Annotated in this window: 44 protein-coding genes and 5 pseudogenes; 13 read left to right on the top strand and 36 right to left on the bottom strand. The window is 70.6% G+C overall.

From position 1 onward, the window contains the following. The 3 genes and pseudogenes from ABD324_RS36575 to ABD324_RS36565 all read right to left on the bottom strand — a co-directional run. Positions 1-212, bottom strand: a pseudogene (locus ABD324_RS36575) (AI-2E family transporter); the annotation flags it as partial. Positions 213-585: 373 nt separating this feature from the next. Continuing rightward, positions 586-1,542, bottom strand: coding sequence for a manganese catalase family protein (locus ABD324_RS36570; protein WP_344428300.1), 957 nt, complete (start codon positions 1,540-1,542; stop codon positions 586-588). A 122-nt stretch (positions 1,543-1,664) separates the two neighbouring features. Beyond that, positions 1,665-2,234: a hypothetical protein gene (locus ABD324_RS36565; protein WP_344428297.1), complete on the bottom strand. Its 570-nt coding sequence runs from the start codon at positions 2,232-2,234 to the stop codon at positions 1,665-1,667. Between the two features lie 183 nt (positions 2,235-2,417). Here ABD324_RS36565 and ABD324_RS36560 point away from each other — a divergent pair, with 183 nt between their 5' ends. Continuing rightward, the gene (locus ABD324_RS36560) at positions 2,418-2,825 is read left to right on the top strand and encodes a nuclear transport factor 2 family protein (RefSeq protein ID WP_344428294.1); all 408 of its coding nucleotides are present in this window, start codon (positions 2,418-2,420) and stop codon (positions 2,823-2,825) included. 16 nt (positions 2,826-2,841) lie between these two features. Here ABD324_RS36560 and ABD324_RS36555 read toward each other — a convergent pair whose 3' ends face one another. The 3 genes and pseudogenes from ABD324_RS36555 to ABD324_RS37460 form a co-directional block, all read right to left on the bottom strand. Then, complete coding sequence (locus tag ABD324_RS36555) at positions 2,842-3,033, bottom strand: hypothetical protein (RefSeq protein WP_344428291.1); 192 nt, start codon at positions 3,031-3,033, stop codon at positions 2,842-2,844. Next, positions 3,030-4,166 (bottom strand): transaldolase, encoded by a 1,137-nt coding sequence (gene tal, locus ABD324_RS36550; RefSeq protein WP_344428289.1) that lies wholly within the window; start codon positions 4,164-4,166, stop codon positions 3,030-3,032. Before tal ends, ABD324_RS36555 begins: the two co-directional genes overlap by 4 nt. A 348-nt stretch (positions 4,167-4,514) precedes the next feature. After that, a pseudogene (locus tag ABD324_RS37460) lies at positions 4,515-5,358 on the bottom strand (alpha/beta fold hydrolase); the annotation flags it as partial. A 384-nt stretch (positions 5,359-5,742) separates the two neighbouring features. On the opposite strand from ABD324_RS37460, the gene ABD324_RS36535 reads away from it, so the two are divergent. The 3 genes from ABD324_RS36535 to ABD324_RS36525 all read left to right on the top strand — a co-directional run bounded on the left by ABD324_RS36535 (position 5,743) and on the right by ABD324_RS36525 (position 8,156). Further along, the gene (locus tag ABD324_RS36535) at positions 5,743-6,069 is read left to right on the top strand and encodes a WhiB family transcriptional regulator (RefSeq protein WP_344428283.1); all 327 of its coding nucleotides are present in this window, start codon (positions 5,743-5,745) and stop codon (positions 6,067-6,069) included. Continuing rightward, entirely contained in the window at positions 6,063-6,476 is a 414-nt protein-coding gene (locus tag ABD324_RS36530; protein WP_344428280.1) for a sigma-70 family RNA polymerase sigma factor, read from the top strand. The genes ABD324_RS36535 and ABD324_RS36530 overlap by 7 nt, the downstream gene beginning before the upstream one ends. A gap of 99 nt (positions 6,477-6,575) precedes the next feature. Then, positions 6,576-8,156 carry a Na+/H+ antiporter gene (locus ABD324_RS36525; RefSeq protein ID WP_344428278.1) on the top strand — a complete coding sequence of 527 codons (1,581 nt, stop codon included), beginning with the start codon at positions 6,576-6,578 and terminating at the stop codon, positions 8,154-8,156. A gap of 22 nt (positions 8,157-8,178) precedes the next feature. On the opposite strand, the pseudogene glgX reads toward ABD324_RS36525, so the two are convergent. The 12 genes and pseudogenes from glgX to ABD324_RS36465 all read right to left on the bottom strand — a co-directional run bounded on the left by glgX (position 8,179) and on the right by ABD324_RS36465 (position 19,057). Beyond that, positions 8,179-10,294, bottom strand: a pseudogene (gene glgX, locus ABD324_RS36520) (glycogen debranching protein GlgX). Between the two features lie 42 nt (positions 10,295-10,336). Next, positions 10,337-11,446 (bottom strand): NAD(P)/FAD-dependent oxidoreductase, encoded by a 1,110-nt coding sequence (locus tag ABD324_RS36515; protein ID WP_344428275.1) that lies wholly within the window; start codon positions 11,444-11,446, stop codon positions 10,337-10,339. After that, positions 11,443-11,970 (bottom strand): isoprenylcysteine carboxyl methyltransferase family protein, encoded by a 528-nt coding sequence (locus ABD324_RS36510; RefSeq protein WP_344428272.1) that lies wholly within the window; start codon positions 11,968-11,970, stop codon positions 11,443-11,445. Before ABD324_RS36510 ends, ABD324_RS36515 begins: the two co-directional genes overlap by 4 nt. Further along, positions 11,967-13,040, bottom strand: a complete 1,074-nt coding sequence (locus tag ABD324_RS36505; protein ID WP_344428269.1) for a type III polyketide synthase — start codon at positions 13,038-13,040, stop codon at positions 11,967-11,969. Before ABD324_RS36505 ends, ABD324_RS36510 begins: the two co-directional genes overlap by 4 nt. A gap of 67 nt (positions 13,041-13,107) precedes the next feature. Further along, positions 13,108-13,902: a UbiA family prenyltransferase gene (locus tag ABD324_RS36500; RefSeq protein ID WP_344428266.1), complete on the bottom strand. Its 795-nt coding sequence runs from the start codon at positions 13,900-13,902 to the stop codon at positions 13,108-13,110. Between the two features lie 62 nt (positions 13,903-13,964). Beyond that, complete coding sequence (gene idi / locus ABD324_RS36495; RefSeq protein ID WP_344428264.1) at positions 13,965-14,576, bottom strand: isopentenyl-diphosphate Delta-isomerase; 612 nt, start codon at positions 14,574-14,576, stop codon at positions 13,965-13,967. Between the two features lie 132 nt (positions 14,577-14,708). After that, positions 14,709-15,491 (bottom strand): GAF and ANTAR domain-containing protein, encoded by a 783-nt coding sequence (locus ABD324_RS36490; RefSeq protein ID WP_344428262.1) that lies wholly within the window; start codon positions 15,489-15,491, stop codon positions 14,709-14,711. 5 nt (positions 15,492-15,496) lie between these two features. Continuing rightward, positions 15,497-16,234, bottom strand: coding sequence for a GAF and ANTAR domain-containing protein (locus ABD324_RS36485; RefSeq protein ID WP_344428259.1), 738 nt, complete (start codon positions 16,232-16,234; stop codon positions 15,497-15,499). Between the two features lie 256 nt (positions 16,235-16,490). Continuing rightward, positions 16,491-16,706, bottom strand: a complete 216-nt coding sequence (locus ABD324_RS36480; RefSeq protein WP_344428256.1) for a hypothetical protein — start codon at positions 16,704-16,706, stop codon at positions 16,491-16,493. Positions 16,707-16,770: 64 nt separating this feature from the next. Then, complete coding sequence (locus ABD324_RS36475; RefSeq protein WP_344428253.1) at positions 16,771-17,313, bottom strand: STAS domain-containing protein; 543 nt, start codon at positions 17,311-17,313, stop codon at positions 16,771-16,773. 233 nt (positions 17,314-17,546) lie between these two features. Then, positions 17,547-18,224: a GAF and ANTAR domain-containing protein gene (locus ABD324_RS36470; RefSeq protein WP_344428250.1), complete on the bottom strand. Its 678-nt coding sequence runs from the start codon at positions 18,222-18,224 to the stop codon at positions 17,547-17,549. Positions 18,225-18,271: 47 nt separating this feature from the next. Further along, positions 18,272-19,057 carry an IS110 family transposase gene (locus tag ABD324_RS36465; RefSeq protein ID WP_344428247.1) on the bottom strand — a complete coding sequence of 262 codons (786 nt, stop codon included), beginning with the start codon at positions 19,055-19,057 and terminating at the stop codon, positions 18,272-18,274. A 913-nt stretch (positions 19,058-19,970) separates the two neighbouring features. On the opposite strand from ABD324_RS36465, the pseudogene ABD324_RS36460 reads away from it, so the two are divergent. From ABD324_RS36460 to ABD324_RS36440, 5 genes and pseudogenes are all read left to right on the top strand, one after another. Beyond that, a pseudogene (locus ABD324_RS36460) lies at positions 19,971-21,137 on the top strand (IS701 family transposase); the annotation flags it as partial. A 555-nt stretch (positions 21,138-21,692) separates the two neighbouring features. Continuing rightward, positions 21,693-22,202 carry an STAS domain-containing protein gene (locus tag ABD324_RS36455; RefSeq protein WP_344428244.1) on the top strand — a complete coding sequence of 170 codons (510 nt, stop codon included), beginning with the start codon at positions 21,693-21,695 and terminating at the stop codon, positions 22,200-22,202. Between the two features lie 1,057 nt (positions 22,203-23,259). Beyond that, complete coding sequence (locus tag ABD324_RS36450) at positions 23,260-23,697, top strand: Lsr2 dimerization domain-containing protein (protein ID WP_344428303.1); 438 nt, start codon at positions 23,260-23,262, stop codon at positions 23,695-23,697. Positions 23,698-24,015: 318 nt separating this feature from the next. Continuing rightward, positions 24,016-25,461, top strand: a complete 1,446-nt coding sequence (locus tag ABD324_RS36445) for a cupin domain-containing protein (RefSeq protein ID WP_344428241.1) — start codon at positions 24,016-24,018, stop codon at positions 25,459-25,461. Then, a complete protein-coding gene (locus ABD324_RS36440) occupies positions 25,458-26,384 on the top strand; it encodes a sucrase ferredoxin (protein WP_344428238.1) in 927 nt (308 codons plus the stop codon). Before ABD324_RS36445 ends, ABD324_RS36440 begins: the two co-directional genes overlap by 4 nt. 160 nt (positions 26,385-26,544) lie before the next feature. Here ABD324_RS36440 and ABD324_RS36435 read toward each other — a convergent pair whose 3' ends face one another. Next, a complete protein-coding gene (locus ABD324_RS36435) occupies positions 26,545-26,958 on the bottom strand; it encodes a hypothetical protein (protein ID WP_344428236.1) in 414 nt (137 codons plus the stop codon). Positions 26,959-27,609: 651 nt separating this feature from the next. On the opposite strand from ABD324_RS36435, the gene ABD324_RS36430 reads away from it, so the two are divergent. Together ABD324_RS36430 and ABD324_RS36425 are read left to right on the top strand one after the other, a co-directional pair. After that, positions 27,610-28,035 (top strand): ArsR/SmtB family transcription factor, encoded by a 426-nt coding sequence (locus ABD324_RS36430; RefSeq protein WP_344428233.1) that lies wholly within the window; start codon positions 27,610-27,612, stop codon positions 28,033-28,035. A gap of 53 nt (positions 28,036-28,088) precedes the next feature. Then, positions 28,089-29,705, top strand: a complete 1,617-nt coding sequence (locus tag ABD324_RS36425) for a SulP family inorganic anion transporter (protein ID WP_344428230.1) — start codon at positions 28,089-28,091, stop codon at positions 29,703-29,705. Positions 29,706-30,010: 305 nt separating this feature from the next. Here the strand turns inward: ABD324_RS36425 and ABD324_RS36420 are convergent, their stop codons facing one another. From ABD324_RS36420 to ABD324_RS36350, 15 genes are all read right to left on the bottom strand, one after another. Then, complete coding sequence (locus ABD324_RS36420) at positions 30,011-30,859, bottom strand: hypothetical protein (protein ID WP_344428227.1); 849 nt, start codon at positions 30,857-30,859, stop codon at positions 30,011-30,013. Beyond that, complete coding sequence (locus ABD324_RS36415) at positions 30,816-31,181, bottom strand: hypothetical protein (protein ID WP_344428224.1); 366 nt, start codon at positions 31,179-31,181, stop codon at positions 30,816-30,818. The genes ABD324_RS36420 and ABD324_RS36415 overlap by 44 nt, the downstream gene beginning before the upstream one ends. 42 nt (positions 31,182-31,223) lie before the next feature. Continuing rightward, positions 31,224-31,808 (bottom strand): HdeD family acid-resistance protein, encoded by a 585-nt coding sequence (locus tag ABD324_RS36410; RefSeq protein ID WP_344428221.1) that lies wholly within the window; start codon positions 31,806-31,808, stop codon positions 31,224-31,226. A 32-nt stretch (positions 31,809-31,840) separates the two neighbouring features. Beyond that, on the bottom strand, positions 31,841-32,326 hold the full coding sequence (locus ABD324_RS36405; RefSeq protein WP_344428218.1) for a DUF1269 domain-containing protein: 486 nt from the start codon (positions 32,324-32,326) through the stop codon (positions 31,841-31,843). A gap of 108 nt (positions 32,327-32,434) precedes the next feature. Continuing rightward, complete coding sequence (locus tag ABD324_RS36400; RefSeq protein ID WP_344428215.1) at positions 32,435-32,641, bottom strand: hypothetical protein; 207 nt, start codon at positions 32,639-32,641, stop codon at positions 32,435-32,437. Beyond that, entirely contained in the window at positions 32,638-33,780 is a 1,143-nt protein-coding gene (locus ABD324_RS36395; RefSeq protein WP_344428212.1) for an AI-2E family transporter, read from the bottom strand. Before ABD324_RS36395 ends, ABD324_RS36400 begins: the two co-directional genes overlap by 4 nt. Further along, complete coding sequence (locus ABD324_RS36390) at positions 33,777-34,706, bottom strand: YhjD/YihY/BrkB family envelope integrity protein (protein WP_344428210.1); 930 nt, start codon at positions 34,704-34,706, stop codon at positions 33,777-33,779. Before ABD324_RS36390 ends, ABD324_RS36395 begins: the two co-directional genes overlap by 4 nt. A 5-nt stretch (positions 34,707-34,711) precedes the next feature. Further along, a complete protein-coding gene (locus tag ABD324_RS36385) occupies positions 34,712-36,130 on the bottom strand; it encodes a basic amino acid/polyamine antiporter (protein ID WP_344428207.1) in 1,419 nt (472 codons plus the stop codon). After that, positions 36,127-36,657: a copper chaperone PCu(A)C domain-containing protein gene (locus ABD324_RS36380; RefSeq protein WP_344428204.1), complete on the bottom strand. Its 531-nt coding sequence runs from the start codon at positions 36,655-36,657 to the stop codon at positions 36,127-36,129. The genes ABD324_RS36385 and ABD324_RS36380 overlap by 4 nt, the downstream gene beginning before the upstream one ends. A 77-nt stretch (positions 36,658-36,734) precedes the next feature. Next, positions 36,735-37,760, bottom strand: coding sequence for a mechanosensitive ion channel family protein (locus ABD324_RS36375; protein WP_344428201.1), 1,026 nt, complete (start codon positions 37,758-37,760; stop codon positions 36,735-36,737). Next, positions 37,757-38,332 carry a hypothetical protein gene (locus ABD324_RS36370; RefSeq protein WP_344428199.1) on the bottom strand — a complete coding sequence of 192 codons (576 nt, stop codon included), beginning with the start codon at positions 38,330-38,332 and terminating at the stop codon, positions 37,757-37,759. The genes ABD324_RS36375 and ABD324_RS36370 overlap by 4 nt, the downstream gene beginning before the upstream one ends. Before the next feature lie 34 nt (positions 38,333-38,366). After that, a complete protein-coding gene (locus tag ABD324_RS36365) occupies positions 38,367-38,621 on the bottom strand; it encodes an SHOCT domain-containing protein (protein WP_344428197.1) in 255 nt (84 codons plus the stop codon). Between the two features lie 47 nt (positions 38,622-38,668). Then, positions 38,669-39,115 (bottom strand): DUF6325 family protein, encoded by a 447-nt coding sequence (locus ABD324_RS36360; RefSeq protein WP_344428194.1) that lies wholly within the window; start codon positions 39,113-39,115, stop codon positions 38,669-38,671. After that, on the bottom strand, positions 39,112-39,828 hold the full coding sequence (locus tag ABD324_RS36355; protein WP_344428191.1) for a MarC family protein: 717 nt from the start codon (positions 39,826-39,828) through the stop codon (positions 39,112-39,114). Before ABD324_RS36355 ends, ABD324_RS36360 begins: the two co-directional genes overlap by 4 nt. 5 nt (positions 39,829-39,833) lie before the next feature. Continuing rightward, positions 39,834-41,090, bottom strand: a complete 1,257-nt coding sequence (locus ABD324_RS36350; protein ID WP_344428188.1) for an arginine deiminase — start codon at positions 41,088-41,090, stop codon at positions 39,834-39,836. 138 nt (positions 41,091-41,228) lie between these two features. Between ABD324_RS36350 and ABD324_RS36345 the strand changes: the two genes are divergently transcribed. Further along, positions 41,229-41,654, top strand: coding sequence for a hypothetical protein (locus ABD324_RS36345; protein ID WP_344428185.1), 426 nt, complete (start codon positions 41,229-41,231; stop codon positions 41,652-41,654). 141 nt (positions 41,655-41,795) lie between these two features. Further along, the gene (locus ABD324_RS36340) at positions 41,796-44,426 is read left to right on the top strand and encodes a winged helix-turn-helix domain-containing protein (RefSeq protein WP_344428182.1); all 2,631 of its coding nucleotides are present in this window, start codon (positions 41,796-41,798) and stop codon (positions 44,424-44,426) included. Between the two features lie 49 nt (positions 44,427-44,475). Here ABD324_RS36340 and ABD324_RS36335 read toward each other — a convergent pair whose 3' ends face one another. Continuing rightward, a complete protein-coding gene (locus ABD324_RS36335) occupies positions 44,476-44,706 on the bottom strand; it encodes an integrase core domain-containing protein (protein WP_344428179.1) in 231 nt (76 codons plus the stop codon). A 64-nt stretch (positions 44,707-44,770) separates the two neighbouring features. Beyond that, positions 44,771-45,016 (bottom strand): annotated as a pseudogene (locus tag ABD324_RS36330) (transposase); the annotation flags it as partial.

Here is a 45,016-nt window from a genome sequence, read left to right as displayed (position 1 = left end):
GCCGCCTGGTTCGCGTTGAGGGTGTCGAGGATCTGCTGCTGGATCCCGGCGAGCTGGGCCTGGCTGATCTTCAGGGGCCCGGTGGCCAGCCAACCGACGACCGAGTCGACGGTGGTGCTGAGCTGGGCGGCGAGGGCGGGGACGCCGCGGACGAAGGTGATGACGACGAAGGTCAGGATCGCGCCGAGTGCCGCGAGCCCGGCGACCACCACCAGCGCGGTCGCGACGCCGCGCGGCGAGGAGCAGCGCGATGGCCACCGGCACGACGATGGCCGCGAGGTTCGCCACGACCTGCCCCAGGACGTAGAGCGCACCGGCGACCGCGAGGACCCGCCAGGCGATCGCACCGCTGACCCGCAGGATCCGGGGCACGGCCGGCCCGACGCCGTCCGCTGCCCGTTCTCCAGTGGAACGCAACCGTCCAGGGTGGGTTCTCGCTCCGGCACTGCCAGGGACGGGTGGCGACTGGTCGTGGGTGCGGGCGGGCGTGGCCACGGCATCTGACCTTTCTCGATGGATCACGGCAACGGCGGGGCCCGGAGGACACCAGTGATCCCCGCAGACCCCGCCGGTGTTCTCCGGCGCCTACTTCGTCGTGACCTTGTCGGCGGCGTGGTCGGCGTCGTCGAGCTCCAGTTCCGCAGTCCGCTGGACGAGCTCGAGCAGGTCCGCGTCCAGTCCGGGCGCGAACTCCTCGGGGCGCTCGACGGCGATATCCATCGGGAAGCCGTCGGGCATCTGCTCGGTCTGGAGGTTGCCGTCCGCCACGGAGGCCGGCGCGGAGCCCCGGAAGATCTTGCCGGCCTCGGACAGGTTGTCGAGGCTGAAGGTGTACTGCTTGAGGTGCAGCCCCTGGTCCAGGAGCGTCTTGACCTCGGGGAAGCGCTCGGCATCGGTCTTCGGGATCGGCAACGTCCGGCCCCAGTCGATCCCCAAGCTCTCCAGGGCCTTGGCGTAGGCGTTCTCGTGGGCCTGGTCGCGGACGATCAGGTACGCCAGGGTGGAGCGCGCGGTCTTGTTGTCCGTCATCTCGTAGATCCGGCACTTCTGGAGCCGGCCGGTGGACTCGAGCATGAGGTTGTAGAGGAGATCGAGCACGAGGTTGCCGCTGTTGTACACATAGGATCCGGACCACGGGTTCCCGGCGGCGTCGACGGGTAGCGCGCCCTGGGCGCCGACGAGGTAGTGATGGATGTTCCCGACGCTCAGTGCGCTGGCGAGAGGCGTCTTGCCGCCCTTGCCGGGCTCGTCGACCGGCTTGGTAGCTGCTCCGGTGTAGGCCGGGGAGCCGTCGGTGAGCCGGGCGATCGTCGTCGCGATCAGCTCGACGTGGCTGATCTCCTCGGTGCCGATCCCGTGGAGCAGGTCGCGGTAGGGCTTGGCGGTCGCACCGCGGAAGTTGAAGCTCTGGAAGAGATATTGCATCATCGTGCGCATCTCGCCGAACTGTCCGCCGAGTCCTTCCTGAAGCGCGTTGGCGGCGGCCGGATCCGGCTCGTCGGGGACGATCTCGTTGATCAGACGTTGGACGTGCAAGAACATCGGAGCCTCACAGAGGGGTTGATCGGTAGTGGACGAGGGGCTGCGGTCCGAACCCGATCGTGGTGGGGGCTACCCCCGGGTGGGCAGCCCACACTCGCGGGCCCGGCCCGGCCCCCGGGCGGTCAAGCTGCGGCGCGCAGCCATCGGCCGGGACGGGCGAGGATGCCCTGCAGCTGCTGTGCGGGCCGCTGCTGCTCGCCGTGGATCGCGGTGAGCACCACCACGGCGCCGGTGAGGGCCGGGATGAGCCACTGGCAGACGCGCAGCTGCTGCTGCGCCGATGCGACGTCGGGCGGCGTGACGGGGGCGGGCTCGGTGGCCCCTTCGACCGCGATGCCCTCGGCCTTGCGCAGTCGGCCGCCCAGTACTCCGCTGTAGGCGGTGACCCCGAGCGCGGCCGCCGTCGCGACGAGCTTCGCCACTGTGGACGCGCCGACACCGGACTGCGTGGCGACCCGGCCGCGGTTGGCCCGCAGGATCGCGGCCCCGCCGATGAGGTGGGCGCCGATCGCCGCCGCGTTGACGGGGGTCCAGCGCGCCCAGCCGGTGTTCGCGATCTTCAGGCGGAGCGCCGGGTCCGGTACGTCGGCGGCGGCGCCGTTCACGGCGACCGCGCCGGCGAGCGATCCTCCGAACCAGGCCGCCAGGCCGGCGTCGTGGAGGCTGCGTGCGACGGTGTTGCGCTCGGACATGGAGAGAACCCCTTCATCGGACCGGATGTCGTGTGCCACTGCGCCGGGGTCCGGGACGTGGGGGCGTTTCGACGGTAGAACCGCCGGGTGGGGATCGGCAACTCGACCGATCTGCGGGACTCCCGGGTCGGTCCGGGGGTTCTGGTTCCGGGTGGACGGCCGACGAGGGGGTAGCCCTCCGTCATGGACCACACCAGCGAGATCCACCTGCGCAACGACCTGACCCGCGCCTTCGTCGCGGCCCTCCGCAAGTCGGAGCGGGACGACGACGTCTCCGGCCTCGCGAGCCTGTTCGCCGACGATGCGGAGATGTTCCGCCTGGACGGGGAGGGCGTCCGCCACGGGAACGTCCGCGAGTTCTGGGAGACCTACCGCGCCCAGTTTGGCGAGGTTCGTACGCAGTTCACGCGTGCCGTCGAGAACGATCGGGACGCCGCCCTGGAATGGCACAGTGTCGGCACCCGCCCGGACGGCCGGGAGATCCGCTACGACGGATCGACGTTCGTCACCTTCGACGGGGAGCGGATCACCGGCCTGCGGACCTACTACGACTCCGCCGCCTTCCTGGACATGACGGCGGGCACGGGCTGACCGGACGCCGGCCCGGTCAGGTCACCGCGCCGCCATCCTCCCGGCGGCGGCGCGGCGACCTGTGGCCGAGGAGCGGCCGGTAGCGGGGATGGGCGGTGATCGACGGGCGGACGGGCTGCTCGCCGCCGGGCGCCGGATCCGGGCCGCCCGTGACGAGCATGTGGACGAACCCGGGGTGGCCCTCGGTGGTGGCCTCGGCCCGGGTCATCGGGCGAGTTGGTGCTCGACGGTGTCGCGGAGCTCGGCCCAGGATTTCTCGAACGCGGCGACACCCTCGTTCTCGAGGGTGAGGAAGACGTCGGTGAAGTCGATGCCGACGGCCTCGAGCTCGTCGAACACCGCCCGGGCCTCGTCGGCGTACCCGGTGACGCGGTCGCCGGTGGTGTCGCCGTGGTCGGCGAACGCGTCGATCGTCTTCTCGGGCATGGTGTTGACCGTGCCGGCGACGACGAGCTCGGAGACGTAGAGGGTGTCCGGGTAGTCAGGGTTCTTGACCCCCGTCGAGGCCCAGAGCGGGCGTTGCGGGGTGGCTCCCCGGTCTGACAGCTCCGCCCATTCCGTCGACGCGAGAACCTTCTCGTACGCGGCGTAGGCGAGCCGCGAGTTGGCCACGGCGGCCCTGCCGCGCAGGGCGAGGGCGGCGTCGGTGCCGATGGTGTCGAGCCGGCGGTCGATCTCGGCGTCGACGCGGGAGACGAAGAACGACGCCACCGAGGCGATCCGGCCGAGGTCGTGGCCGTTGCGTCGCGCCCCGGCGAGCCCGTCGAGGTAGGCCCGGGCGACCAGTTCGTACCGCTCGACCGAGAAGATCAGCGTGACGTTCACGCTGATTCCGGCGGCGATCGCGTGCACGATCGCCGGGAGTCCCTGCTCGGTCGCCGGGATCTTGACCAGCAGGTTGGGCCGGTCCACGGCCTTCCAGAGGACGGCGGCTTCGGCGACCGTGGCGTCGCTGTCGCGGGCGAGGGTCGGGTCGACCTCGAGGGATACCCGTCCGTCGACACCACCGCTGCTCTCCCAGACGGGTCGGAACAGGTCGCAGGCCTCCTGCACATCGGCGACCGTGATGGCGCGGATGGCCGAAGCCACGTCCGTCCCGGCGGCAGCCAGCTCGGCCGTCTGCCGGTCGTAGGCGTCGCCTTGGGAGAGCGCCTTGGCGAAGATGGTGGGGTTCGTCGTGACCCCGACGACGCTGCGGTCGCGGACGAGCGCGGCAAGTGTCCCCGAGCGGAGGCGTTCGCGCGACAGATCGTCCAGCCAGACCGAGACCCCGGCCGCGGAGAGCTCGGCGAGCCGGTCACGGACCGCCGGGCTGGGGGTGGACGGGGCGGGACGGTTCATCAGGAGCTGCTCCGGTCGGGTCGAGTCGCGGTCATCGATCCGGGGCCGCGGGCAGCGGGTGGGGATCGGTGAGGGCACGAGATGGCGCGTGGGCGGGCGGCGTTCTGCACCCACGGGCGGGGACCGGACCCGTCGTGCCACCGTATCCATGTCGTAGCGGGCCCGCGCGGTGGACGGCGTGGGTCAGACCGGTGACAGAGTGGCGGTCGTCGTGCCGTCCCCCCGGTCGGCCCAGTGCAGCCGGCTGCGCAGACTCGCCAGGTCGCCCCGGGTCGCGGGAGTGGTTCGAAGGAAGTCGAGCAGAACCCGGGCGAAGCGCTGTGGATGCTCGGAGTGGGGGAAGTGCCCCGTACCGTCGAAGATCTCCAGACGGCTCCCCGGCAGCTGCTCGTGGGCGGCGAGGGAGTGGGCGACCGGGATGACGGCGTCGGTCGTGCCGGCGACGAGCAGGACGGGGACGTCGGCGAGCAGGTAGAGCCGACCGGTGCCGTCGAGCCGTTGTCCGGACCAGCTCAAGGTGCTCCGGACGGTCTGGACGAACGCATGTCGAGCGCCCGGCTCGGCGAAGGACTCCACCGCATAGGTCATTCCGTCGACGTCGGCGGTCGGGACGCCGGGCAGCAGGTGGGCGGCCCGGCGGACGAAGGAGGCCAGCGGGCGCGGGGTCAGGGCGGTCGCCACCCTCAGGGCCGTCGCGGTTCCGGGAAGGGTCGCCCGCGCGCAGGGCGAACGTGACATCGGGCCCGAGGCCGCCGCTGGCGTCGAGTACGACACGGTCGGTGCGCTCGGGGAACTGGTAGGCGAACTGCATGGCGACGCCGCCGCCGAAGGAGTGGCCCACGATCGTCGCGCGGTCGATGTCGAGGGCGACCAGGAGGTCGCGCAGGCCGGCGGCGTAGGCGCCGAGAGAGTAGTCGCCGCTGCGGGGCTTGGCGGACGTGCCGTGACCGAGCAGGTCGGGCGCGATCACGTGGGCGAGGCGACCCAGGAGGGGCAGCACGGGCGCCCAGGTGGTGGAGCTGCTGGCCAGGCCGTGCAGGAGGACGACGGTGGGGTCGTCCGTGCGGTCGCCTGTCTCGAGGAAGGTGACCTGCTCGTCGTGCAGGGTGATCAGACGATGGTGCACCGGGGCGCGGTCACAGGCCCGCGTTGTCGCGGTCGGGCGGCTGGGCAGACGAGGGAGAAGAGGCATGTCGTCCTTCGGGTGGGGCACGCCGGGGGTTCGGGTGTGCGGGAGAAATCCCACGCGTCGACCGACGCCGGGGGCGTGCGGTCTCGGACTGCCCCACCCGCTGATCGCAACACCGTCGGCCGCTAGGAGGCCGGTCACAGTCGGGCTGCGGGCCGTCGCCGGTCGCCGTGCCTCCGCACGGGTTCGGATGCCCCAGCCGGATCCCGAGGGTGTCCGTCCCGCGGAGGCGCTCGCCGCTGCAGCCCTGGCAGCCCTCGTCCCGGTACCGCTGCCCCCTGACTTGCGAAACGCTTCACAGCCTCCATCGGGCGGCCGGGCGGGTACGGTGAGGATCGTCGCTCCAGACCCTCGGCGATCGGAGTTCTCCGACGACGAGGGGCCGATATGGCGGATATTCGTAGGCTTCCCATCCCGGTCACCGAGGTCTGGGACTGGCAGGTACAGGGATCGTGCCGCGAGTTGGGTGATGATCTCTTCTTCCACCCGGAGCGGGAGCGTGATCCGGCAAGAACCGATCGCGAGGCCCGGGCGAAGAGCATCTGCCGGATGTGCCCGGTGATCCAGGAGTGCCGAGCACACGCGCTGAGCGTGCGCGAACCGTACGGGGTCTGGGGCGGCCTCACGGAAACCGAGCGGGCGGCGATCGTCCGTGGCCCGGACGAGGACGGACGGCGCCTGCCGCGTCACTCGCTCCACCGAGCGCGGTGCTGAGCGGGGAGGATCCGGACCCCGGTGACCCGCACGGCCGGTCCTCCGGACGGCGGGTGCCGCAGAGCGGCCGTGATCCCGGGGTGGCCCGGGTCCGGCCACGGACCGGCTGCGCCCCCGCGGACGGTGCTCCCCGCCTCTTCCAACCGGGCGAGGCCCACGAGCTCGACAGGCTGCTCCGGGCGGTCGCCGGCGGGGACGTGCAGGCCTTCGGTCTGCTCTACGACCGCACCGTCGCCCTGGTGTACCCCTTGGCCCGGGCGGCGAGCCCCGATGCCGGGGCCGCGGACCTGCTGGTCGAACGGATCTATCAGGACGTCTGGTCGTGCGCGGCGCGGGCCGGCCGGCCTGCGGGGGCGCTCGACCTGCTGCTCGGGGCCGTGCGCCGGGCGACGACACCTCCGCCGTGACCGCACGTCGACGGGTGCGCGGCATCGTGCCCGCCCGACCGACGGCGTCCTCCCGCGGACGGCAGGCGTGGGCCACGGTCCTGACGGGTACCGCCGGGGGTGCCGACACAGGTCTTGCTGGTGGTCGTCGTGCTGGCGGCGGGTGTGGTCGTCGGCCGCGCGCTGAGCCGCCGTACGGGTCTGCCCGAGACCGCGGTGTACGTGGCATTCGGGATCGGTGCGGCCTTCGTGCCGGGGGTCGAGGAGGTGCGGCTCTCGCCCGATCTGGTCCTGCTGCTGTTCCTGCCGCCGCTGATCTACTACGCCGGGTTCTTCAGCGACCTCCGCGAGACCCTCCGCAATCTCGTCCCGGTCGTCGGGCAGTCGGTCGGGCTCGTGATGGCGACCGCGGTGGCCATGGGCGCGGCGCTGCTGTGGCTGTTCCCGGAGGTGGGCTGGGCCGTGGCGCTGGCGTTCGGGGCCGCGGTCGCCCCGCCGGACCCGGTGGCCGCCGGCACGGTCCTGGAGCGCCTCGGCGCACCTCGCCGGCTGGTCACGGTCCTGGAGTCCGAGGGCCTGGTCAACGACGGCGTCGCGCTCACCTTGTTCGCCGTGGCGGTCGGCGCGGTCGGTGCCACGACGTCGGTCGGCACGGTCGGGCTCGCGCTGCTGGTCGAGATCGGCGGCGGGGTCGCGTTCGGGCTGGTCGTCGGGATCGTGGCCAACCTGCTGCGCAAGCGGGTCCGGGACACTGCGAGCCACGTGCTGCTCTCGCTGGTCACGCCGTACCTGGCGTTCGTACCGGCCCAGGAGCTGCACGCGTCCGGGGTGCTGGCCACCGTGACCGCTGCCGTTTGGCTGGGCGTGCGAGGGCGCGGCCTGGTCGAGCCGACGGTCCGTCTGCACGCCGAGACCTTCTGGAGCGTGCTGAACACGTTGCTGGTGGCGGTGTTGTTCGTGCTGCTCGGGGTCCAGATCCCGGCGCTGTTCCGGGCCGTGAGCGACTACCCGGTGCTGGTGCTCCTCGCAGCGTCGGCGGCCGTCGCGCTCACCGCGGTGCTGGTCCGGCTCGCCTGGGTTCTGCTGGTGCCGCTCGCCGCGCGGGGTCTCCCGGTACCGGCCGGCGCCGAGGCGGGGATGCCGTGGCGGGAACGGGTCCTGCTCGGCTGGTGCGGGCCGCGCGGTGCGGTCTCCCTGGCGGTGGTGCTGTCCCTGCCGCTGACGACGGCGACGGGCGCGCCCTTCCCCCACCGCGAGCTGCTGCAGTTCCTCACCGTCGTGGTGGTCCTGGTGACGTTGGTGGGACAGACGGTTCCGCTGCCGTGGCTGATGAGGGTGCTGCGTCTCGGGCAGGGCAGCGCCGAGCGGACCGAGGCGGTCCGGGCCCGTCACGCCGCGGTCGAGGCCGCGCTGCGCGAGCTCGAGGCCATCGCGGAGGGCGACGAGCCGGTCCCGGCCGGGTTCGACGAGCTCCGACAGGTCCTGGAGCTGCGCCGCGATCACCTGCAGGATCGGATCGAGCCCCGCCGGGCGGGCCCGTCGTCCGATGCCGCCGCCCTGCGGTTGCGGCTGCTGGAGGTCGAGCGCGAGACCCTGCGCAGGCTCCACGACGACGGCGAGGTCTCCCGTTCCACGATGGTGGCGCTGAGCCAGGACCTGGACATGGACGAGACGCAGCTGCGGCGCCGTCAGGGGTCCTGAGCGCCGCGCCGGGCCTGCCGGTTCACCTCGGCCCGTCTACGCTCTGCAGGAGCACCAGGCTGCGCGGGACCAGCGTGACGGCGGCGCCGGGCTCCAGCGTCGAGGTGTCGTGGTGCTCGGGCTCCGCGGTGTCCACGACGACGTGCCAGGCGCTGCCGTAGCTCTGATCGGGCAGCGTCAGCCGCTGCTGCTCGTGATGGGAGTTGATCAGCAGCAGGAACGAGTTGTCGGCGACCCGCATGCCGAGGTCGTCGTGGTCGGGGATGGCGCGGCCGTTGAGGTACACGGTCAGGGTTCGGGTGTGCGTGCCGTCCCAGTCCTCATCGCTCATCGGCTGTGCGTCGGGGCCGAGCCAGGCGATGTCGTCGACGCCCTGGCCGCGCACGGGCCGGCCCTCGAAGAAGCGCTGCCGCCGGAAGATCGGGTGCTCGGCGCGCAGCCGCGTGAGCCGGGCGGTGAAGTCGGTGAGGCCCTGGTACTCGCGGGCCCGCTCCCAGTCCACCCAGGACAGTTCGTTGTCCTGGCAGTACACGTTGTTGTTGCCCTGCTGGGTGCGGCCCAGCTCGTCCCCGTGGGCGATCATGGGGACGCCCTGGGACAGCAGCAGGGTGGTGAGGATGTTGCGCTGCTGGCGGGCACGCAGCTCCCGGATGTCCTTGTCGTCCGTGTCGCCTTCCGCGCCGTGGTTCCAGGAGCGGTTGTGGCTCTCCCCGTCGGCGTTGCCCTCGCCGTTAGCGTCGTTGTGCTTCTCGTTGTAGGACACCAGGTCCTCGAGGGTGAAGCCGTCGTGCGCGGTGACGAAGTTGATCGACGCGATGGGACGGCGGTTGTCCGTCTGGTAGAGGTCGGAGGAGCCGGTGAAGCGGGCGGCGAACTCGCCGAGGCTTGCCGGCTCGCCGCGCCAGAAGTCCCGCAGGGTGTCCCGGTAGCGGCCGTTCCACTCCGTCCACAGGGGAGGGAAGCCGCCGACCTGGTAGCCGCCGTCGCCGACGTCCCAGGGCTCGGCGATCAGCTTGACCTGGCTGACGATCGGGTCCTGGTTGACGAGGTCGAAGAACGCGGCGAGCCGGTCGACGGAGTGGAACTCGCGGGCGAGGGAGGAGGCGAGGTCGAAGCGGAAGCCGTCGACGTGCATCTCGGTGACCCAGTAGCGCAACGAGTCCATGAGCAGGCGCAGCGACTCGTGGTGGCGCACGTTGAGGCTGTTGCCGGTGCCGGTGGTGTCGTAGTAGAAGGTCCGGTCGTCGTCGACGAGGCGGTAGTAGGCCTGGTTGTCGATGCCGCGGAAGGAGAGCGTCGGCCCGAGGTGGTTGCCTTCGGCGGTGTGGTTGTAGACGACGTCGAGGATGACCTCGATGCCTGCCTTGTGCAGGGTGCGGACCATGGACTTGAACTCGTAGACCTGTTCCCCGCGGGTGCCGAAGCACGCGTAGCCGTTTGTGCGGGGCGAAGAAGCCGATGGTGTTGTAGCCCCAGTAGTTCGACAGCCCCTTCTCCTCCAGGGTGGAGTCGTCGACGAACTGGTGCACGGGCATGAGTTCCACGGCGGTCACGCCGAGCCGTCGCAGGTGGGCGATCATGGCGGGGTGGGCGAGCCCGGCGTAGGTGCCGCGCACGTCCTCGGGGATGTCGGGGTGCCGCGCGGTCATGCCCTTGACGTGGGCCTCGTAGATCACGGTCTCGTTGTAGGGGACGCGCAGCGGCTGGTCCCCGGCCCAGTCGAAGAACGGGTTGATCACCACGGAGTGCATCGTGTGCGGCCCGGAGTCGTCGTCGTTCCGCGAGTCCGGGTCGTCGAAGCGGTAGGAGAACAGCGACTCGTCCCAGTCGATGCGGCCGTCGACGGCCTTCGCGTACGGGTCGAGCAGGAGCTTGGCGGGGTTGCAGCGCAGGCCGGCGCTCGGGTCGTACGGGCCGTGGACGCGGTACCCGTAGCGCTGCCCGGGCCAGATTCGCGGCAGGTAGCCGTGCCAGACCAGCCCGTTGCGCTCGGGGAGGTCCACGCGGCGCTCGGTGCCGTCGGCGTCGATCAGGCACAGCTCGATCCGGTCCGCCACCTCGGAGAAGATCGCGAAGTTCGTGCCGCCACCGTCGAAGCTCGCGCCGAGCGGGTACGACGAGCCGGGCCAGATCTGCACAGAACCTCCAGAGGTGTCGCCCGCGACCGCGGGCACGTCTTTCTAGCGGCTGTTCGGGTCCGCCGCGATTCGGGCCCGGGTGAGTCCCGACACCACCCGTCGGCGGGGTGTTTCGACGGGCCGCGCGAGGGCGTCGACCGCAGCTCCGAACAGCGGGGACAGCAGGTCGGCCGCGGGGACGAGGGCCCGGCGGGCGAGCCGCGGACGGGTGCCGAGGACCAGCGCGGAGGTGAGCAACCGGTAGCGGCGGGTCAGCGCCACCCAGTGGTGCTCGTACTGCTGCGGGCTTCCCCCGACGATCGCGTGGACCGCGGCCTGCGCCTGGGCGAACGCGAGCGCGAGGCCCTCGCCGGTCACGGCGTCGACGTACCCCGCGGCGTCCCCGACGAGGAGCACCCGGCCGGCCACCCGGCGTCGTGAACCCTGGCGCAGCGGACCGGCGCCCCGGACGTCGCCTGCCGGCTCACCGAGCCGCTCCGCCAGGTCGGGCAGACCGTGCAGCTTCGCGTCGAACGAGCCGGTGGCGCCGCCGAGTACGGCGACCCCGACGAGATCGGGGGCCACCGGCGTGACGTAGGCCTCGACTCCGTCGCGCCCGAGGCTCCAGTGCACCTCGACGAATGGTGACCACGGCGAGGTCCGGAAGTGCCGGCGCAGCCCGAAGCGGGCGTGCCGGGCGGCGGGGAGATCCAGGCCCAGTGCGCGCCGCACGGGGGAGTGGAGGCCGTCCGCGGCGACGAGGTGCGCGGCGCGGGTCCCGGCCACCACCACGGACCCGCCGTCCTGGTGCACATCGGTGACGGCGCGCTGCACGATGCGGGCCCCGGCGTCGAGCGCGGCGTCGCGCAGCGCCCGGTGCAGGGTGGTCCGGCGGATCCCGCGGCCGGGGCCGGCGCGGAACCGGGCGTCCGCGGTGTGCCCGGCGCCGACGTAGCGGATGCCCTCGAAGGGATGTCCTGCCGGGTCGACGCCGAGCCGCTGCAGGGCGGCCAGGGCGCCGGGCATCAACCCCTCGCCGCAGGCCTTGTCGACGTCCCCGGCCCGGGGCTCCCACACCTCGACCTCCAGCCCGGCCCGGGCTGCGTGCAGCGCGGTGACCAGCCCCGCCGGCCCGCCTCCGGCGACCATCAGGTCGAGGACCCGGCTCGTCACGCGGGGACCGCCACGGCCCACCGAAGGGCGCGCCGCTCCGCCCGTAGCCGCACCGTGAGCAGGGCCGCGTTCGCCACGGTGAAGGCGGCCGCGGTGATCCAGGCGCTGTGCACCAACGGGAGTGCGGCGCCCTCGACGACCACGACCAGGTAGTTGGGGTGGCGCAGCGCGCGGTACGGCCCGGAGGTCACGAGCGGGAGTCCCGGCACGACGATCACACGGGTGTTCCACCTCGGCCCGAGCGCGGCGATGCACCACCACCGCACGCCCTGGCAGACCAGGACGAGCGCCAGCATGGTCCAGCCGAGGGCAGGAACGAACGGCCGGTCGCCGAGCCACACCTCGGCGAGGCAACCGACGAGCAGCCAGGTGTGCAGCAGGACCATGAACGGGTAGTGCCCCCGCCCGCTCTCGACGCCGCCGCGGGCGAACGCCCAGCGCGCGTTGCGTGCGGACACGGCGGTCTCCGCCAGCCGCTCGACGCCCACGAGCAGCACGAGGACCGTGTAGACCGGAACGCTCACGACGGGGCCCGCAGCAGGACGAGCTCCGAGCAGAAGCCCGGGCCCATGGCCAGGAGCAGGCCGTACGACCCGGGTCTCGGCGGGCGCAGGGCCAGCGTGTCCGCGAGCACGTGCAGCACCGAGGCGGAGGAGAGGTTGCCGATGCGGCGCAACGAGTCCCAGGTGAGCGCCAGCGCGTCGGGGTCGACGCCGAGTGCGTCCTGCAGCGCCTCGAGCACCTTCGGTCCGCCGGGGTGTGCCACGTACCAGCCGACGTCCGCCTGTCGCAGCCCGTGGTCGGTGAGGAACCGCCGGACGTCGCCGCCGAGGTGGGTGCGCACCACGTCGGGGACGCTGCTGTCGAGCACGATCTTCAGGCCGCCCGCCCCGATGTCCCAGCCCATCGTGCGTTCGGAGTCGGGGTACAGGCGGCTGCGGGAGGCCAGCACCTCGGGCCGAACGGTGTTGCCATCGGGCAGCTGGGCGGCGCGCCGGGAGCCGGCGGCGACGACCGCGGCGGCACCGTCGCCGAACAGCCCGCTGGCCACCAGGTTCGGCACCGACGGGTCGTCGCGCTGCAGGGTCAGCGAACACAGCTCGACGCTCATCAGGACCGCGACGGCGTCCGGGTGGCCGACGAGATGGTCGTGCAGCCGCGCGATGCCGGCCGCTCCGGCGACACACCCCAGCCCGACGATCGGGATGCGCACGACGTCCTCGCGTAGGCCGATCCGACCGGCCACCCGGGCGTCCAGCGACGGCACGGCGAGGCCGGTGACGGTGGTGGACACGAGCAGATCGACGTCGCTCGGCGCCAGGTCGACGGCCTTGAGCGCCTCGACGACGGCGCGGGAGCCGAGGCCGACGGCGGCCTCGATGAAGGCGTCGTTGGACTCGCCGAAGTCTCGTAGCTGCCCATAGCGATCCAGGGGGAGCGCGGTGTGCCGGGTCTCGACACCGGCGTTGCGGTGAAAGCGGTCGACAAGCGCCCGGTTCACCCCAGGTCCCATGGCGTCGGCGAAGACCCTGGTGATCTCCGCCTGGGGGTGGCGGTGGTCGGGCAGCACACCGCGGACGCTCAGCAGACGCATGGATCGGCTCCCAGCACCGCGGCAGCTCCCGCCGGCCCGGCGCCCGCCACGGCGATGTCCCAGCCGGTCATCCGGAGCCGACCAGCAGGACGACGTCGAGCAGCGCGATCCCGAGCGCGGCCCGGAAGGGCAGCCGGCCGCGACCGGTCAGCGCGAGCACGGCCAGCCCCGCGACCGCCGGCAACATGCCCCACACCCAGGGCGGCGGCCGGTGACCGGAGCCCAGCGCCGCGAGGAGGGACGCGGCGACGAGCAGCCCGGTGGCCGCGATCCGCCCGGTGCGAGCGCCGAGGCGGTGGGGGAGTCCGCGGACGCCGGTGCGCAGGTCGGCGGCCAGGTCGGGCAGCGCGTTGAGGATGTGGGCGCCCACCCCGAGCGCGGCGCCGGCGGCCATCGCCCACCACGGTGGCCAGGCCGGGGAGTCCCCGGCGAGCGATGCCACCGCGGGCAGGGTGCCGAACGCGACCGCGTACGGCAGCCAGGACCAGACGGTGGCCTTGAGCCCCAGGTCGTAGGCCAGCCCGGCGCCGACCCCGAGGACGAGGTGCACCAGCCCGCTCGGCCGGCCGGCGGCCAGGGACAGCACCACACAGACCCCGCCCGCGAGCAGCGCCGCGGCCCGAACCGGACCGGCACCGATCCGCCCCGTGGCAAGCGGCTTGTCCGCCCGGGCGGCGGCGCGGTCCCGCGTCCGGTCCACCAGGTCGTTCACCCAGCCGATCACCAGCTGCCCGGCCGCCACACCACCGGCGACGCACACGACGACGGGCAGCGGAAGCCGGGCCGCCGCCGCCAGGAGCGCGGCGATCGTCGTGACCACCAGGGCCGGGCCGGGATGGGCCGAGAGGGCCAGGGCGGCCACCGACCCGGCGACCGGAAACCGGCTCGGCGCCGAACCCGGCCCTAGCGGCGGATCGGTGACCATCAGCGGACCACGGAGCCGGACAGCCGCTCCACCGCTCCCGACGCGGCGAGGAGGGGCACCTGCAGACGTGCCCACGGCGACAGGATCGAGTCGGGCGCGGCGGCCTCGTCCTGCAGCTTCGACCAGGACCACCACTGCCAGCTCTCGACCTCGTCGGGTCGTGCCAGCGGGGCGTCGACGACCTGGCAGATCAGGACCGGGCAGAGCTCGTGTTCCTCGACGCCGGCGTACGAGGCCCGGTAGGCGAAGTCGGGCAGGACCGTCCGCAGGGCGGTGGCGGGCAGGCCCAGCTCGTAGGACATCCGGCGGCGGGCGGCGTCCTCGACCGTCTCACCGGGGGCCGGATGGCCACAGCAGGTGTTCGACCAGAGCAGCGGGAAGGTCCGCTTGAGCCGGGACCGCTGGGTGAGCAGCACCCGGCCGGCGCCGTCGAAGCCGTAGCAGGAGAAGCCCAGGTGGCGACGGGTGACCCGGCCGTGAACCGTGTGTTTGTCCGCGACGCCGGCGGCGCGCCCGTCGACGTCGAGCAGGACGACCTGTTCCGCGGCCTCGGGGCCCGGATCGGCGGGCCCGTGATCGATGAGACGGCGAGCAGGGGCACGGTCCGGCATGAATGGTCCCTTGTTCCGAAGATCGCGCGACGCCAGGGACCGGGGCGTTGCGGCGAGCACTGTTGCTCGGCAGCGGACGTTATGTCGGCCGCGGGTATGCGGCAACTCGGGGCGGGACGCCGTGCCGTCCAGCTACCCGCGGCCGGACGAGCGGTGGCGGCCGGTGACGCTGGTGGGGTCGATGCGGCCGGTGGTGATGTCGCGGGCGACGTCGGCCAGGCGCAGGTTGTTGCTTCGTGAGTAGGCGCGCAGCCGTTCGAAGGCCTGGTCCATGTCGAGTGCGGAGTGCTCGGCGAGGATGCCTTTGGCCTGCTCGACGACGACACGGCTGTTGAGCGCGGTCTGGAGTTGCTCGGCGACGATGCCGGAGTTGCGGATGACGCGCTCGGACAGGATCCCGATGGTCGCGACGTCGGCGAGTGCCTGGGCGAGAGCAAGATCGTCGGGGGGGAGGGAGCCGGGTTGGTGGTGCAGCAGGTTCAGCGCGCCGATCGCCTCGCCACGCAGGCGCAGCGGCAGTGAATGCACCGAGCGGAACACGGTGGCAGTGGTGGCGTCCGCGGCCGCGGTGAACGCGGGCCAGCGGTCGGTGGTGGTGAGGTCGGGGACGCTGATCGGTGCGGCGTCCCGGTAGGCCTGCAGGCAGGGGCCTTCACCGGCGTGGAGCTGGAGCAGGTCCATGAGCTCGGCGTCCTCGCTGGTGGACGCGACGGTCCGGAGTTCTCCGCGGGGGTCGGCGAGCAGGATCGCGGCGGCGTCCGCGGCGAGCAGGCTCACGCAGTGGGTGACGAGGCGGTCGAGCAGGTCGAGGGCGTCGTAGTCGTCGACCAGGGTGTCGGCCAGCTCGACGAAGGCGCGCCCGACCTCACGTTCGCGGCCGGGACGGGGGTCCTGCGAGGGGCTGTCGTGTCGCATCGGAACTACCTCATCTCCTCGGTGAACCGTAGGCGTCGTGCCACCACATCGCGAGCCACGTCGACGAGCAAGCGTCTCTCGGCGAACGCGTGGGCGCGCATCCTCGCCAGTGCTTCCTCGGCACCGGTGCCGAGCTGGGCCAGGACCATCCCGGTGGCTTGGTGGACCTCCGGATGAGCGAACACGCCCTGTCCCCACCCGTCGTCACCGTTTCGGTCGTCGTCGGCGTCCCCGGGCAGGTCCTCGGTCGAGGACCCCGGTCGGGTCCGGCGGTCGAGGAGGAGCAGCGCGGCGGTGTCGGCGGCGGCGAGCGCGTCCCGCCAGCTGGCTGGACTGAGGTGTCCGGGGGTGCGCCGGTAGAGGTCGAGGACGCCGATGGTGACTGAACCCCATTGCAGCGGCAGCGCGAACAACGCGGCCACCGGCGTCTGTTCGGCGACCGCCGCGGCGAACACCGGCCATCGGGTGGTCTCCGCGCTGTGGCTCAGGTCCGCTGCCAGCACCGGAGCCCCGGTGAGTGCGGCCTCGACGCAGGCCCCCTCGTTCAGGGTGAACTGCAGGTCCTCGAGACGGTGGGCGACGGGATCGGTCGCCCACAGCGTCGACCGTGCCGGATGCGCCGTGAGCAGCGACAGCGCGGCACCATCGACGTCCAGGCCCTCGACACACGCCCGGCAGAGCCGTTCCGCGACGAGTTCGTCGGGGACGTTCTCGCCGACGAGCTCCGCCACTGCGGCGGTCACCGCCCCCCGCTCATGCACGGTGGTCGTGACCGTAGGGGGTGTGTGGAGATGTCGGAGGAGAGCTGAGCACGAGCCTCCGTCCGTCGCGGGAGTGACGCAGGGCGCGACGGGGTCAGGGTCGAACTCCACAGTGGCACCGCAGGCGCCGGTACGCACACTAGCCGTCGTCGTGGTCGGCGGCAGCCGGGAGTGATCGATCGTCGCCACGCAGCCCGCGCCATGGGTGTCGTCGGCAACGGGGCCGTCGGATCCAGGGTCAGATCTCCTTGCCGCGTATGTGATATGCCGGGTTGCTCCCGTCGTGCGCGCCGGCGGCGATCCAGCGGGCGAACCCGTCCTTGTCGCGGTGCTCGAGCTCGCCGAGCAGCTCGCCGCGCCGTCTGACCACAGTGGCCCACCGAGGATCGAGCGAGCCCTCCATCAGGTGCAGGGTGGCGTGTCGCCACGCGTGGCACAGGGCCGGTGTGCTCATGGTCTGCACGTGGTGACGCAGGTCGGTGTGTGGGCACATGTCGGCTTCGAACGGCCCCTGATGGTCAGGTCCCGGTGACATGGCCGGTGTCCGTCGCGGTCTGCAGGCAGCTGATGAGCGCGTCGCCGTTGTCGTCGCGTGGGCCGTCCGCAGCGCGCAGGTGGTCGAGGGCGGAGCGATAGGTCTCTCGCCGTCTCCGGGCGGTGTCGCCTCTCGCCGAGGTCACGCACGACGCGACGGGGGCGGAGCTGGACCGGGACGATGGGATTCCCACGGCGCGATCGGTGCTCCGGCCGGCTGTGTGGACGAGGACAGCGGCGGACGCGTCCTCGTAGAGACGAGCGACCCACTCGGACGGCCAGAGCGTCGTCACGAGCTGTACGACCTGCTCCGATGCCCCGCTCAGCACCAGCCGCGTCCCCCCGCGAGCCACCTGCCTGGCCGCGACGGTCAGCATCCTCATGCCGTGAACCGCGCAGAACGTCAGCGTCGAGAGATCGATGATCATTTCAGCCACGGGTCGCTCGAGGACGGCGGACAGCCGTCGTGCCACCCCGGGCACGCTCGTCAGATCGAGCTCGCCGCCGATCCCCACCACCGTGACCACCGCGGGTGGCGACCCGATCTGGGCTTCCCACCACGTAGCCCGGGCCGGCGGCTCCCCGGTAGTGGTCGCGCCGGCGTCTCGTCGACGTGGGGAGACGGCGTCCGGAGCAGGTGGCTCGCACAACCGGAGTCGGTGGATGTCCTCTTCCGCTGTCGGCGACATGGATCCCCCTGGGCTCGGATCAGAGACGAGCCACCGGGGACCTGGGCGACAGCCGGCACCTTACGGCGTTCTCACGGATCGAGCGACCCGGGCGTCGGCAGCTCGCCGGTCCGGATGACCTCCTCGGCGAGATCTCGCACCTTGATGTTGAGACGCTGGGATACGTGCTGCAGCTGTGCGAACGCTTGGTCCTGGGTGAGCTGTCGCGCGTTCATGAGGACGCCGATGGCGACGCCGATCTGTCGGCTGCTGCGGAGTGCGTGGTGCAGGTTCTCGGCTGCCTCCTCCTCGTTGGCGGTGGTCATGGCGATGGACGCGTGTGCGGCAAGAACGGAGCCGATCGCGCTCGAGTGGTCGTCGAACGCGGCCGCCTTGCGGGAGTAGAGGTTGAGGGCGCCCAGGGTGTCGTCCTTCAGGAAGAGCCGCAGGGCCAGCATGCTGCGGATCCGGGTCTCGACGATCGCGCGGCGGCTGAAGTTCGGCCAGCGGGTCTCCCGGGCGAGGTCGTCGACGCGGACGATCTCGTGGGCGCTGATCGCGTTCAGGCAGGGGCCTTCGTGCTCCTCGTACTGGATCACGTCAACGTGTCCGGGTATGTCGTCGGTGGCCGCGACGGTCCTGATCCCGCCGTGACGGAGGATCAGGGAGATGGCCGCGTGATCGCAGCCGTGCACGGTGTCCACGGCGATCCGGGTGACGAGCTCTCGCGTGTCGTGCGGACCGCTCGCCGCCTGTAACCGGCGTGCCACGGCGGCGAATGCCGAGGCAGAGGTCGAGTCGCTGGTGTCAGGTGTCATCAGAGGTCCAAGGTCGCAGGTCGATCAGGTTTCTCTGCGTCGCTTCCGGTATCAGGGCACGGGCCGGTTTTCGGCTCAGTCTCTCCCCGTGACGGGCACCGTAAAAGGGTGCCCACTCCTGTCGGTCGGAAAACGTCGTCGTGGAGCTGGTGGCGTCGGGCCAACTGGCGCAAGGCGGTCTTCGCTGCAGCTGACACGATCGTGGCGGGGTCGAATCTCGTGAGCTCGGCGCCCTGAGCGGCCGGACGGAGTCGAGCGCAGGTCTTCACGAGCGCGCCCGTGGTGAGTCCGCGCAGCTGCTCGCGGAGCTCGGTGGGGGCGGTGACGATCTGCGCGCGGAGCTGGTTGATCGCCTGCGTGCGGGCCTTGACCGCGCCGCGACGTGCGACCCGCAGCGACCGGATGGCCTCGACCAGACCGGCCCTGCTCTTCGGCGTGCCGCTCAGGGCGGCGCTCGCCGCGGCGTAGGCGTCGAGTGGGTCGGACTTTCCGCTCCGGCGCCGAGCACGGCGGTCAGGTCGATCGACCTCGACGACCCGCACGTCCTCCCTAGCCAGGAATCGGGCGAGCCCAGCACCGTAGGAGCCGGTCCCTTCCACTCCGACGCCCGCGACCTCACCGTGAGAGCGCATCCATGCCAGCAGCTGTTCATAACCGCGGGCGGTCGCCGGGAACGGGGCGTCGTCGACTCGACGTCCGACCGCGTCGATCACCGCGGCGTGGTGGGTGTCGCGGTGGGTGTCGACGCCACCGATGACCTCGTCGGCGGAGGGAGTGCTCAGCACGTGCGTCCTTGCTGCTCGTCGGGACTGCGGAGGCACCCGCCGGTCGAGCACGGACAAGACAGCGATGAGCCCCTTCGAGCAAGCTCCTATGAGGTCACACAGCTCGACCCGCCGGTGCCGGGTCGACGCCACCGGCCGGGCCGACGAATCCCCACGAGGACAGCGTCAGCGTCAATCGATACTTGGGTCAGGCCCGGCCGGTGGCGCCGGGACCATCCTCGCTGTCGATACTGCTGTTCCGGGCCACATCGGTGTGAAGGCGGTGTCCAGAACCTGCAGGCGATCAACCCGGTCGTGGTTCTGCGTGGGACCTCGAACGAGCGCCGCGGGAACGCTGATCCGTCGAAGCCGGGCGAGACGGCGGTGGCCTACCGGGCCTCGGAGCCGACGAGGTGCGGCGGGAGGAACCGCATCGTCCTCGCGCGCATGCCGCAGCCCGGGCAAGACGAGGCCGATGGAAAGATCGTCGGCCGTGGGTCTCCTCAGGATCGTGTCTGTGGAGAGGGGGCGACACCGGCGTGTCCACGAAACGGAGCCAGGCGGCCAAGGATCTCGCGCGGGACATGCGCTGGTGACCCGCTTCCACTTCGTCGCAGGACCGCTCCTCGACTACCTCCATCCGTGTTGCCGGACGCCACTCCCGACGCCGTGTGGCATGGCTCGTGGCATGAGGTCCGGGTTCTCCCAGCAACGTCAGCTCCATGAGCGCCGTGAGCCGCTCGATCGGTGCTGGTGGAGCGCTGAGCCACGCACGTCGGTTGCCTCGAAATGCGCAGGTCTGGGTCGACTCCCCAAGGCGGCTCCACCGGGACTGCCAGGGCTCGACGCCGAAAGCGGCTGCTAGCTAGTACTGCAACGGCAGTTGGGCGTGTCGTGAGAGGGTTGAGCCTGGTCGGGCGGTGATGATCACCGTGTGGTTGATCTTGCCGGGTGGGTGGCCTCGTTGGACGCGGTGGTGGAGCTGATCGCTGGCCGGTTCCGCCGTGCCGAGCCCCGGCGACGGGTCGGGACCTACCTGCGGGGGCTGCTCGCCGGGCTCGAGCGCAAGAACGGCTGGACGCTGGCCGAGCATGGGGGGGCGGTGTCTCCGGATGGGATGCAGAGGTTGTTGCGGGCCGCGGACTGGGACGTCGACGGTGTCCGTGACGACCTGCGCGGCTAGGTGATCGAGCACCTCGGCGACCCCGTGTCCGGGGTGTTCATCGTGGACGAGACCGGGTTCATCAAGAGGGGCGTGCGTTCGGCCGGAGTGCAGCGCCAGTACACCGGCACCTCCGGGAAGATCGACAACTGTCAGCTCGGGGTGTTCCTGGTCTACGCCTCGACCAAGGGACGGGCGTTGATCGACCGGGAGCTCTACCTGCCGGTCTCCTGGATCGAGGACCGGGAACGCTGCGCCCGTGCCGATGTCCCCGACGACGTCGAGTTCGCGACGAAGCCGCAGCTGGGGACGGCGATGCTGGCCCGCGCGCACAAGGCCGGGCAGCTGGCGTCGGCGTCGTGGGTGACCGCGGACGAGGCCTACGGACAGAACCCCGGTTTCCGCGACTGGTTGGCCGAGCGGGAGGTCCCGTTCGTGCTGGCCACCCGCAACGACGACATGCTGACCAGCCCGGACGGCAACCGTCGCCCTGCCAAGGTGTTGGCCACGATCGCCGGGGCGCGTGATCCCGACACCGGGCAGACCGGGTGGGAGCGGCGTTCGATCGGCCCCGGCTCGCACGGTGAGCGGGTCTATGACTGGACCGCGGTCGCGCTGGCCACCGACGGCCTCCCCGAGGGCTGGGGGCACTGGCTGCTGGTCCGCCGCCAGACCGAGGCGCCCGAGGGCAAGACGGTCCGTGAGCTGGCGTTCTATCGCTGCGCCGCCCCCGCGGACACCCCGTTGCGGGAGCTGGTCCGGGTGGCCGGGGCTCGGTGGGCGATCGAGGAGTGCTTCCAGACCGCGAAGAACGAGGCCGGGCTCGACCACTACCAAGTCCGCTCCTGGCGGGCCTGGCACGCCCACATCACCCTCGTGATGCTCGCCGCGGCCTACCTCGCCGTCACCCGCGCCCACGAGAACCGAGACGAGGCCGAAAGGGGGATCCAGTACCGGTCGGCGCACGCTGATCCGGTTGTCGATCAACGAGATCCGCCGCCTCCTCGCCGCGCTCGCCTTCACACCGCTCACCTGCCTCGACCACATCATGCACTGGTTGCACTAGCGCCGCGAGCGCCAACAACAGGCCCACGACTGCCACTACCGGTGACGCGGCGAACGACCACCGGACTGATCAAACGCCGTTGCAGTACTAGCCAACCGGTGACAGCGCGACGTACGAAGCCTGGTGCTGAAGGCTCGGGAACGAGCTCGAAGCGTAGACGTTTCGTTAGTGTCGGCGAGTACCCTGCGTGCTCGGTTCTAACTCGTCGTAGTGATGGCTTACGGTTGCCCGGGTAACGATCTGACGTGGCTGCGACTCTTGCTGAACAGCTGAGGAAACATCCGTTTCCCCGCAGGCCGTCGAGTCCAGACCGCGTGCTCGTCTCGGGCCCTTCACCAGGCAGCCGCGTGGTCGCCTGAAGCCGCTCATTGCGCTGAGTTGTCAAGGCGAGCAAGGAGAAGCAGCTCCGTGGACTCCCGACAACCCCGGTGAGCGGCGTCCAGGATCCGATCGATGGGGCCCTCGCCGCGGCGCAGAAGGCCATTGACATCGCCGCCGCCGACAACGGCGCCGACGTTGGATGTTGCTTGCCACGACGGGTCGACGCGGGCTGCGTGATGCTCAGCGCCAGCAGTGAGGTCGACGCCGCCGAAGCCAATGTGGTCGCGGCGGCGGCGGCGGCGGTCGCGGCCGTCCGCGCCGTGCCTGCACTGCAGCTGGTGGTTTTTGACCTGACCGGGGTGTCGTTCTTCGGGTCCTGCGGAATCGCCATGCTGGTGCAAGCGCAGGCCGACATCTTGTTGGGCGGAGCGGCCATACGCGTCGTCGGGGACAGCAACCGTGTCGTCCGCCGCCCCCTGGAAGCAACAGGTCTCCTGGACCACTTCACCTGGCTGACCGCCGACTGGCTCTCCGGCACGGATGCGTTCGATCTGACCCTGAGAAGCCGCCGTCTGCCGATACACGGTGACGCCATTGACCGCTTCGGAAGCAAGTAGCTGCGACGACCTACCTAGCATTCCCTAAACGTGGGGCAGTTGGTGTGGCGGGTGGGTACTTACAGGTGGGCGGGGTGCACTGCGACGCCCCTCCGCGAGGTGTACCCCGCCCTCTCACCTACGGTGCTTATCTCATGCTCCGGGGTGAGCGGAAGTGATCAGCGGTGGCGCTGCAGAACGTTGATGAGCACGTTGGCGAGGCTGGCGGCGTCGTTGTAGCGCACACACGAGCAGCTGGCGCACTCATGGCCGGAGCGGAAATGCTCGTGGCTCGACTTGCCGTGTCCACAGCGGCGCCGCGACTGATCCTGCGGATGGTCATCTCTGGCAGCGGCCGGGCCGTCCTGCGGAGCTGATCGTTGTGCCGGGATCCGGACCGGGGCCTGGGCTGCGGAGGGGTCGACATCATGAAGCGTGGTGTGCCGGGCCGACCTCCTGCCGCTGCGTCCGCTGCCGTATTCGTCCATTACCGCCCCCGAGGCCGAGCCGATCCGTACGACGGACATATCGGTCGGGGCGAGGGCGACGCTTCACGATGCGTCGGCGATCACCGGAACGCATGACGGATGCGCCTTTGTCACGGCGCAGGTCGGACGGCGAGTGATCGCCCATGGTCCATATGGGCGTGCTGGACACACCGGATGGATGCAACGGGCGCGGCCGTCTTCGGTAGCCGTGCCGACATGAGTTTCGACATGAGGGGCTTGTTGGGCTTGGACGCCTGCCCCAGAGGCCTCCCGGCTCCGAAGCAGGCGTCCCTTGCCACCTACCCCATGCACGCGCCCCCTCGACGCGTAGCGGCGGTGTCGACTCCGGAAAGGCGACCTCCCGGGAAGACGCAGCCAGCAAGCCGGCCCCCGCTGCACAGTGCAACGATCATGCACGTCGCCGGATACGCAGGCTTCGGCAGGGTCGCGCCTTCCGGCATCGTGCCGCGTCCGTTCCGTGGCACCAGCTTGGGCGTTCGCCCGGTGCCGTGGCCAGGCGGGCGGTGGCGCACAATGCCAGACGGAGCACGAATGCGATAGCGAGGAAGGGTAATTAGTTGGCTTGGCAGGTGCAGGAACGTCTACTCGACGACCTGGATGGTTCGGCTGCATCGGAGACGGTGGCTTTCGAGCTCGACGGCCGACGGTACGAGATCGACCTGTCTACCGCCCACGCCACGGAACTACGAGCGGCGCTGGCGCCGTTCCTGCGAGCTGGCCGGCAGACCCAGGCGGCCCGCCGACCCGACCCGGACGCTGTCCACGACACGGACTTTCGGGCGGATGCAGGTGCACCGGGTAGTAGCCCAGCTCCCGCTCCCGCGCACAGCGATTCAGATGGGCGGCCTAATCGTCAGCGCGGTCCGCTGCAGCCGGCAAGCACACAGCAGCAACCGTCCTGTCCCGAGCCGATGGATCCGACGCCGCAGATGCCCGTGGCTCAGCGGGACATCCGTTGTCGCCCGCCGTTGGTGGCAGACCCCTTTGCCATCCCGGGGGTCTCCTGACACTCGTACTCGTCCGAGCCGCGCACATGAGCGGGGCTGGACCGGAGGGCCTGGCACTGGGGAGCGGAGTCAGCCCCTCCGGTGCCGTTCACGGTAGTGCGCGTGATCGTTTTGGAGATCAACAACTTTGGCGATGCGTGTAGACCCGCTTTCTGCCGGCGGCCTGCACCTTGTGTCCGGCGGTGAGAATCCCGAGCTGCTGTCAGCTCAAGATTGAGACGGACCGTACGGGGTATAGCCAGCCTGGACGCGATATTCAGTGATGGAGGTTTCTCATGGCTCTGAATGACGATGACATCACCACGACGCCGGAGGGCGATGAGCCTGAAGGTCCGGCCGACTCCGGTGCGGGCGGGGGTACGCCTGGTCAGCACGATGGCGGAGCGGACGGCGGCGCGGACGGTGGTGCCGAGGGGCCTGCTGACTCGGGTGCCGGTGGCGGCACGCCGGGTGAGCATGATGGTGGCGCCGATAGCGGTGCGAGCTGAGCTGAGCGGGCCGGTCACCGATGCCGGGGCACCCGAGCAGGGTGTCCCGGCTTCGGTGTATTCCGATTCGACGGCGCTCGGGCAGTTGGTCGGCCCTGATGCTGAGCTGTTTGCCACCCGGCACTGGGGCCGCGAACCGTTGTTGTCCCGGGCGGCGGACGCTATCGGGCCTACCGGCCTGCTCGACCTCGATGATATTGATGAGTTGTTGTCTTGTCGGGGACTGCGCGCGCCGTTCCTGCGCGTGGTGCGCGATGGTGCCGTCGTGGACTCGGCTGATTTCACCGGCAGCGGTGGCGTCGGGGCCGAGATCGGCGACCAGGTCCGGGATGAGCGCGTAGCTGCGCTGTTCAGCGAGGGCGCCACTTTGGTACTGCAGGGGCTTCATCGCACCTGGTCGACGGTGATGGACTTCTGTACCGAGCTTGCCGGGGAGCTTGCGCACCCCGTCCAGGCCAACGCCTACGTCACTCCACCGCAATCGCAGGGCTTCGCCGCCCACTACGACGTACACGATGTCTTCGTCATGCAGGTCGCCGGGCGCAAGCACTGGCGTATCCACACACCCGTCCATACCGATCCGCTGCGGAACCAACCGTGGGAGATGCACCGGGACTGTGTCACCGCCCGAGCCCGGGACGACGAGCCTGCGATCGACACCGTCCTCGAGCCGGGTGACGTTCTCTATCTGCCCCGCGGTTGGCTTCACGCGGCTACCGCGCTGGGCGGCGTCTCGGCGCATCTCACCATCGGCGTGCACGTGATTACCCGCTTCGCATTGGTCGAGGCCCTTGTCGCGCTGCTCGACGACGACGAACGCTTGCGGGTGTCGCTGCCCCTCGGGCTGGACGTGGCCGATCCCGCCGCGCTGGCCGGACACCTCGATGTGGTGCGCGAGACGCTGGCTGACGCTGTCGCGAGTGTGCCCGTCGAGGCCGTCGCGGGCCGCGTGCGTGAACGGGTCTGGACCGGTAGCCGTCCCGAACCTGTCCGGCCGATCAACGGATCACTGTTCCTGCACGACCTCGGTCCCGCGGACACCGTGCGCCGACGTGGCGGGTTGCGCTACCGCCTGACCACTGTCGACGATGGCCTGATGCTCGAGCTCGCGGACCGGAAGATCCAGCTGCCCGCGGTAACCGGCCCAGCACTGCGGGCCCTGCTCGGCGGCGCCGCCCAGCGCGTCGGTCGCCTGCCCGGCCTTGGTGAGGACGACGGCGTCGTTCTTGTCCGCCGCTTGCTGCGCGAAGGCGTACTCGTGCCCGCCACCCGATGACGGTGGCAGATACGACGGTGGGGGACAGGACGCGACTGCGCTGGCCGGGCTGCTCACTACTCGCCGACGTCGCAGAGGACTCCCGAGAAGGCAACGCGCCACCGGCCCGCCAATGGCTGCTCATCGAGCACCCAGGGCCGTGGGCGCGCCTCCCGCTCAACTCGCCCGGGCTCGACAGCACAGCGATGGATCGACTCAAGGCCTGGGCCGAGGCCGAGTCCGCAAGGATCGTGCTGATCCGCCGACCCGGTCGTCGCGGGGCAGAGCAGTTGCCGCGCCAGTGGATCCGGGTCGATTCCCGGCCCGGCCGCGAGCAGATCCGCACCGGCACGTGGAGCGATCCCGTCTCGCTTGCGGCGGCTGCTCACGGCGCCGGCACCTCCTACGATGACGTGCTTGCGCTGGTCTGCACGCACGGTCGACACGATGCATGCTGTGCGGTGCGAGGGCGCCCGCTCTCCGCGGCGCTGGCCGCGACAGACCCCGCGGCGGTGTGGGAGTGCAGCCACATCGGAGGCTGTCGATTCGCACCAGCGCTGGTCCTGCTACCGCACGGCCTGGTGCTGGGCGGCGTGGAACCCGGCCAAGGGCCGGCCGCGCTCGCCGACTACCGCCGCGGCATGGTGCGAGCCAAGGACGTGAACGGTCGCGGTCTGCTTCGTGGCCGCTCGGCGCTACCGCGGCCCGCGCAGGCAGCCCAGGCCTACGCGCGGGAGGCAACCGGGACCGCCGATGTCAACGGACTCCGCGTGGTGGAGCTGGTCAGCGGGCAGGGAGACGAGTGGCGGGTGCGGCTTCTCGACCCGAGCTGCGAGGTGGTGGTGCGTGAGCGCGGTGTCCACGTCGACCGGCCTCTGACGTGTGCCTCCCCGCCGTCGGCGACAATGCGAGTCTTCGAATTGGTGAGCGTGTCCAAGGCATGAGTCAGCACTGAGGCCCAGTGTCGGCAGACAAGCCCTTGATCGTTATCCGTGCTCAGTGAGGGCACCCAAGTTTGGTCTCCAGCCGTCGGCGCCCGACCTCAGGACAGCGAGCAAACGCCGAGGCCGTACTTTAGCGACGGCCCACGGCCGGCGGGGACGGTTACGTGCTTAATGTGGCAGTGCGGTCGGTCATCTCATGGACCAGCTGCCGAATCAGGCGCTGGGCCCGTCGTGTTGCGTCGGTCTGTGGCCGCAGGTCCGCCAGGCCGGCCAGCGCGTCGGTCAGGACCGTGGCCGCCGCCGCAGCGGGAGCGTCCTCCAGGTCGGCGGCTACAGCGGCGTCCGCGTCGACTTCATGGTGCAGTACCCGACGGCTGACCCCTGGCGTCCAGCGCAATGCGTGGTCGAGCCGATCGAAGGTGAGGGCCCGGAGGTTTGTGCCACCGCCGCGTTCCACCAGCCGTAGCGTCGCCGCACTCGGACCGCCGTAGGTCACGAGCTCGTCCTGCGCGATGCCAAGCCGTGCCCGTCGGCCGGCCACCGCCCGGGCCAGCGCCGACCAGTTCTCGCTCATCTGGCCCCCCGCCACGCCTCAGGCGCCGGAGCTGAGGGCCGGCAGTACGAAGCAGATGGTGGTCAGCCCGGCGGCGATCACCAGCATGACCAGGATCGCCGCCAGGAACAGGCTGGTCGTCGGCATCGGGGGGTGGCGGCGTCGTCGCAGGCGGTGACGTCCGATTGAGGCGGTCTCGGCCATTGTTCCTCCTCGTGCCCTGGGGGGGCGGCAGAGCCTCGGAGTGTCAGGCTCTGCCGCGTCTTACCCTGTGCACGACGTCGACAGTAGACTGTCGCCCCCCTCGGGCTAGCCACCAGCAGCTTCGGTCGACGTCGTATCGGACCAACGACGCGAACCTGCCCTGGGTTAGGGACACCAACGAGTGATCGTTCTCGTGCGGAGGGTGCGTGATCGTCCAGCAGGCGGGCTGACCGGTTGACCGGTCGTGCCGAGCGGGACACCAATTGTCTAACAGGAATCTCCCCCTGGGGGCGGACCGCCGCCGCACGGCGTCGGGCCGATCCCGACTCGTCGACCTGACGACGAGACGAGCAAGGCACGTCGGCCAGCTCCGTGTTCCTGAACCCAGCTCCAAGAGACGGCCACCGCAGAAGAGCATCAGCGAGGGCGTGGCGGTTTAGACTTTCCTAAATTCAGGAGGTCGAGGCCGTGCCAGTTCGTTCCCGTGCCACCGAGCCGCTCTACCAGATCAAGGCAGACTTGTTCAAGTGTCTCGCCCACCCCGCTCGCATCCAGGTCCTGGAGGCCCTTGCCGCGAGCGGACCCGAAGGCGCTGCGGTGACCCAGCTCCTCGAGCTCAGCGGCTGCGGGTCCTCCCAACTCTCGCAGCATCTGGCTGTCCTGCGCAGGTTCGGGCTCGTCACGTCCAACCGCGCCGGTAACGCAGTCGAATACCGGCTTGCCGAGCCACTCGTGGCCGAGCTACTGAAGGTCGCACGGGCGTTCCTGCTCGCAGGTCTGGCTGATGAGGCACGCCTGCAGGCCCTCCGAGCGCTGCCACCGATACCTGGTGCGACCCCGGCCACGTTGCTCGAGGCATCCAACGATGCCCTGTCGGCGAGCCCCGCGCAGTGAGGTTCGCCGATCTTCTCCCGTCTTGCGGCGATTACGCTCTGCGGCCTCATGGTTTGCGCGCCGATCTGGTCGCCGGCGTGACAGTGGGGGTGGTGGCGCTGCCATTAGCGCTGGCGTTCGGTGCCAGCGCTGGTGTCGGCCCCGCAGCGGGGATGGTGACCGCGGTCGTCGCAGGGGTGGCCGCGGCGGTGTTCGGGGGGTCGAACGTCCAGGTCTCCGGGCCGACCGGGGCGATGGCCGTGGTGCTCGCACCAATCGTGGCCGCGCACGGGACAGCTGCGATCGCCCTGGTCTCGGTACTCGCCGGGTTGATCGTGCTGGTCTCGGGATTGTTGCGGCTGGGCCGAGTGGTCACCCTTCTCCCGTGGCCAGTGGTGGAGGGCTTCACGTTGGGGATCGCGGCCATCATCGCACTGCAGCAGATCCCCACGGCTGTGGCGATCTCCGTAGAGACCGGCCGCGGCACCCTACTCACCGCAGCGGACGCGGTTCGTCGGGTATTCATGGTCGCCGATCTTGCTCCGACACTCTGGACCCTCGGCACGGTCGCGGTGGTGATCGTCGTCATGTTTCTGCTACCGAGGCTGCACGCCTCGATCCCAGCGTCGCTGATCGCGGTCGCAGCAGTGACGGTCCTTGCCGAGGTACTCGGTGTCCCGATTGCCAGGATCGGCGGGCTCCCGAGCTCTCTGCCCCTACCGGCCTTCCCGGCAGCAGATATCGGAACCGTGCGAGACCTTTCCGGGGCGGCTCTCGCAGTCGCAGCACTCGCCGCGATCGAGTCGCTGCTGTCCGCTCGTGTCGCCGCGTCGATGACCCGGGTGCCCTGTCAGCCGGATCGTGAGCTGGTCGGACAGGGCCTCGCATCAATCGTCTCCGGCATCTTCGGCGGCATGCCCGCCACCGGGGCGATCGCACGGACCGCGGTGAACGTCCGCTCCGGCGCACGCACACGGCTCGCCGCGATCGCGCACTCCCTGGTCATCCTCGCCGTCATCTACCTCGCCACCGGTCCCGTCTCCCGGATCCCCCTCGCCGCTCTCGCCGGCGTGCTGATCGCAACAAGCCTACGAATGCTGCCCGTAGCTACCGTCCGGGCCGTGTTCGGTGCCGGCCGCGGCGCCGCCCTCACCTTCACCGTGACAGCGGTGGTCACGATCAGTCTTGACCTGGTCCAGGCGATCGAGATCGGCCTGCTGGTGTCGGCTGTGCTCGCCCTCTGGCACCTGGCCCGGGCAGCAGCTGTGCACCGCGAGCCGCTTCCAGGACCTGCCCGGACCGGGGACGAACGCATCGCACTGTTCCGTCTCGAAGGCGCCATGTTCTTCGGCGCCGCCGACAGAGTCTTTTCCACGATCGCCGGTCGTGCCGATGTCGACGGGGTGGATGTGGTGATCCTGCGACTGTCCGGGGTCGGGATGCTGGACTCCACTGGAGCGCGTGGGCTTGGGGAGTTGATCGAGAACCTGGAGTCCGCCGGCAAGACCGTACTGGTCAAAGGTGTGCAGAACCAGCATCGACGAATCCTCGACGGCGTAGGTGCGATCGACGCCCTTCGCCATCACACTCATCTGCTCGACGACCTCGACACCGCAGTCACCCACGCCCGTTCCCATCTGCTTGCCCGCACAGAGAAGGAACTCCCGGACGGTCGCGCACGCCCACGGTGATCACATCGAGGTTGTCGCTGCAGCTCTCGAGGAGCCGCGCAGCACCCCAGCTCACCGGTCAGTTCGTTATCGCCGTGGACTCCGCAGCCGAGATGCTCATTACGGTCGGTGACTATCTGGAACTCATCCGTAGCGAAGCCGCCCGGGGTGTCGTCCTGCGGCGTTCCGCATCTCCTCAATGCTGGTCGAGCTACTCGGCTGCTCCTGACGGACCCAGAAGTGACAAACGGGATCATGAGAGGATCGAGCTGCGTCCGGCGCTACTCCGGGCTGGGCTACCCCTCGCTACTCGCTCGTCCTGCAGCTCAAAGTCGATCATCGTATCCGCGAGCGGTTGCTGCTGGTGTGGGAGCAGGTCCCTCCCGCTCAGGTCGAACAGGTAGGGCAGGTCCGTTTCGTGGGGCTGCAGCGGGTGCGAAGTCCGGCGTAGATGCTCCGTTGACGTCCGGTGCGGTCGGCTCTGCGGAATCGTAGCCGTGGACAGGTGCGCGGCGAAGGCGGCGTAGCTCCGCCCGGCCTTCGTGGCATTTGTGCTGCCGTCGCGGCGGCGTTGGGTGAAGCTCGCCTTGAGCGCGATGAGCGTTGCGGGCAATCTCCAGGTCCTCGCGGGCGGGGACGACGAGGACCCGCACCGTCGCACCTTCCGCCGTGATCTCGCCATCGGTGGTTGCGTTGCGGCCCGGGTCGACGTCGACGCCCAGGAAGGCCACCCGGTCGGCGACCCGGGCGCGCACCACCTCGGAGTTCTCCCCGACCCCGCCGGTGAAGGCGAGCGCGTCGAGGCCACCGGCGGAGACCGCCATGGCGGCGATCCGGTGGCAGCAGACGTCGAGGGCGAGGCGGGCGCCCGCGTCGTCGCGTGCGGTGATCTCCTGCAGGTCGGGGGTACCGGCGAGGGCGGCCAGGCCGCACCGGTGCTCCAGGGTCTCGGCGATCTCGTGGGCTTCGAGGTGCTCGCGCTCGGCGAGCCAGAGCTCGAGCCCGGGATCGACGCTGCCGGAGCGGGTGGCTATGACCAGGGCCTTCGAGCGGGGTGAACCCCGTGGTCGTGTCGACGCTGCGCCCGTCGAGCACGGCGGCGAGGGAGGCCGGCGCCGAGGTGCGCGGTGACTATCCGCCGTCCCCCGGTCCGCTCGGCGACCTGTGCGGCGCACCCAGGAGTGCGAGGCCGTGGAAGCCGTAGGGGCGGATCGCGTTGCGCTCGCGCCACTCCCGCGGCACGGCGCAGGTCGCGACGGTTTCGGGCAGGGTGCGGTGGAAGGCGGTGTCGACGCAGGCCACGGCGAGCACGTCCGGGAGGATCTCGGCGACGGAGAGCTCGTCAAGCCCTTGGCGGACGTCGTCGTCGACCACGACGGGATCGGCGAACCGGGTGCCGCCGTGGACCACGCGGTGGCCCACCACGTCCGGGGTCGGCCACTCGCGGATCGGCCCTTGCGCCAGGATCCTGCCCCGGATGAGGCACCGTCGGCGCACCCGACGATTCGCAGACCTTGTGCCATAGAAACCGGTTAGGTGTCACACCGTTTTCGCCAGCGACCGGATCCGGAAGGCGAGTACTCCGAGTACGAGGCCGCCGGCCACCGAGAACACGCCGACTAGCCAGAGCAGGGCGAGGATCCCGGTAGCGGGCCAGACCAGCAGCAGGATGCCGAAGACGATGTCGAGAGCTCCCTTCGCGATCGTCCAGCCCCAGCGGTCGTCGGTGTGACGTCCGCGGATCCCCTCGGCAATGCCGGCGACGCCGAGGACGATCGCCCAGAAAGCGATCACGTAGAGCAGTGACAGCGCGGTGACGCCCGGCCAGACCAGGGCGACGATTCCGGCGATGACCGAGATCGCGCCCTGGGCCGCGGTCCAGCCCCAGGACTTCTCGGTGCCCCTGCTCCTGACGGCGAGGGAGATGGCGGTGACGCCGTCCATGATCGCGTACACGCCGAACACGACGACCAGGGCGACCAGCGCGATGCCCGGTGACGCGAGCGTGATGATCCCGAAGGCGAGGATCAACAGGGCGCGGATGAGGACCAGCCACCAGGCGGTTTTGAGCAGCGGGCGTAGGTCCGTGTCGAACGTGGGCTCGCCGGTGGTTTCGCTTGTCACGCAAACCTCGCAGGGGAGTTCGGTGGGTGGGGTCAGTCTGCGAAGACCTCGCGCAGCTTCTGCTCCTGCTCGGTCGAGAGGTTGGTGAAGAGCAGGTCGGCGGAGACGTCCTCGAAAGCGGCCGCGACCTTGTCCGGGACCGCGTCGCTGCTGAGGATGAAGAGGGCGGAGGTGCCGGGGGTGATCTGTTCGCGGGTCTTGGCGATGAACTCGTCGTCGACCCCGTAGTCGGAGAACCGGCCGGCGAGGGCACCGGCCGCGGCACCGATCGCGGCGCCGAGGAGCGGCATGAGGAAGATCAGGCCGAATAGCATGCCCCAGAACGCGCCGCCGAGGGCTCCGGCGCCGGCGAGGTTGTGCAGCTGACGGGTCTTGGGCTTCTTGGCGCCTTCGGCCCAGGTGACGGTGGCGGCGTCGTGGACGGTGATGAGCTGCTGGCGGGCGAGGTGCTCGAGGCGCGAGACGGCGTCGTCGGCTCCGCCTGCTGTGGGGAATCGCCACACGGTGAGGGTCGACATCGTTTCCTCCTGGCGGCGCTGTGGCCGTGGTGTCGGGTCGGGGGTGGGGTCGAGCTTTCTCGGGCCGCGTGCTGGTGCCCTCCTCCGCGGCGGGTGAGAGTTGGGTGGTCAGTCCTCGACCCGGTTGACGGCGACCACCTGCAGCCCGAGGTCCTGGATGAGGGCGAGGACGCCGTGCAGGTGGGCGTCGTCGATCACGGTTCCGCGGACGACGGTCTCCGGGGGTGCGTCGGTGACGGTCATCCCTTCGAAGGCCTCGCGGGTGTCGGGCCCGAGGTGGCCGGCGATCCGGAACTCGTAGCGGTGTGACGTCATCGTTCCTCCGCGCTCGGGTCGGTGTCGGTCGGTCGTTCAAGGGCTCCCGGATCCGGGAGCGGGGAACCGCCGTTCTCGGGGGCACGGCTGCCGAGCAGTGCGTCGAGCCAGCGCGCCCGGGGATCGGCGTCGACGAGCAGCACCTTGGCGAGAAGGGTGAGGGGCACGGCGAGGACTGCCCCGAGGGGACCGAGCAGCCATGCCCAGAACACCAGGCCGACGAGGGTGAGCGAGACCGACAGCCCGACTGCGTCGCCGACGAACTTCGGCTGCACCACCGACGTGAGCACGAAGTTGATGACGAGGAACACCACGACGACGATCACGAGGCTCTGCCAGCCCCCGGTGAGGAGCGCGAGCAGCGCCGGCGGGACGAGGCCGATCCAGAAGCCGATGTAAGGGATGTAGTTGGTGATGAACACCAGCACGCCCCAGAGCACCGCGAGCGGGATCCCGAGCAGGCCGAGCAGGACGGCGTCGACGATCCCGGTCGCCAGGCCCACCACAGTTGTGACGAGCAGGAACCGGCGGGTGCCGGACGCGAAGTCGCGCAGCGAGGCCGCGATGTGGGGCCGCTCGGCCTCCACCGCGACGAGCCGCGGTCCCGCGCCGGCGGCCTCGATGCCGAGGAACAGCAGCAGGGACAACAGGAAGACGAGGTTGCCCGCGAGACCGGCGAGGCCGCTGAGCAGCCCGGTGACGATGCCGACCAGGCGCCCGTAGTCCAGGCCGGACGCGATGGCGCGCAGCTGGTCGGGACCGACGCCGAAGCGGCCCAGCAGGGAGGTGGCGGAGGTGAGGACGGTGTTGAGCTCGCCGGCGTAGGAGGGCAGGACGGTGGCCAGTCTGGCGACCGAGTAGACGATCACGGCGGAGAGGACGAGCAGGACCGCGTAGATGGCGATCACCAGCAGGGTCGTGGCGAGCCAGCGTGGGGCGCCGGCGCGGACGAGCCGGCCGTGGAGCGGGTGCACCATGATGACCAGCACCAGGGAGAGGAACACAGGCCCCACGAGCCAGGACGCGGCGGCGGCACCGGCGGCGATGATGACCACGGCGGCCAGGGTGAGCAGCACGGTCGCTGCCCGGGGCATGCCGCCCGTGGCGTGGGGCGGGTGGTCGTGCGGCGGCACGGTCATTCGCTGTTCCCTGGTCCGAGCGGGCGGAGACGTCGGGGAAGGCTCCCGCGACCGGGGCGCCCTGCCATCCCTCGATCCGGGTGAGAAGTCGCCAGCCAGGCGGCGAGCGAGAGCAGGACACGCGCCGCGGCGAAGAGGAACGCGAGGACGGCGAGAACGCTGCCGAACACCGCGCCGCCGAGGGAGCCGGATGTCGCGGCGATCGTCAGGGTCGTCGCGATCGTGATGGCTTCGAGCAGCATCGCGCCGAAGGCCGCGACGGCGGCGGTGCGGCGCAGGGGCAGCGCGTGGCCAGGCAGCCGTCCGAGCATCCAGGCGAGCACGAGCACGGTGACGCCCCACCCCAGCACGACACCGAGGACCCCCACGGCGACGCCCGTGAGCGGTCGGCCTGCCAGCCCGAGCAGGTCGAGGACCGTGTCCAGCCCGCCGGTCGCGCCGACCGTCAGCGCCACCGAGCCCACGAGCGCGACCAGCAGCACCAGCAGCGAGCCGACGTCCCGCAGGACCCGGGTGACCGAGGCGGGCGGTCGCGGGGGGAGCTCCCACATCGCGGCCAGGGCCTCCCGCACGACGGCCATCCAGGTCGCGCCGGCCCAGATCGCCGCAACCGTGCCGACGGACGCGATCGGCGTGCGGCCGGCGACCGCGGCGGTGACGAGCGGGACGACGGCGTCGGCCACCGGCGCGGGGAAGCTTCCGAGCACCCACTCCTCGAGGTCGGTGACGAGCGCCGGCCGCAGCCACAGCAGGAAACCGGCCGCGGAGAACAGGACCATCAGCAGCGGGGTCGCGGCGAGGACGGTGGCGAAGGCGATCGCCGAGGCGAGGTGGTTGCCCCGCTGGGCGAAGAAGCGCCGCCCGGCGCGATGCAGGTGGTCCGCCGCCGGGTAGCGGGCGCGGATCCGCGCCACCTGCCGGCGCACGGGCACTAGATCGCGATCGTGCCGGTGGCGAGGCCCGCGATCCCGGCGACGGCGCCGAGTACGACGACGACCAGGAGCCCGATCTCGACCCGGGTGAAGGCGGTGCGGCCCTGCTCGCGTCGGGCTCGCACGTAGAGCAGCGTGCCGGGGGCGTAGACGATGCAGGAGAGCAGCAGGTACTCCCAGCCCGCCGCGACGATCAGGAACAGCGTGTACAGGGTCGCGAGCGCGGCGACGAGCAGCTCACGGGTCCTGCCGGGCGCGACTCGGACCGCGTAGCCGGCGGCGAGGAGGTAGGGCACCAGCGACAGGGAGGTGCAGAGCTTGAGGGTGAAGGTGAACGCGTCGTCGGAGAACAGCGTGAGCAGCAGGACGACCTGGCTCAGCCCGCTGGTGAGGAGCAGGGCCGGCGCGGGCACGTCCTTCGCGTTTGTCCGGGCCAGGAACCTCGGCATGTCGGAGTGCTGGGCCGCGACGAAGAGGACCTCGGCCGCCATGAGCGTCCAGGCCAGGTAGGCGCCCAGCACCGAGACGATCACGCCGATGCTGATGAACACCGCGCCCCACTGCCCGACGACCGACTCGAGCACCCCCGCGACGGACGGCTGGCGCTGCCCGACGAGCTCGCCCCGGGACATCACGCCGTAGGACAGGATCGACACCGCGGCGAATAGTGCGAGCACGGATAGGAAGCCGACGACGGTGGCGCGGCCGACGTCCTCGCGTCGTTTCGCGTAGCGGGAGTAGACGCTGGCGCCCTCGACGCCGAGGAACACGAAGACGGTGACGAGCATCGTCGACAGGATCTGGGTGCCGAGCCCGTCGCTGAAGCCCTGGCCGCCGAAGAAGTTGGCGGAGAACACGTCCGCCTTCAGCGCGAAGACCAGCACCACGACGAAGGTCACGAGCGGGACGATCTTGGCGATGGTGACGATCGTGTTGATGCCCGTGGCCTCGCGGACGCCGCGGAGGATGACGACGGCGAAGAGCCACAGGCCGATCGAGGAGATCGCGATGGCGAGGATCGTGTCGCCCTCGCCGAGCGCGGGGAACACGGCGCCGAGGGTCGACTTGATGAGCACCCAGTACGTCACGTTCCCGACGCAGGCGCTGGCCCAGTACCCGAAGGCCGAGAGGAAGCCGGGATAGTCACCGAAGCCGGCCTTGGCGTAAGCGTAGACACCGGCGTCGAGGTCGGGCTTGCGCACGGCGAGGTTCTGGAAGACGAAGGCCAGCATGAGCATGCCGATGCCGGCGATCACCCAGGCGATGATCGCGCCGAGGCCGCCGGTGGTCTGGGCGAAGTTGCGCGGCAGGGAGAACACGCCGGCGCCGACCATGGAGCCGACGACCATGGCGGTCAGGGCCGGGAGGGCCAGGGTCGCGACGCCCGCCTTCTTCTGCTGCTCGTCGGTGGAGCTCATCGGGAGCGCACCACGGGGTCGCTCGACACCTGGGCCGGCACGGCGAGCACGATCTGCTCGCCCGAGTCGAGCGTGAAGGTGATCGGCAGGCTGACACCGGGAAGGATGCGGGAGGTAAGTCCGTCGACCTCCAGCCGGGTCGAGTCGGACTCCTGCATCGAGAGGGTCTCGCCCGCGTCCAGCTCGATGCGGACGGGGCCCCGCGTTCCGTCGGCGCTGACCTCGGAGATCGCGCTGGCGCCGCTGCTGGACGCTCCGGTGATCGTCACGGCGGCGTCCCCGCCGTTGTAGACCGTCAGGTGCAGGGGAACCTGGGCGCCGGGCTGCCAGCCCTCACGGGGTGGCGTCGCGAGGTGGACGTGCAGCAGCTGCAGGTCACCGATCTGGCCGTAGTTGCTGTCGCGGGTCTTGACGAACGGGGGTGGAACAGCGCAGGCGGCCGCCAGTCCGGTGATGAGGCACGCCAACGCGATTCGGCCGACTCGCCGGCGAAGCGCGGCACGGTCTCCGTTGCGGTTCTTCGCCATCGGTCGCCTCTCCGCGGATGTCCCTCCCGGACGGCGGTCGCACCCGGCGCGCTACACGATGCCTGGCTTGGGCGGGTTCATCCGTCACCCGTCGTGGGTGAGAACTGGGCGCGCACCGTGAGATGCGGGGTCGCCAGTGGAATCCCGCGGGTGGTGAACGCGGTCTCGGTGGCCTCGAGGAGTGCCCGTTGCAGCTCGAACTGGCGGCCGGCGAGGGTGCGGACACGGAGCAGCAGCGTGACCCCGTCCTGGTCGAGGGCCTCCACTCCGAGGAGCTCGGGCGGGGCGAGGACTTCGTCGGCGAACGGTGGGCGGGCCGCGACCTGGGTTGCGGCCTCGAGCAGGGCGCGTCGGGCGGCCTGCACGTCCGCCCCGTGAGCTACCTGCACGTTGACCATCGCCCCGGACCACACCTGGGACTGGTTGCCGACCCGGTCGATCTTGCCGTTGCGGACGTGCCACACGGTGCCGTCGAGGTCGCGGAGCACGGTCTCGCGTAGCGACATGGCCTCGACGACGCCGACCGCCTCACCGAGATCGACCTCGTCCCCGATGCCGAAGTGATCCTCGAGCAAAATCAGCACGCCGGCGAGGAGGTCCTGGATCAGGCTCTGCGCACCGAAGGCGATCGCGACGCCCGCCAATCCGGCACCGGCGATGACGGGGCCGAGGTCGACGCCCAGGATCCCTGCCACGGTGATCACCGCGATTGCCCAGACCAGCGCAGATAGGCCCCCGGACACCGCGGTGGCCACCGCCCGGGCCCGCGTGGTGCGGCGGGCTTCCTCCCGTTCGGGCATCGGGTCCGAGAACGGCTGCCGCGGCGATGCTTTCCCGGTGCCGAAGGAACCACGGAGTGGGACGAGCACATGCCCGCGAGCCAGAAGCCGATTGACGCCCCGAGCCACCAGCCGGCGGATGACCAGGCGGGCGAGCCAGCCGAGCGCGAGCACACCGACGATCGCCAGTGGTCGTCCGACCAGCCAGTCCGCCGCCGACGCCAGAGTGGCGTTGCTGCCGGTGCGGTCGTAGACCCATTCACACACTCGGAAGGTCTCGGGCCCGCACACTCCCGGTGCCGGCCCCGCCAGGGCTGCGGTCACAGCCGGGTCCCTGCCCGCCGCCGTTGGACCAGCCATCCACCGACGGCCAGGGCCAGCAGTGCCGCGGTGGCGGCGATGCTCTCCGCCGCCGTTCCGGGATCGTTGAGGAAAGCGATCCCGGCCGGGCCGAGGAGCGTGACTCCGAGCAGGACGAGTGACGCTCCACCGAGTGCGGTCAGGACCTGCACGAGCGGACGACGGAATCGCAGGACGCCGATCGCACAGACGAGGGCCACGAGAGCGACCACCGCCACGGTGACGCCCCATCCCCAGGCCTCGGGGCGCACGGTTCTGAGCACCGCGAGCGCGACCGCGCCGCCGGCGAGGGCACCCACGACGAACAGGGCTGTACCGACCACGAGTGCGGTCAGCAGCAGGGCGCAGAGCCCGCTGAGAGCTCCCGTCAGCAGGCGGACGGGCAAGCCCGCGCCGAGTAACCCGGCGAGTGACGACCCCACACCCAGGCCGGCGCAGAACGCGGCCGCTCGCAACGCCCGTCCTCCGACGAAGCACAGCAACAGGCCCAGGACCGCGACCAGAGCTCCCCACCCTGCCAGCCATTCGTTCGGCATGCGCTTCCTCCGGTCAGTGGCGGCGCGGCATCCCTCAGGAACCGAGAATCCGCGCCTTCTGCGCCGAGAACTCGTCCTCGGTCAAGACCCCCGCTGCTCGCAGCTCGCCCAGGCGTGTCAGCCGGTCGAGCAGGTCGTCGGGGCTGGCCGGTTGTGGTGCGGCCGCGGGGGCTGCGCTCCGGCGGAACTCGTCGAGCTCCTGCTGGTCGCGGGCGGCGGCTTGCTGACGAGCCGTGACCCGGCCGGCAACGGATGAGGCTGTCCCGGCGATCACCGCCGTCCGGGCCATCGTGCCGAGCAGGCCCGGGCCCCGCCTGCCCCGACGGGAGAGTCCTCTCATGGGGCGATTCCTTCCTGGGTGGCCCGCAGCGCCACGGCGAGGGCGTCGGCCCGGATGCGATCGTGGGTGAGGAGTCGACCTCCGGCCTCCCGCACGACTGCAGCGAGCTCGCTCGCCCACAGGCTTTCCCAGACCACGACGAGGGCGGTGCTCCCGGGTGTGAGCTCCTCCGTGATCACGGGCAGGTCCTCCTCGCTGAGCAGACCGAGGACCTCGCCGTCGACGCCGTCGAGGGCGGCTCGGATCGGCAGGTCGAGCTCGTCGTACTCGGCGATCTCGACCCCGCCGTGCTCCGGCCGCCGCACGAGGAGCAGGTCGAGGATGCGGACCGTCCCCGAATCGACGAGGCGGGCGATCGCGGGAACGACCGTCGGGTCGACGTTCTCGCCGGGGAAGTCGAGCGCGACCCACTCGACCGGCCCACGGATCGTCGGGCCGCTCATCGGTTCAGCCCTTCGAGGACCTCGACGACCATCCGGGTCGCGCCGCTCGTGAGGATCATGACGGCGATGGCGGTGAGCAGGATGCCGGCGATGCGCTCGAGGAACGCCTGTGTGGACGGTTTGGCCCGGCGCTGCACGTGTGCGGAGGCGTAGAGCGTGATGCCGGTGACCGCGGCGTAGGCGATACCGGCGACGGACAGTGCGACCACGTCGAGGGTGGAGGCGGCCTCCGCCCGGAACCCGACGAAGAACGCGAAGGTCGTCCCTCCCACCGTGAGCGGGAAGGTGACGGGGACGAACGCGTACTTCCGCCATCCGACGCCTGTCGCAGGAGCTTCGGTGGCGACCGCTGCAGTCGCCGAGCCGGACGAGGCCGCGCCAGCTCGTTCCGGCGGGTCCTCGTCCTCCTCGGGTTCCGGGGGGTGCGCGGCGACTCCCCGCATGAGCGGGATGCCCTCGTAGAGCAGGGCGATGCCTCCGACCGCGGTCAGCGCGGCGGTGCTGATCCCGAGGAGCTCCAGGAGCGGCTCGCCCACCCAGAGCGCCACGAGCCCGAAGATCGCCGCGTTCAGGAACAGGGCGACCGCCAGCCGGAACTGGTCGCGGCTGCTGAGCTTGGAAACGACCGGGAAGTACGACGAGAGCGCAGCGACCGGGCTGTAGAGCGCGAAGAGCGCGAGGAAGAGCAGCAGAGGCTGCTCGAACAGGTTCATCGCGCTCAGAAGTCCACGGCGTCGCGAACGAGCGGGCAGGTCATGCAGTGCCCGCCGCCGCGCCCGCGGCCGAGCTCCGCGCCGACGATCTCGATCACCTCGACGCCGGCCTTGCGCAGCAGCGCGTTGGTCACGGTGTTGCGGTCGTAGGCGAAGACCACCCCGGGTGCCGCCGCGACCAGGTTGTTCGCGCTGTCCCACTGCTGGCGCTCGCCCGCGTAGGCGTCGCCGCCGGTCCCGATCACCCGGAACTCCTTGAGCCCGAGCGCGTCCGCCACGGTGTCGGTGAACGAGCCCTTCTCCTCGGTCACCTCCACGGGCTCCTTGTCGCCGGGGCGCAGGGAGAAGGTGTGGATGCCGTCGACGATGTCGAGGTACGCGGTGGCGATGTCGCGGTCGGCGAAGGTGAACACGGTGTCGAGGTGCATCGCCGCGCGCAGCTTTGGCATGCCGGCGACGATCACCCGGTTCGCCGCGCCCTGCGCGAACAGCGCCGCCGCCATCTGCGTGATGGCCTGGCGGGACGTGCGCTCGCTCATGCCCACGGCCACCGCTCCGTTGCCGATCGGCATGACGTCGCCGCCCTCGAACGTCGCCAGCCCCCAGTCCTGCTCGGGATCGCCCCACCAGACCGTCGAGCCGACGAAGTCCGGGTGGAACTCGTAGATCGCCTTCATGAGCAGGGTCTCGTCGTGGCGAGCGGGCCAGTAGAGCGGGTTGAGGGTGACGCCGCCGTAGAGCCAGCAGGTGGTGTCGCGGGTGTAGAGGGTGTTCGGCAGCGGCGGCATCAGGTACTCCCGCACGCCGGTCGACTCCCGTGCCAACGCTACGTAGCCGGGCCGGAAGTCGTCGGGCAGGTCGTGGGTCGACAGCCCGCCGATCAGGAACTCGGCCAGCTCGCGCGAGCCGAGCTCGTCGAGGAACGCGCGGGTCTCGGCGACGAGACCCAGCCCGACCTCGTTGGCGACGATCTTGCGGTCGAGCAGCCAGGTCCGGGCCTCGGGGATGTCCATGGTCTCGGCGAGGAGGTTGTGCAGCTCGACGACGTCGATGCCGCGCTGGCGCATCTTGGCCATGAAGTCGAAGTGGTCCCGGCGGGCGTTCTGCACCCAGAGCACGTCGTCGAAGAGGAGGTCGTCGCAGTTGCTCGGCGTCAGGCGCTCGTGCGCCCGGCCGGGCGCGCACACGAGGACCTTGCGCAGCGTCCCGACCTCGGAGTGCACTCCGTAGGCGGCGGACGGGCGCGAGTTACCTGCAGTCATGTCTGGCACGTTCCTTCGCTCGGATCGGGCCGACCCAGGGGTCGAGGGATCACGGCAGAGCATGCGGGCGGAGCACGACGGCAGGGCTCACCCGCAATGGGTGAGTACTGAGACGGAATGCCCCCGTACGGTCGTGGGGTGTCCGACCGGATCACCGCAGGCATCGTTGACGTATTCGTCTATGTGGTCGTCCTGAACCTCTTCATCGAGTACTTCCCCGCGGCGATCAGCGAGACGTTCACGCTCTCGCTCGTCACTGCCGTCCTGTTGAAGGTGGTCCTGGAGGGTGTCGTCGCGGTGAAGGACCGGGTGAAGCGCCGGTTCCTTGAGGCGACGGGCCCGCTCGGCAAGGTCTTCGCGGCCGTGCTGCTGTGGGCGGTGTTGTTCGGGAGCAAGTTCCTCGTGCTCGAGGTGGTGGCGCTGGTGCTCCGCGGGCGAGTGGAACTCGGCGGGTTCTTCTCGGTGACGCTCCTCATCCTCGTTCTCATGATCGCCCGGGCCGGTGTGCGTCGGCTACTGCGGAGCGACGCCCCTGGGCGGGCGGGCGCGGGGGAAGCGAGATGACAGCCATGTCAGGATAGGACGACATCCAGTCGTCATGCTCCCGGCGGGACTGCAAAGGACTCCGTTCGGCCTAGCGAATTCATTCAGAAGGGCCGGAAACCGCACTGGTCCGACAGGCCCCCTCTCCGGGAGGCTGAGTGCGTGGAGCGTGTGGCCTTGGTGTCCGGAGTGGTCAGAACGCTGACCCCTCGTGGTGTCGTGGCGGCCAAACTGGCGAGGCCCCGGCTCTCGCCGGTCCACCTGCACCGGCCACGCCTCCTCGGCTTGATCGGGGCCGACGACGCGCCTGTCACGCTCGTCAGTGCGCCCGCCGGATACGGAAAGACCTCCTTCGTCGCGGAGTACGCCGCCGAACACCCCGCCGACGTCGGCTGGCTCTCCCTCGATGGGAACGATGACGAGAGCCGGCTCTGGGCCGGGGTCCTCGCGGCGCTGTGCACCTGCGCAGCCATTGGGGCCGACAACCCATTGCGGGGTCTCGTCGTCCCCGACTCGCCGACCGCGGACCCGGCCTTCCTCGGCGCCGTCGACACCGCCCTGCGGGAGCTCCCGATCCGGCTGACACTCGTCCTCGACGACCTGCAGGAGCTCGGGCCAGGCTCGCGAACCGCTCTGGACCACCTCGCGCGGCGGCTCCCCGAGACCATCCGCCTGATCCTACTCACCCGCACCGATCCGTCGCTCTCTCTGCAGCGCCTCCGGCTCGAGGGACGACTGCGCGAGATCAGGTCCGCCGATCTGGCGATGGACGTCGCCGAGGCCACCGAGCTGCTTGCCAAAGCAGGCCAGGACCTGCCACGGGAACAGATCGAGGTGCTGGTCGAACAGACCGACGGCTGGCCCGCAGGCGTGCGCCTGGCGGCCCAATCCCTCGCGGCGACCACCGACCCGGACGCCTACCTCGCTGACCTCGCCGGCAACGACCGGGCGATCGCCGACTACCTGTTCAACGAGATCCTCTCCCAGCTACCGGAGCGCACGGTCGACGTGCTGCACGCCGTCTGCATCTGTGACCAGCTGCCGTCGCCGCTTGCGGTGGCCCTCACCGAGACCGACGACGCCGCCGAGATCCTCGACTCCCTCGAGCGAGGATCCGGGCTCGTCACTGCGTACGGGCCGGGGCGCGCGCAGTACCGGGTGCATCCGCTTCTCCGTTCGTACCTGCAGGCGAGCCTGCGACGGACCCGCCCACGGTCGATCGCCGAGATCCACAGGCGGGCCGCAGGGTGGTTCCTCGCACACGACCGTCCGGCTGAAGCCATGTCCCACCTGACGATTGCCGAGGACTCCGAGGGCCTCATCGTGTTGCTGCGAAGATGCGGGGTGGACCTGGTGGAGACCGGCTACGGAAAGGCCGTCCTCGGAGCGATCGCCGCGCTGCAGGCCGACGCTCTTCGCACCGATCCGCTTCTTCTCGCAGTGCAGTCCTACGCTCACCTCGATCGGGGAGAGTTGGGCGCTGCACAGGCCTGCCTGGAGCGGGCTGCCGCGACGAGGACAGAGGACTCTGACGACCACGGAGCGCTCGCCGTCGCCCGGGCTCGCCTGGGTGTCGTCCAGGGCCGGCTCTTCTACCCCGAGGGAACCGCGGAGCCGCGGCTCGAGAACCTGCGCGGATCCTGGTCCGACCGCCTCCTCGAGGCCCAGACCGCCATCGCGTCGCGACAAGCGGACCACGCCGAACAGCTGGCCAGATCGGTCCTTGACGAGCCCGGCATCGACGAGTTCGCCCGGGCGCGAGCGATGAGCGTGCTCGCAGCCGCCACCGGCCTCTCCGGCGGGTTTGGCGAGATGGCCGACCTGGCCCGGCAGGCCGCTGGCCTGGGGCGCGCCACCGGCCGATGGGACGGGACTGAGAGCAGCGCGCTCACCGCCATGCTCACTGGGTACGCGGACCTGATGCGATGCCGTCCCGAGGACACCCTTGCCGGCCTCGCGGGCGCGGACCCGTACGTGGCGCGGATGGGTCCCGCGGTCGTGATCGGCCCGTTCGTCGACGCGTTGCGAGCAGCGGCGCGCTTCGATCTCGGCGAGCGCGAGGCCGCCCACGAGCTCATGCGCCGCGCACGCCGAGCCACTGTCGTCGACCATGCTCGCGACGAGCAGATCGCCCTTGTCGCGATGCTCGCACATGACATCGCCGTCCAGCTCGGCCACCGCGACGAGGCCCGCGCCGTCATCTCCTGGGCGGCTGACCGGCTCGCCGGCACCGTAGAGCTGGCCGTTATGCGAGCTGCCAGCCCCGCCGCCATCAGCAGGTTCGACGCCGCCCGTGGCCATCTCGCTCCGGTCCTCGACGGTACGTCGCCCAGCCAGCTGTCCTGGGCCTCTGTCGTAGGCTGGCTGCTGGAATGCGAGATCGCTCTCGGTGTGGGAGAAACGAACCGCGCGCGGCGTGCACTCGTCTCGGCTCTCCGTGAAGCCAGAGACGTCGACGTGTTGCGACCCCTTGTAAGCGCCCCAGCAGCCGTCAGCGCTCTCATGCGCAGCCGCCTGGGAGCGATGGGGGAATTCGACGACTTCGCGGCCACGGTACTGGCCGTTCGCGGACGCCACGGTCTGGCCGATCCACCGACCTTCACCGAACGCGAGCAATCGGTTCTGGCGCTACTGCCGTCGCTTCGCCCGATAGCCGACATTGCAGTTGAACTGGGCGTTTCGTCGAACACTGTGAAGACACACGTTAAGGCGCTCTACACCAAGCTCGGCGCCTCCTCACGGCGGGAAGCAGTGGACACCGCTGCTCGCCTGGGCCTGCTCCGGAACGCGTAACGGCGCTGCATGACCTTCCCCCGCTGCCACGGACTCGTGGTGTGTGGGTTCAGGCCGCGTCAGCGGCCGGGGTGTGGGCTTGTTCGTAGTCGACGGGTGAGAGGTAGTCCAGCCCGGAGTGGCGCCGGACGGGGTTGTAAAAGGCCTCGATCCACTCGAAGATCCCGTTCGCCAGTTCTTGGCGGATGCGCCAGATTCGGCGGTCGAGTAGCTCGACCTGCATGGAGGAGAAGAAGCTTTCGGCGAGGGCGTTGTCGAAGCAGTCCCCGATCGAGCTCATCGAGCCGAGAGGCCCGGCCTGTCGTAGTCGCTGCCCGAACGCCCAGGACGTGTACTGCCTGGGTTCAATCGATCGTTGCAACACAGGGTCGTTGGACTGAGCGTAGCTGCTCCTCGAACACCTCGGCGGGGGTCTTCCACTCGAGGCTCTTGCGGGGTCTGTTGTTGAGCGCGAGAGCGACGGCTTCGAGATCTTCGGCGGACCAGCGTGAGAGGTCCGTGCCCTTCGGGAAGGTACTGCCGCAGAAGCCCGTTGGACGCTCCTATGTTTGTCAAGCGGCGGTGGGTTGTTCGGCTGTGGGTCGGGTCGC

It is taken from the genome of Pseudonocardia ailaonensis (assembly GCF_039531635.1).
Lineage (GTDB): Bacteria > Actinomycetota > Actinomycetes > Mycobacteriales > Pseudonocardiaceae > Pseudonocardia > Pseudonocardia ailaonensis.
The sequence above is the reverse complement of the archived record's forward strand: the minus strand, read 5'-3'. Positions and strand labels throughout refer to the sequence as shown.

Coding starts and splice junctions, on each gene's coding strand:
- ABD324_RS36570 (WP_344428300.1), bottom strand. CDS start 1,542: ATGTTCTTGCACGTCCAACGTCTGATCAACGAGATCGTCCCCGACGAG.
- ABD324_RS36565 (WP_344428297.1), bottom strand. CDS start 2,234: ATGTCCGAGCGCAACACCGTCGCACGCAGCCTCCACGACGCCGGCCTG.
- ABD324_RS36560 (WP_344428294.1), top strand. CDS start 2,418: ATGGACCACACCAGCGAGATCCACCTGCGCAACGACCTGACCCGCGCC.
- ABD324_RS36555 (WP_344428291.1), bottom strand. CDS start 3,033: ATGACCCGGGCCGAGGCCACCACCGAGGGCCACCCCGGGTTCGTCCAC.
- tal (WP_344428289.1), bottom strand. CDS start 4,166: ATGAACCGTCCCGCCCCGTCCACCCCCAGCCCGGCGGTCCGTGACCGG.
- ABD324_RS36535 (WP_344428283.1), top strand. CDS start 5,743: ATGGCGGATATTCGTAGGCTTCCCATCCCGGTCACCGAGGTCTGGGAC.
- ABD324_RS36505 (WP_344428269.1), bottom strand. CDS start 13,040: ATGCGTCTGCTGAGCGTCCGCGGTGTGCTGCCCGACCACCGCCACCCC.
- idi (WP_344428264.1), bottom strand. CDS start 14,576: ATGCCGGACCGTGCCCCTGCTCGCCGTCTCATCGATCACGGGCCCGCC.
- ABD324_RS36490 (WP_344428262.1), bottom strand. CDS start 15,491: ATGCGACACGACAGCCCCTCGCAGGACCCCCGTCCCGGCCGCGAACGT.
- ABD324_RS36480 (WP_344428256.1), bottom strand. CDS start 16,706: ATGAGCACACCGGCCCTGTGCCACGCGTGGCGACACGCCACCCTGCAC.
- ABD324_RS36445 (WP_344428241.1), top strand. CDS start 24,016: ATGAGCCTGAAGGTCCGGCCGACTCCGGTGCGGGCGGGGGTACGCCTG.
- ABD324_RS36440 (WP_344428238.1), top strand. CDS start 25,458: ATGACGGTGGCAGATACGACGGTGGGGGACAGGACGCGACTGCGCTGG.
- ABD324_RS36435 (WP_344428236.1), bottom strand. CDS start 26,958: ATGAGCGAGAACTGGTCGGCGCTGGCCCGGGCGGTGGCCGGCCGACGG.
- ABD324_RS36405 (WP_344428218.1), bottom strand. CDS start 32,326: ATGTCGACCCTCACCGTGTGGCGATTCCCCACAGCAGGCGGAGCCGAC.
- ABD324_RS36400 (WP_344428215.1), bottom strand. CDS start 32,641: ATGACGTCACACCGCTACGAGTTCCGGATCGCCGGCCACCTCGGGCCC.
- ABD324_RS36395 (WP_344428212.1), bottom strand. CDS start 33,780: ATGACCGTGCCGCCGCACGACCACCCGCCCCACGCCACGGGCGGCATG.
- ABD324_RS36385 (WP_344428207.1), bottom strand. CDS start 36,130: ATGAGCTCCACCGACGAGCAGCAGAAGAAGGCGGGCGTCGCGACCCTG.
- ABD324_RS36380 (WP_344428204.1), bottom strand. CDS start 36,657: ATGGCGAAGAACCGCAACGGAGACCGTGCCGCGCTTCGCCGGCGAGTC.
- ABD324_RS36370 (WP_344428199.1), bottom strand. CDS start 38,332: ATGCCGAACGAATGGCTGGCAGGGTGGGGAGCTCTGGTCGCGGTCCTG.
- ABD324_RS36365 (WP_344428197.1), bottom strand. CDS start 38,621: ATGGCCCGGACGGCGGTGATCGCCGGGACAGCCTCATCCGTTGCCGGC.
- ABD324_RS36360 (WP_344428194.1), bottom strand. CDS start 39,115: ATGAGCGGCCCGACGATCCGTGGGCCGGTCGAGTGGGTCGCGCTCGAC.
- ABD324_RS36355 (WP_344428191.1), bottom strand. CDS start 39,828: ATGAACCTGTTCGAGCAGCCTCTGCTGCTCTTCCTCGCGCTCTTCGCG.
- ABD324_RS36350 (WP_344428188.1), bottom strand. CDS start 41,090: ATGACTGCAGGTAACTCGCGCCCGTCCGCCGCCTACGGAGTGCACTCC.
- ABD324_RS36335 (WP_344428179.1), bottom strand. CDS start 44,706: ATGAGCTCGATCGGGGACTGCTTCGACAACGCCCTCGCCGAAAGCTTC.